This is a genomic window from Sphingobacterium sp. 40-24 (genome assembly GCF_001899705.1).
In the GTDB taxonomy this organism is placed as follows: domain Bacteria; phylum Bacteroidota; class Bacteroidia; order Sphingobacteriales; family Sphingobacteriaceae; genus Sphingobacterium; species Sphingobacterium multivorum.
The window spans coordinates 1-52,584 of sequence record NZ_MKWH01000061.1 but is presented as its reverse complement, the minus strand read 5'-3'; the positions used below and the strand labels follow the sequence as shown (position 1 = coordinate 52,584).

55 protein-coding genes are annotated in these 52,584 nt (G+C 36.3%); 26 read left to right on the top strand and 29 right to left on the bottom strand.

The annotated features are described in order from the left end of the window. The 3 genes from BGP15_RS23275 to BGP15_RS23265 all read right to left on the bottom strand — a co-directional run. Positions 1-162: BF3379 family histone-like protein (locus BGP15_RS23275; protein WP_286770826.1), on the bottom strand; the 162-nt coding region annotated here is incomplete at its 3' end. 81 nt (positions 163-243) lie between these two features. Beyond that, positions 244-1,494, bottom strand: a complete 1,251-nt coding sequence (fabF, locus tag BGP15_RS23270; RefSeq protein ID WP_058699782.1) for a beta-ketoacyl-ACP synthase II — start codon at positions 1,492-1,494, stop codon at positions 244-246. 55 nt (positions 1,495-1,549) lie between these two features. Then, complete coding sequence (locus BGP15_RS23265; RefSeq protein WP_058699781.1) at positions 1,550-2,137, bottom strand: TetR/AcrR family transcriptional regulator; 588 nt, start codon at positions 2,135-2,137, stop codon at positions 1,550-1,552. Positions 2,138-2,358: 221 nt separating this feature from the next. On the opposite strand from BGP15_RS23265, the gene BGP15_RS23260 reads away from it, so the two are divergent. Together BGP15_RS23260 and BGP15_RS23255 are read left to right on the top strand one after the other, a co-directional pair. Then, positions 2,359-2,796 (top strand): DUF1896 domain-containing protein, encoded by a 438-nt coding sequence (locus tag BGP15_RS23260; RefSeq protein WP_058699780.1) that lies wholly within the window; start codon positions 2,359-2,361, stop codon positions 2,794-2,796. Beyond that, a complete protein-coding gene (locus BGP15_RS23255) occupies positions 2,783-8,167 on the top strand; it encodes a helicase-like domain-containing protein (RefSeq protein WP_058699779.1) in 5,385 nt (1,794 codons plus the stop codon). The genes BGP15_RS23260 and BGP15_RS23255 overlap by 14 nt, the downstream gene beginning before the upstream one ends. A gap of 19 nt (positions 8,168-8,186) precedes the next feature. On the opposite strand, the gene BGP15_RS23250 is transcribed toward BGP15_RS23255, so the two are convergent. The 9 genes from BGP15_RS23250 to BGP15_RS23210 all read right to left on the bottom strand — a co-directional run bounded on the left by BGP15_RS23250 (position 8,187) and on the right by BGP15_RS23210 (position 17,110). Further along, complete coding sequence (locus tag BGP15_RS23250; protein ID WP_058699778.1) at positions 8,187-9,014, bottom strand: RteC domain-containing protein; 828 nt, start codon at positions 9,012-9,014, stop codon at positions 8,187-8,189. A gap of 82 nt (positions 9,015-9,096) precedes the next feature. After that, entirely contained in the window at positions 9,097-9,882 is a 786-nt protein-coding gene (locus BGP15_RS23245; RefSeq protein WP_058699777.1) for a patatin-like phospholipase family protein, read from the bottom strand. Between the two features lie 93 nt (positions 9,883-9,975). Continuing rightward, on the bottom strand, positions 9,976-10,227 hold the full coding sequence (locus BGP15_RS23240; RefSeq protein WP_058699776.1) for a hypothetical protein: 252 nt from the start codon (positions 10,225-10,227) through the stop codon (positions 9,976-9,978). 43 nt (positions 10,228-10,270) lie between these two features. Next, positions 10,271-10,765: a hypothetical protein gene (locus BGP15_RS23235; protein WP_058699775.1), complete on the bottom strand. Its 495-nt coding sequence runs from the start codon at positions 10,763-10,765 to the stop codon at positions 10,271-10,273. 215 nt (positions 10,766-10,980) lie between these two features. Beyond that, positions 10,981-11,370, bottom strand: a complete 390-nt coding sequence (locus tag BGP15_RS23230) for a DUF2147 domain-containing protein (protein WP_058699774.1) — start codon at positions 11,368-11,370, stop codon at positions 10,981-10,983. Positions 11,371-11,418: 48 nt separating this feature from the next. Next, the gene (locus BGP15_RS23225; RefSeq protein WP_058699773.1) at positions 11,419-11,664 is read right to left on the bottom strand and encodes a transporter suffix domain-containing protein; all 246 of its coding nucleotides are present in this window, start codon (positions 11,662-11,664) and stop codon (positions 11,419-11,421) included. An 11-nt stretch (positions 11,665-11,675) separates the two neighbouring features. Further along, positions 11,676-12,986 carry a TolC family protein gene (locus tag BGP15_RS23220; RefSeq protein ID WP_058699772.1) on the bottom strand — a complete coding sequence of 437 codons (1,311 nt, stop codon included), beginning with the start codon at positions 12,984-12,986 and terminating at the stop codon, positions 11,676-11,678. Then, complete coding sequence (locus BGP15_RS23215; protein WP_058699771.1) at positions 12,986-16,066, bottom strand: efflux RND transporter permease subunit; 3,081 nt, start codon at positions 16,064-16,066, stop codon at positions 12,986-12,988. Before BGP15_RS23215 ends, BGP15_RS23220 begins: the two co-directional genes overlap by 1 nt. 18 nt (positions 16,067-16,084) lie before the next feature. Next, on the bottom strand, positions 16,085-17,110 hold the full coding sequence (locus tag BGP15_RS23210) for an efflux RND transporter periplasmic adaptor subunit (protein ID WP_058699770.1): 1,026 nt from the start codon (positions 17,108-17,110) through the stop codon (positions 16,085-16,087). A 156-nt stretch (positions 17,111-17,266) separates the two neighbouring features. On the opposite strand from BGP15_RS23210, the gene BGP15_RS23205 reads away from it, so the two are divergent. The 3 genes from BGP15_RS23205 to BGP15_RS23195 all read left to right on the top strand — a co-directional run bounded on the left by BGP15_RS23205 (position 17,267) and on the right by BGP15_RS23195 (position 20,102). Continuing rightward, on the top strand, positions 17,267-18,139 hold the full coding sequence (locus BGP15_RS23205; RefSeq protein ID WP_058699769.1) for a helix-turn-helix domain-containing protein: 873 nt from the start codon (positions 17,267-17,269) through the stop codon (positions 18,137-18,139). Between the two features lie 94 nt (positions 18,140-18,233). Next, positions 18,234-19,442, top strand: coding sequence for a TlpA family protein disulfide reductase (locus tag BGP15_RS23200; RefSeq protein WP_058699768.1), 1,209 nt, complete (start codon positions 18,234-18,236; stop codon positions 19,440-19,442). 240 nt (positions 19,443-19,682) lie between these two features. Beyond that, positions 19,683-20,102 (top strand): LytR/AlgR family response regulator transcription factor, encoded by a 420-nt coding sequence (locus BGP15_RS23195; RefSeq protein WP_058699767.1) that lies wholly within the window; start codon positions 19,683-19,685, stop codon positions 20,100-20,102. Positions 20,103-20,464: 362 nt separating this feature from the next. On the opposite strand, the gene mobC is transcribed toward BGP15_RS23195, so the two are convergent. From mobC to mobA, 3 genes are all read right to left on the bottom strand, one after another. Continuing rightward, positions 20,465-22,465, bottom strand: a complete 2,001-nt coding sequence (gene mobC, locus BGP15_RS23190) for a conjugal transfer protein MobC (protein ID WP_058699766.1) — start codon at positions 22,463-22,465, stop codon at positions 20,465-20,467. 107 nt (positions 22,466-22,572) lie between these two features. Further along, complete coding sequence (mobB, locus tag BGP15_RS23185) at positions 22,573-23,874, bottom strand: conjugal transfer protein MobB (RefSeq protein WP_058699765.1); 1,302 nt, start codon at positions 23,872-23,874, stop codon at positions 22,573-22,575. Continuing rightward, entirely contained in the window at positions 23,871-24,314 is a 444-nt protein-coding gene (mobA, locus tag BGP15_RS23180; RefSeq protein WP_058699764.1) for a conjugal transfer protein MobA, read from the bottom strand. Before mobA ends, mobB begins: the two co-directional genes overlap by 4 nt. 732 nt (positions 24,315-25,046) lie before the next feature. On the opposite strand from mobA, the gene BGP15_RS23175 reads away from it, so the two are divergent. The 21 genes from BGP15_RS23175 to BGP15_RS23075 all read left to right on the top strand — a co-directional run bounded on the left by BGP15_RS23175 (position 25,047) and on the right by BGP15_RS23075 (position 39,454). Continuing rightward, the gene (locus BGP15_RS23175; RefSeq protein ID WP_058699763.1) at positions 25,047-25,814 is read left to right on the top strand and encodes a ParA family protein; all 768 of its coding nucleotides are present in this window, start codon (positions 25,047-25,049) and stop codon (positions 25,812-25,814) included. 12 nt (positions 25,815-25,826) lie between these two features. Further along, positions 25,827-26,231, top strand: coding sequence for a DUF3408 domain-containing protein (locus tag BGP15_RS23170; RefSeq protein ID WP_058699762.1), 405 nt, complete (start codon positions 25,827-25,829; stop codon positions 26,229-26,231). 10 nt (positions 26,232-26,241) lie between these two features. Continuing rightward, positions 26,242-26,514 carry a DUF3408 domain-containing protein gene (locus BGP15_RS23165; protein WP_176221477.1) on the top strand — a complete coding sequence of 91 codons (273 nt, stop codon included), beginning with the start codon at positions 26,242-26,244 and terminating at the stop codon, positions 26,512-26,514. A 2-nt stretch (positions 26,515-26,516) separates the two neighbouring features. After that, on the top strand, positions 26,517-27,152 hold the full coding sequence (locus BGP15_RS23160; protein WP_058699761.1) for a hypothetical protein: 636 nt from the start codon (positions 26,517-26,519) through the stop codon (positions 27,150-27,152). 30 nt (positions 27,153-27,182) lie between these two features. Further along, complete coding sequence (locus tag BGP15_RS23155; RefSeq protein ID WP_058699760.1) at positions 27,183-27,992, top strand: hypothetical protein; 810 nt, start codon at positions 27,183-27,185, stop codon at positions 27,990-27,992. 197 nt (positions 27,993-28,189) lie between these two features. Then, positions 28,190-28,495 (top strand): DUF4134 domain-containing protein, encoded by a 306-nt coding sequence (locus BGP15_RS23150; protein ID WP_286770825.1) that lies wholly within the window; start codon positions 28,190-28,192, stop codon positions 28,493-28,495. An 11-nt stretch (positions 28,496-28,506) separates the two neighbouring features. Beyond that, positions 28,507-28,839 (top strand): DUF4133 domain-containing protein, encoded by a 333-nt coding sequence (locus tag BGP15_RS23145; protein WP_058699758.1) that lies wholly within the window; start codon positions 28,507-28,509, stop codon positions 28,837-28,839. Next, complete coding sequence (locus BGP15_RS23140) at positions 28,836-31,325, top strand: TraG family conjugative transposon ATPase (RefSeq protein WP_058699757.1); 2,490 nt, start codon at positions 28,836-28,838, stop codon at positions 31,323-31,325. Before BGP15_RS23145 ends, BGP15_RS23140 begins: the two co-directional genes overlap by 4 nt. A 37-nt stretch (positions 31,326-31,362) precedes the next feature. Then, a complete protein-coding gene (locus BGP15_RS23135) occupies positions 31,363-31,995 on the top strand; it encodes a DUF4141 domain-containing protein (RefSeq protein ID WP_058699756.1) in 633 nt (210 codons plus the stop codon). Between the two features lie 3 nt (positions 31,996-31,998). Next, the gene (gene traJ / locus BGP15_RS23130; protein ID WP_058699755.1) at positions 31,999-32,994 is read left to right on the top strand and encodes a conjugative transposon protein TraJ; all 996 of its coding nucleotides are present in this window, start codon (positions 31,999-32,001) and stop codon (positions 32,992-32,994) included. 20 nt (positions 32,995-33,014) lie between these two features. Then, complete coding sequence (traK, locus tag BGP15_RS23125) at positions 33,015-33,638, top strand: conjugative transposon protein TraK (RefSeq protein WP_058699754.1); 624 nt, start codon at positions 33,015-33,017, stop codon at positions 33,636-33,638. An 11-nt stretch (positions 33,639-33,649) separates the two neighbouring features. Next, a complete protein-coding gene (locus BGP15_RS23120; RefSeq protein WP_058699753.1) occupies positions 33,650-34,087 on the top strand; it encodes a hypothetical protein in 438 nt (145 codons plus the stop codon). 20 nt (positions 34,088-34,107) lie between these two features. Then, positions 34,108-34,401, top strand: a complete 294-nt coding sequence (locus BGP15_RS23115; RefSeq protein ID WP_286770824.1) for a nitrogen regulatory IIA protein — start codon at positions 34,108-34,110, stop codon at positions 34,399-34,401. Further along, complete coding sequence (gene traM, locus BGP15_RS23110) at positions 34,382-35,731, top strand: conjugative transposon protein TraM (protein WP_058699751.1); 1,350 nt, start codon at positions 34,382-34,384, stop codon at positions 35,729-35,731. The genes BGP15_RS23115 and traM overlap by 20 nt, the downstream gene beginning before the upstream one ends. Positions 35,732-35,758: 27 nt before the next feature. Beyond that, positions 35,759-36,658 carry a conjugative transposon protein TraN gene (gene traN, locus BGP15_RS23105; protein WP_058699750.1) on the top strand — a complete coding sequence of 300 codons (900 nt, stop codon included), beginning with the start codon at positions 35,759-35,761 and terminating at the stop codon, positions 36,656-36,658. A gap of 16 nt (positions 36,659-36,674) precedes the next feature. After that, on the top strand, positions 36,675-37,235 hold the full coding sequence (locus tag BGP15_RS23100) for a conjugal transfer protein TraO (protein WP_058700047.1): 561 nt from the start codon (positions 36,675-36,677) through the stop codon (positions 37,233-37,235). An 11-nt stretch (positions 37,236-37,246) separates the two neighbouring features. Further along, the gene (locus BGP15_RS23095) at positions 37,247-37,693 is read left to right on the top strand and encodes a DUF3872 domain-containing protein (RefSeq protein ID WP_058699749.1); all 447 of its coding nucleotides are present in this window, start codon (positions 37,247-37,249) and stop codon (positions 37,691-37,693) included. A gap of 129 nt (positions 37,694-37,822) precedes the next feature. Continuing rightward, entirely contained in the window at positions 37,823-38,104 is a 282-nt protein-coding gene (locus BGP15_RS23090; protein WP_221630283.1) for a molybdenum ABC transporter permease, read from the top strand. A 97-nt stretch (positions 38,105-38,201) separates the two neighbouring features. Beyond that, positions 38,202-38,510 (top strand): helix-turn-helix domain-containing protein, encoded by a 309-nt coding sequence (locus BGP15_RS23085; protein ID WP_058699748.1) that lies wholly within the window; start codon positions 38,202-38,204, stop codon positions 38,508-38,510. After that, positions 38,494-38,781, top strand: coding sequence for a helix-turn-helix domain-containing protein (locus BGP15_RS23080; protein WP_058699747.1), 288 nt, complete (start codon positions 38,494-38,496; stop codon positions 38,779-38,781). Before BGP15_RS23085 ends, BGP15_RS23080 begins: the two co-directional genes overlap by 17 nt. Positions 38,782-39,067: 286 nt before the next feature. Beyond that, positions 39,068-39,454, top strand: coding sequence for a response regulator transcription factor (locus BGP15_RS23075; RefSeq protein WP_058699746.1), 387 nt, complete (start codon positions 39,068-39,070; stop codon positions 39,452-39,454). A 24-nt stretch (positions 39,455-39,478) separates the two neighbouring features. On the opposite strand, the gene BGP15_RS23070 is transcribed toward BGP15_RS23075, so the two are convergent. The 14 genes from BGP15_RS23070 to BGP15_RS23005 all read right to left on the bottom strand — a co-directional run bounded on the left by BGP15_RS23070 (position 39,479) and on the right by BGP15_RS23005 (position 52,413). After that, positions 39,479-40,198: a hypothetical protein gene (locus tag BGP15_RS23070; protein WP_058699745.1), complete on the bottom strand. Its 720-nt coding sequence runs from the start codon at positions 40,196-40,198 to the stop codon at positions 39,479-39,481. Between the two features lie 15 nt (positions 40,199-40,213). Next, a complete protein-coding gene (locus BGP15_RS23065; protein WP_058699744.1) occupies positions 40,214-41,086 on the bottom strand; it encodes a hypothetical protein in 873 nt (290 codons plus the stop codon). A gap of 14 nt (positions 41,087-41,100) precedes the next feature. Next, positions 41,101-42,927 carry an ATP-dependent helicase gene (locus BGP15_RS23060; protein WP_068791507.1) on the bottom strand — a complete coding sequence of 609 codons (1,827 nt, stop codon included), beginning with the start codon at positions 42,925-42,927 and terminating at the stop codon, positions 41,101-41,103. Continuing rightward, positions 42,927-44,855: an AAA family ATPase gene (locus tag BGP15_RS23055; protein WP_058699743.1), complete on the bottom strand. Its 1,929-nt coding sequence runs from the start codon at positions 44,853-44,855 to the stop codon at positions 42,927-42,929. The genes BGP15_RS23060 and BGP15_RS23055 overlap by 1 nt, the downstream gene beginning before the upstream one ends. A gap of 252 nt (positions 44,856-45,107) precedes the next feature. Then, positions 45,108-45,338, bottom strand: coding sequence for a hypothetical protein (locus BGP15_RS23050; RefSeq protein WP_058699742.1), 231 nt, complete (start codon positions 45,336-45,338; stop codon positions 45,108-45,110). 93 nt (positions 45,339-45,431) lie between these two features. Next, a complete protein-coding gene (locus tag BGP15_RS23045) occupies positions 45,432-46,244 on the bottom strand; it encodes a hypothetical protein (RefSeq protein ID WP_058699741.1) in 813 nt (270 codons plus the stop codon). Between the two features lie 300 nt (positions 46,245-46,544). Then, complete coding sequence (locus tag BGP15_RS23040; RefSeq protein ID WP_058699740.1) at positions 46,545-47,375, bottom strand: competence protein CoiA; 831 nt, start codon at positions 47,373-47,375, stop codon at positions 46,545-46,547. Positions 47,376-47,581: 206 nt separating this feature from the next. Then, complete coding sequence (locus tag BGP15_RS23035) at positions 47,582-48,136, bottom strand: HD domain-containing protein (RefSeq protein ID WP_058699739.1); 555 nt, start codon at positions 48,134-48,136, stop codon at positions 47,582-47,584. Positions 48,137-48,655: 519 nt separating this feature from the next. Beyond that, positions 48,656-49,465, bottom strand: coding sequence for a PRTRC system ThiF family protein (locus BGP15_RS23030; RefSeq protein ID WP_058699738.1), 810 nt, complete (start codon positions 49,463-49,465; stop codon positions 48,656-48,658). Next, entirely contained in the window at positions 49,462-50,175 is a 714-nt protein-coding gene (locus BGP15_RS23025; RefSeq protein ID WP_058699737.1) for a PRTRC system protein B, read from the bottom strand. Before BGP15_RS23025 ends, BGP15_RS23030 begins: the two co-directional genes overlap by 4 nt. 10 nt (positions 50,176-50,185) lie before the next feature. Beyond that, positions 50,186-51,340: a hypothetical protein gene (locus tag BGP15_RS23020; RefSeq protein WP_058699736.1), complete on the bottom strand. Its 1,155-nt coding sequence runs from the start codon at positions 51,338-51,340 to the stop codon at positions 50,186-50,188. 17 nt (positions 51,341-51,357) lie between these two features. Further along, positions 51,358-51,576 carry a PRTRC system protein C gene (locus BGP15_RS23015; RefSeq protein ID WP_058700045.1) on the bottom strand — a complete coding sequence of 73 codons (219 nt, stop codon included), beginning with the start codon at positions 51,574-51,576 and terminating at the stop codon, positions 51,358-51,360. A 26-nt stretch (positions 51,577-51,602) separates the two neighbouring features. Continuing rightward, entirely contained in the window at positions 51,603-52,205 is a 603-nt protein-coding gene (locus BGP15_RS23010; RefSeq protein WP_058699735.1) for a PRTRC system protein E, read from the bottom strand. A 4-nt stretch (positions 52,206-52,209) separates the two neighbouring features. Further along, a complete protein-coding gene (locus BGP15_RS23005) occupies positions 52,210-52,413 on the bottom strand; it encodes a hypothetical protein (RefSeq protein WP_058699734.1) in 204 nt (67 codons plus the stop codon). Between the last annotated feature and the right edge of the window lie 171 nt (positions 52,414-52,584).

Sequence of the window (52,584 nt, the reverse complement as noted above, 5' to 3'; positions counted from 1 at the left end):
ATCTAAAGATGCTTTTCTAAATTCTTTTAGCAGTTTTTCAAGTTCTAAAGAGGTTTTACGAGCTCTTGTTCCTGCTGCTTTGTTTCCTTTGTCTGCCTGTAATTCAGCATCTACTTTTAACGCTTCAAATGAAGCATTGATTTTTTCGATTAGTTCTTTCATTATGATAATGGATTAAATTGTGATGCAAAAATAAAAAAATATGCTTAAAGCATTTTCATAGAGATTTCCCTACTTTGTAATTTAGTAAATGTATTTTTTTAAGATTAAAGCTCCACAATGTCCCCCAAACCCAAAGCTGTTGCTCAAGGCATAATTCACCGTTTTTGAAAACGCCTTACTACCTAAGGACAGATTTAATTCTTTTGGTATATTTTCATCAATTTCGGTCGTATTTATAGTTGGTGGAATTAAATCGGTTTTTACGCTTAAACAAGTTGAAATGGCTTCAATAGCACCTGTACCTCCCAATAAATGCCCAGTCATAGATTTTGAAGCACTTACCTGAATTTTATCAAGGTTTGATGAAAATAATTTCTCAATCGCTTTAATTTCTGATAAATCACCAAGTCCAGTCGATGTCGCATGTGCATTAACATAATCAATATTATTTGGATTTAAGTTGGCTTCTTTTATACCTTCCCTCATGGCCAAAAATGCCCCAGTTCCTTCGGGATGCGTTCCCGTAATGTGATAGGCATCTGAACTTTCTCCACCACCTACAATTTCCGCGTAAATTTTAGCTCCTCTTTTTATTGCCGAGCCTAAGCTTTCGACAATCAAAGCCCCGGCTCCTTCACCGACCACAAATCCATCACGGCTTGTATCAAAAGGCCTTGAAGCAGTACCGAAATTTTCATTATTGGTCGACATGGCCTTCATCGCGTTGAACCCGCCAATGGAAGATGCTGTTATGGGAGCTTCAGAACCGCCCGTAATAACGATATCCGCTTTGCCTAAACGGATGTAATTAAATGCCTGAATAATGCTTTGTGTAGAAGAAGCACAAGCGGTAACAGGGCAATAATTAACTCCCCTTAATCCGTAATTGATAGAAATTATACCAGACAAGCCATTAGAAATGATCTTGGTAATAAAAAATGGATTAAACTTTGGTTGAAAATTACCTTTTGCATAATCGATGACTTCATGCTCGAACGTTTCAAAGCCACCAATTCCACTGGAAAAAATGACACCTATCCGGTTTACATTCAATTTCGAAAAATCTAATTCTGCATCTTTTACAGCTTCATCTACGCAAATAAGTCCGTACTGCGTAAATCTGTCCATTTTTCTTGCTTCTTTCCGATCGAAGTAATCTAAAGCCTCATAATTCTTGATTTCACATGCAAATTTTGTCTTGAAATTTGTTGTGTCAAAACGCGTTATTTTGTCGGCACCAGAGTCTCCGTTAAGCAAGTTGTTCCAATATTCCATTGTGTTTTTTCCAATAGGAGTAATTGCTCCTAATCCTGTGATAACTACTCTTTCCATTTTTTTAATATTTACGCATATACCTACCGGTATATGCTTGTTCAAATTTTTTTATTTAAATTTTCAGACTATTAATTTCAGACTGTAAAAAATCGATGCTTTCCATCAATATTTCTGGTTTTTCAAGTGTTTTTGCTAGCAAAATACTTCCTTCAATCAGAGCAATTAACCGATATGCAAAAACACTCGCATCCAAATTTTTTATTTCATTTTTATTGGCACCATCTTCCAGTATGGAGACAATGGTCTTGTGCCAACTTTGGATTGATTTAGTGACCTCCATTTTTAGCAAATCATTTCCATCATCTGCGTCAACGGATGTATTCAAGATGGCACAACCTCCGTTTTGGAATATTGGCTTAAATTCCGTTTTGTAATGACCTAAGAATGCAATCATTTTTTCGGCTGAATGCTCTATTTGATTTATTTTGCCGAGTATTTTTTCAGATTGGAATTTGTAATTGTATCTAAAAGCTTCTACAGCAACCTCATTTTTGTCTTTGAAGTTTCCATAAATACTACCTTTTGTCAAGCCTGTTGCATCAGTCAAATCGGATAAATACGTCCCTGTATATCCCTTTTTGTTGAAAATTGAAGCTGTTTTTTCAATAATGTATTGTCGTGTTTTTTCTGATCTTACCATATTGCAAATATACCGTACGGTATTTGATTGTGCAAATTCATTATAATTTTTTTAATAGACTATTTGTCTCTTAAAATCTGGAACCTCTCAGATGATTGAAATTCTCGTTGCATATTACGCCAAATCCTACCTCTCAAAGCCAAATCCTACCACTTCTATAAAAACTTTGCCTTACTGCTCTAATTTTAGGATTTACGCAAAAATTCTAAATAAAATTTACCATGAGTACACTGCAAAAAGACTTGTCGTATTTCAGACTACGACTGCAAGAACACCTTAACAGCAGCTTCCCCGAAAAAGCAAGCGACCAGAAATTTATTGACCAACGATCTTCATGGGCAGCAAATGCTTATGAAGGAGCATTTCTTTCGGGCAACGCTATAGAGCAATGTAGTGAAATTGCCAATTACATATTATTTGAAGGCTTACATTTCTCCCGTTTCGACACCATTTTTCAAGTGGTTTGCAATGAGTTTGATGCTTTAATGGCAGATGAAGAATTGAAACCATTTGCCCTAAAAATGTTTCCCGTCTGCGAATCTGTTTTCTTGAAATATGAATTAACCGATGATTTCGCATACTGTCATGAGTTTGATGAGCTCTACACAGAAATAACCGGTACCATTTCAATCTGGATAGAGGAAAATGGGCTTCAGTAAACGTCTTCATCTCCAACAGAATATTGAAGCCTTACGTACTGCTTTTAAATTGGAGAAGGAACAGCGGCAAGCTACCGCAGGCGAAAGACTGCTAATGATGCATTATAGCGGATTTGGTGGTCTAAAGTTCGTATTGAACCCTATCTCCAGTGAAGTAGATATCAATCATTGGCGAAAAAACGAACATGATCTTTTTCCAATTACACAGGAATTACACCAACTATTAATGGAGAATTCCGTTGATGATAAACAGTACAGAAAATATGTGGACAGTATGAAAAGCTCTGTCCTAACAGCATTTTACACACCACCACAGGTTATAGATGCTATCTCATTTGCTCTGAAAGATAGTGGACTTAAAATACAGAATTTTCTGGAACCATCAGCAGGTATTGGTGCATTCATACAATCTTTTGCAGATAACGAAGAGACTAGGGTTACTGCCTATGAAAAAGATGTATTAACCGGGAAGATACTAAAACACCTCTATCCAGAAAGTAATATCCGTGTAAGTGGCTTTGAGGAAATTTCCGAAAAAGAACAGAACAGCTATGATGTAATCGCAAGTAATATTCCGTTTGGAGATACTGCTGTATTTGATTTATCCTATTCCCGAAGTAAAGATTATGCAAAAGTACAAGCAGCCAGAAGTATTCATAACTATTTCTTTTTGAAAGGGAATGATATGCTTCGGGAAGGAGGTTTACAGTTTTTCATTACCTCGCAAGGAGTATTAAATAGTCCTAAGAATGAGCCGATACGTAGAGCATTAATGGAAAACAACAATTTGGTGTCAGCTATCCGATTGCCAAATAACTTATTTACAGAGTATGCAGGCACAGAAGTAGGCTCTGATTTGATAATCCTACAAAAGAATACAATTAAGCAAAGCTTATCTGAAGCAGAAGAACTGTTTTGCCAAAGTCAACAGACTGTATACAATACACCAGGGAATGCATTATTTTATAATAACAGCAGGATTGTACATACTGAAAGTAAATTAGATACTGACCCTTACGGACAGCCCGCTTTGATCTATAAACACAATGATGGTGTAAATGGAATTGCTAAAGACCTAACACAAATGCTTTCTAAAGACTTTGGTAGGAATTTAAACTTAGCTTTATACAAAGGTGAACGAAATGAGGAGCCGGCAATAGAAATTCCCGTTACACCAATTTTTACACCTCCTATAATTGAATCAGCAATTACCCAACAGGAACAACAAAGAATTTCACCGCCACAAGAACTAAAACAGCTGAGTATTTTTGACTTATTTGGCAATGATGATGAGTCTATAACAGTAATTGCACCACCAAAGAAAACAGCCCAAAGTCAAAAGAAAAAGTTTAACAGAAACCGTACTCCGATTGGAAAGCAAACCAATCTTTTCAGTGGTGGTATGCAACAACCCTATGTACAGCCTGTTAACAATGAATCTATAAGTAAACCTAAAAACAATGAGCCAAGAGAGCTAATCGGAGATTTATTTTCGCAGGTAAACGAAAAAGATACTGTTGATAAGCTAGTTCTAAAAAACACACTTCCAGAGCCTGCTTTGTATAGTCAGGAAATACAAGCATTTCACCGTAATGACTGCCTTGTGGTAAACAATGGCTGGGTTGGTCATTTACAAAATGTTGACAAAGTTGACAAAACAGGTATATTCCATCCTTTGCAATTGACTTCTTCACAGAAAGCAAGAGCTGAAGCCTATATTGCTATAAGGGATACCTACATAGATCTTTATCAAAAGGAAGCAGAGAAACAAACCGAACATAACTCAGAAAGAGAAACCCTTAACTATTTGTATGATGCTTTTGTAAGAAAGTATGGTAACCTGAATAGTGCTGATAATATTAAGCTTATTAAAACGGATAGTGCGGGGAAAGAAGTACCGTATCTGGAACGTACAATTGGTGGAGTGATACATAAAGCCGATGTATTTAGTCATCCTGTTAGTTTTTCCATCTCTACACTGGCAACGGACAATCCAGAAGAAGCATTAGCAGCTTCATTAAACAAATACGGAACTGTAGATCTGGAATACATGTCTGAAATCAGCAGTATGTCTGCCGATGCTCTTAAAGAAGCCTTGAATGACCGTATTTATTACAATCCGTTAGCTAATGAATACGAAATAGCGGAACGTTGGATTGCAGGAAATGTGGTTGAAAAGGCACACGAACTTAGAAGCCATGTTGAAAATAATCCTGAGGATAAAGAAGCTGCACGAAGCTTAACTATATTGGAAGAATCCCGACCAAGAAGAATAGAGTTTGAAGAACTTGATTTTAATTTAGGTGAGCGATGGATACCGTCCGGAATCTACGCACGCTTTGCCTCACATCTTTTCGACACAGAAGTAAGAATACACTATTCAGATAGTTCAGATGATTTTTCCGTAACCTCTAAACAGGGCAATCAACATATTTGGGAAAAATATGCCGTAAAATCGGAAAGCAGAACATTTGATGGAATTGCGTTACTGAAACACGCTTTAGTAAACACGACACCCGATATTACTAAAAAAGTTACGATTGGAGATCAAGAGGTTAAAGTAAGGGATATGGAAGCCATACAAATGGCAAACAGTAAAATTGATGAAATAAGAACAGCCTTTACTGAATGGCTCCATGCTCAAAACGATGAGTTCAAAACACGACTTACAGATCAATATAATGATAAGTTCAATTGTTTTGTCCGCCCCAATTATGATGGAAGCCATCAGGATTTTCCTGGTCTGGATCGCAAGGCTTTGGGCATAAATGATCTTTATGGAAGTCAAAAGGATACCGTTTGGATGATTAAGCTGAATAACGGAGCCATCTGCGACCATGAAGTCGGTGCAGGAAAAACTTTAGTAATGTGTACAGCGGCACAGGAAATGAAACGACTGGGTTTGGCTCATAAGCCAATGATCATTGGTTTGAAAAGCAATGTTCATGAGATTGCAGAAGCCTATCGTACTGCATATCCGCATGCTAAAATCCTGTTTCCAGGGAAAGATGATTTTACACCTCAAAAACGCTTGCGAATCTTTGGCGATATAAAAAACAATGATTGGGATTGCGTGATATTGACGCATGATCAGTTTGGAATGATACCGCAATCGCCCGAAGTACAAAAGGAAATTCTTGAAATTGAACTGGATAATGTAGAACGAAATCTTGATGCTATGCAATCGCAAGGTGCTGAAGTAACAAGAGGTATGCTTGCAGGAGCTATCAAAAGGAAAGAAAACCTCGAAGTAAAACTTAAAACGCTGCAACACGATATTGAGAATAGAAAAGATGATATTGTAGATTTTAAAATGATGGGTATAGATCATCTGTTTATCGACGAAAGCCACCAGTTTAAGAACTTGATGTTTAATACCCGACATAGTCGTGTAGCAGGATTGGGAAATGTAGATGGTAGTCAGAAAGCCCTGAACTTATTGTTTGCTATACGTACTATTCAGGATCGTACCAATGCCGACATGGGAGCTACCTTTCTTTCGGGAACCACCATCAGTAACTCTTTAACGGAGTTGTATCTGTTATTCAAATATCTTAGACCAAGGGCATTAGAAAAACAAGGTATAAACTGTTTTGATGCATGGGCGGCTATTTATGCAAGAAAAACTACGGATTATGAATTTTCTGTAGCCAATAATATTGTGGCAAAGGAACGATTTCGTTATTTTATTAAAGTACCGGAGCTAGCTCAGTTCTATTCTGAAATTACAGATTATCGCACAGCAAAGGATATAGGGATTGACCGACCGGAGAAAAAGGAAATACTGTACAATATTCCACCTACACCAGACCAGGCAAAATTTATACAAAACCTGATGCAGTTTGCAAAATCCGGGGATGCTACCTTGCTTGGAAGACCGCCATTATCTAAAACGGAAGAAAAAGCAAAAATGCTCATTGCAACAGACTACGCACGTAAAATGTCGCTGGATATGCGTATGGTGAGTGGTGCTTATTATGATCATCCTGATAACAAGGCTTCGCACTGTGCCGATAATATCGCCAAATATTACCAAAAGTTTAATGCACAAAAAGGAACACAATTCGTTTTTTCTGATTTGGGGACCTACAAGTCCGGAGAGTGGAACGTGTATTCTGAAATCAAGAAAAAACTGGTAGAAACACATGGTATTCCTGCTCACGAAGTCCGTTTCATACAGGAAGCTAAAACAGATAATCAACGTAAGGAGCTGATTAAGGGAATGAATGAAGGTAAAATTCGGGTACTATTTGGCTCTACAAGTATGCTTGGAACAGGAGTCAACGCACAGAAGAGAGCTGTAGCTATACATCATTTAGATACACCCTGGAGACCTAGTGATCTTGCCCAAAGAGATGGTCGGGCAATTCGTAAAGGCAATGAAATAGCCAAGCATTTTGCCGATAATAAAGTGGATGTGGTCATCTATGCCGTAGAAAAATCACTGGACAGTTATAAGTTTAATCTATTGTTCAACAAACAACTATTCATAGACCAGCTAAAATCAAATAATCTCGGTAAGAGAACTATTGATGAAGGAAGTATGGATGAAAAGTCAGGAATGAATTTTTCTGAATACGTAGCAATTCTATCAGGAAATACTGACCTTTTAGACAAGGCGAAAGTAGAAAAGCAAATTGCAGGCTTGGAAAGTGAGAAACAGGCATTTAATAGGTCAAAATATAGTGCTAAATATAAACTTGAAGATTTCACAGCAGAGCTTAACAAAGCTCAGTCGCGACATGATCGTATGAGTCTTGATTGGAGTAATCTGCAACAACGTATTCAAAAGAACCAGGATGGTACGATTGTAAACGCTATTCAGCTCACAGGTCTTCCTGCTACTGCTACCATCAAGCAAATAGGTACTAACCTTAATGAATTAACAGATAAATCCCGAACAGGTGGAGATTATGAAGAAATCGGAAGTTTATATGGTTTTCAATTATTGGTAAAAACCGAAATGTCAGAAAAAGATGGAGTCGATATTCGAGTGAACCGTTTTTTTGTACAAGGCGAAGGAAATATAAAATATACATTCAATAATGGAATAATGGCGAAAGAGCCGGAAACTGCCTCAATGAATTTTTTGCGGGCACTGGAAAAACTACCATCCTATATCGCTAAAGAGCAAGAAAATATAACTGATTTTCAAAAAGATATTCCAATACTTCAGGGAGTAGTGGATGGTATATGGACAAAAGAATGTCGACTGAGCGAGCTTAAAACCGAACTTGCCGCAATCGACCGTAAGATTCAACTATCCATTACACCCCAATCAAATAAACAGGAAGATACTCAAAATGAGGCTAAGCTACCAGAATTAACTGCTTCAATGACAAAAAATATAAGTACTAAAAATACATTTTAGCGTAAATATAAATAAACTCTCACTTATCGTCCTGTTCATCCATTTTTTTGCTTAAAACATCTCTAAGAGAGTCTAGAAACTTGGTTTTGTTGATTTTCCTATTACGTAGTTCTAAATAAGTATGATAAAAATCACCGATATCTACATTAAACATTCTTGAAAACACTCTTGAGATCTGTTTGATATCAGCATGACCATAATCCAATACCCCCTGAGCTTGCAAGGCATAAATAAGTTCAACTAATGCAGCTTTACTTCCTGTCCAGTTCAAAGAATAGTGTGGACTTTTTGCACTTGAAATGTTTGAAAGCCCAAAAATTCTGTCTTCAATATATAGTTGGATAAGATCATTTGCTAAAATTTTTGCAACTTTATAATCATGGCTAGTACAGAATCTATGATCTGTCTCAAAATAATAACTATCTAAGCTTAGTTTGATATCATATTTCCCTCGCAAAAAATATTTATCATCTAGGTAAGTACTATTTGTTCTGTAATATTTGTAAAACTCAAGATTATTATCAAAATATAGCTTCAATTTTGTAATCTCATTTTTTAGATACTTTTTCGTTACCTTATCTCCACCATAAGGGATTTTAGCCTCAATCTTATAAATACCGTTGTAATAAATCAACTTAGCAACAAACTGCGGTTTTATCTTCTTAAAAAAGCAGATTTCTTCATTAGCATCTTTAAAACCCTTTTCAATGATAAACTCCTTTACCTCGTTGAGTTTTTTTTGTGCAATTTCAATTGCGTCTTCTGCAAGCAACATTGTTTTATCACATGATAAATCATTTAGGTGGTCATTTAGCTGCTGTAATTTTTCATAACAGTATTTTTTCATCTATTAAATTGTTGCGATTTTTGAGTTATGAAACTTAATATGATATTTATCCAATAGGCAATAGTCTACTAATGTTTTATACTCAACAGTTATTATCCTGTCTTAAAGACAGCAAATCATCTTCAAATTTTTTAGCATGTTCATATCCTATTTGATATATTTCATCCATATGTTTTGTGTCGAAAGTTGAAAACTTTCGAAGTTCTCCCGGCTGTATAAAGACGTCGCAGTAATTTGCTCCTTCTTTATCTATTTTTGAAGTAATTATTCGGATAATGCGGTCCATGATTTCACCATATCCCATATGTCCCCTTGCAATCTCAATAGAATTTACATCCACTCCAACACTCTTTCCGCATGTTGCATTTATGTGTTCAACAGGAAAATTATTTAGTATACCTCCATCGCATAATATAGTATCATTATGATAATTGACGGGGACAAAGACCATAGGGAAACAACATGAAGATTTAATTGCCAAACTTAGGCAGCCCTGATTGAACACCAACGACCGAGCATTACTCAAATCAGTAACAGAAACATATAATGGGACTTTGAGCTGCTCAAAACTGTTATGAGGGATATATTTGGTAATAATCCTTTCAAATATATCTGGACTGAACATTCCTCCATTACCTCGAAATAAATCTGTGTAATTGAAAAACTTTTCTGTTTTTGCAAATTTGAAAATCTCTGCAGGACTGTAGCCTTCCGCAATAAAGGCACCAATAAGTGCACCTGCGCTTGCACCTGAAATAGCATCAAATGAGATTCCTAACTCTTCCATACATTGGAGAACACCAAGGTGAGCTATTCCTCTAAACCCACCTCCTGAAAGTGTAATCCCAATTTTATTATTTACTATCATTATTCAATTCCCCTTCCTACTTATAGATTATAATTATTCGACATTATTAGTGTCTCTAGTCCGTAATTTTTGAGACTTTATCTGACTTAGGAATTACATTATAAATACCTTATACTCCCTGCTAGGTGTCGGTGGAACTAACATTGTTTTAACCCACGAGGGATCTAGCGCTTTGCCTTCACTGTCTAGGAAAGAGTTCGTAATTATTCTTGCCAAGTCTTCAGGATTGCCACCGATTAACGGCTTACCCTCAAAATAGAGCTCGTTATGTAGCTGAAAAAAAATATCTACAACCTGCTCCACAGAACAGTTGATCTTTATTTTTTTAGAATTTACTTTATCCATAATCTTTTATTTTTTGTTACTAAGAGCTTTTACTGACGTTCCGTCATCTTTTTTGATTGCTCAAATTCGTTCGAAAACCTAAAGCGATATTGGTACCACCAAGCTTACTGTCAAAGACATGAGAACGCCGTAGAGCATTGAAATGCTGTAATTCGATATACAATGCAAATTTTTTATTAACACGATATGATGCAAAACCACCCAATCTATAAGTCTCGTAAGCTTTTGTTTCCGAGCGCGTATTGATACTGGCAACACTTCCCTGAACCTCGGTAAAAGGGCTTGTGAGCCATAATAAACCAAACCCAGTAAAACCCCCAATTTCAATTCTGTCACCAATAACTGTATTTGATCCGATATCTACGAACGCACCGATTAAAGAGCGATTCCCCTTGTTTATAACGGAAAATCCATCGACTGATCTACTATTTGTAAAACTGTAAAGTGATATCTCATATACGGCTCTGAAGAATATACTCTTGTTGTACCGATATTGGAAGCCAGTCATCGTTCTTATACCAATATTACTATGCTTCATAAAATCTGAACGCGGGATGCTGAGTCCAAATGAAGTAGTAATCTCTATTTTATCTCTATAGCTGTTACTTATGGTGTCTTGAGAAAATACGTAGTTGCTAAAAAAAAACAAAAAAGCAATTATTATACAACACCTATTATTAGATGGGATCATTTTCCCAATGATTTAAATTATTACATACAATCATTTGACATTTAAAATTTATATTACTAAGTCTATAATTTCGTCCAAATTTCACTATGCCAAATAAATCCCCATTTAAGCTTAAATGTCAAACTCTTTCCATCACCATCACTGATAATCCACATACTTTGATATTCTTTATCGTCGTTTAGGTCAATTGAAGTTCCTTTATATTCACCTTTTGATGTTTCAAGTATGTTCTTAGCCACTACTTTTCCATTATTTAACTTTTCTTTCTGTTTGGGAGCTTCTAATTGTTTGATATTAAAACCTTTTCCTACTTTGTAGACTTCGACTATCATTTTATCTTTTGAAAGCCACTTTCCTGTAAATTTATCTTCCTTATTCTGCCCATAAGCTGAGCAGATAAGAAATAGAAATGCTGTCAAAAATATTACTGTAAAATTTACGCTCTTTTGCATGTTTTCATTTTTATTGATTAGTGAACCATTTAAAATTTATTAATATACCTAGTTTTCTTTGGTGTTCTTACTGAATAAGTTCTTGAACCACTGCTTGATTTTACCCCAATATTCTTTTCCAAGAAGTGCAATAGCTGATACAAAAAATACCTCGCCGACAATAACCACCGTTGTTGTCACAATTGCCTTATTAGGGATATCAGTAAATGGTATTATGGGTGCACCAACCCAGCATATGAGCGTGATGCCAAAGAATATAAAACCAAGTGTCTTTTTAAAATTGCTTTTATCCATTGTTGTATAATTTATCTTCCGGTTTCTCTAAGATAGAGGTATCTAGCAACTAGAAATCCCGTGTATGCTTCTGTGTACTGATCTCTGCTCTGTTGTAATAGTGACTGGGCATCAATAAGATCGCTTAATATGCTTAGCCCATTCTGATATTGGTCTTTATTTATTCGCACATTTTCCTCAGCTGTCTCAATGGCCTGTTTGGCCAATAGTAACTTATTGTAATTTTCATTTAATTTGTTCCAATAACTTTGGAACATCACAAATAGCTTTTGATCAGTATCTTTTTTCTCGTATTCTGCCCTGTCTATCTGAGTTTGCTTTTTACGGAGATTGTAAGAACCGCCCCACCAGTCTGAAATGGGAAGGGTTAAAGTTGCATGAACCATAGTAGACGGATTTCTATTTTTAAAAATATCATTGTATTGGTAATATCCAGCTCCAACACCAAAGTATGGAAGCAATTTACCACGTTCTATTTTCTTTTCCAGTTGTTTAGCTTCAATGTTTTTACTTAGGAGCTTGTGCATATTCGTATTTGTTACGGCCTGGTTATGATCCACAAGGAGAGTAACGGGATTGGAAATATACTCTTGATCCTTGGTTTCTATTTCGAATTGACCACCATCTACATTCATTAACTGTGCAAGCTGAATTTTTAATAAACTGATACCGTTTTCTAGTTCTACACTAGCTGTCTTTATCTCGTTCTGTTTCAACTGTACCTGCAATAAATCGTTTCTATTTGTAACGCCTGCATCTACAGCAACTTTAACGTCGCTGAAAAGATTATCAGCTAGATTTTTCATTACATCAATAGTTTTGCGTTTCTCATATAGGGATACTAATGTCCAATAGTATTGTTCTACGTTTACTAGTAAATTCTTTTCAGCTTCCTGAGTCTGATATTTACTGACATCTTCGCCTAACTCTGCTAATTTATTTCCATAATAAATCTGTCCTCCTGTAAAAACGGGCTGTTCTAAAGATATACCTAGCATATAGCCATTTTTCCTGTCCCTTACATTGGGCATTCCCGGAAAACTTGAACCAAGCATGTTTATCATTTCTGCGGATTCTTTGCCAATCATTCCTTCTTTAAGATGATAACCTAATCCGAAGGCACTTACTTTTGGAAAATAATTGGTAAAAGCTTCCTTTTTAGTTAAAGATGCTTCCTCCATAGACAAACGATCAGCTTTTAGCGCATTGTTATTCTTTAACGTGAGTTCTTTGCACTGTTCCAGCGTATATGTAGTCTGTGCTGAAGCAGCACTTGTAGCCAAAAAAAGAAGGGCAAAAAATATATAGTGAAGAGATTTCATTATTTTACGATTTTAGTATCCTGTTTTCTGTAAACGAGCCAATAAGAAACAGGCAGGATTGTTAATATAAAGACCATGGAGAATAGTGCTCCGAAACAGATGATAGCTGCCATTGGTCCCCAGAGAGGGCTTCCAACAACCAACATCGTAATTACACCAACTGAAGCGGCTACCGAAGTCAATACAATTGGCCTCATCCTTCTTTTTCCAGCTTCCAATGCAGCTTCTTTTACTGTCATTTTCTCGTTTTTTCTAAGCTTATCAGCATAGTCAAAAAGGATAATACCATTCCTCATTACAATACCGATTAGACATACGAATCCCAGAACTGAAGTCATTCCGAATTCAAATCCGGTTACCCATATTCCAAATGCGGCACCGAAAAAACAGAGTACGGTTGATGCCAGCGTCAGGTTGGCCAGACTGATTTTCTTGTAGTGAAAAACAAGTACAAAATAGATGATGAATATGGCTATCAACAGAGCAATAAGCGTTTGCGGAACTGACTCTTCATTTGATTCTGAAACACCACCATATTTAACTTCAACATTCTTATAGTCATCTTTTTTAAGAAGGGAATCTACCAAGGTACTTACCTTAGGAAATATATCATTTGGATTTACATTTCGCTTAAGATCGGCAAGTACAGACATCGTATAAATGCCATTGCGTGTGTTTATCTGTCCATCTCTCCAAGCAGGCGAAACTTCGGCAACTTGATTCAACGGTACAGATACACCAGCCATGTTTGGCACATATATATCACCTAAACGATTAAGTTGCCTTAGGCTGTCTACTTCACCTCTCAACGTGATATTCATCTTGTAGTCATCCTCCCAAACATTTGTTATATCAAAGCCTTTATTAATCACACCAAGTTCCTGTGCCACAGAATTGTTAGAGATTCCCTGACGATTAGCAAGTTGTTGGTCTATATTTATCTGTACCGACGACGATGGATTTTCTGCATCGTTATGTACCCAAAGGAATTCATCCATTTTAGATAAATCACGGATCAGCTCTTTAGACATGGATTTCAATGTGGTTTCATCGGCACCTGTCAATCTTACTTCTATAGGATAGCGTACTACCTCATTATCTAGCTGCTTAAAGAAAACATAAGCTCTCGGGAAATGAAAGGCATATTTGTCTGCATATTCATTCAGTATTTCTTCTGTAGCTTTATTTGATTTGGTGTTAACAATAAATTGAGCGTAGTTTTTCGAAGGCATATTGGGTGAATAACCTGAATGGAAACGAGGGGAGCTTGCTCCGATAAAAGAAGTAATGGATAGTACCCTATCATCTTTTTTCAAGACTTTTTCCAGACTGTCAGCCACTTTTTCGGTTTGAACCAAAGAATTGCCCTGTGGAAGATAAATTTCTACTGCAAATAGATCACGTTCAGCAATAGGCATCATTCTCATCTTGGCATTTCCCAGCATTAACATAGCCAACACCACAGAAGTAATTAAGATAGATAGGGTTAATACCGGACGTTTAAAGAATACCGGAAGAAGCTTATCATAACCTGACTGAATTCGGTCAAGAAAACTTTTCTTGGTGTCTTCCTTATCTTTATGCAAACCTTTTTTTATCAGGATATACTGCATAAAAGGAATGATAAACAAGGCTACTGCAAGAGAAACAAAGAGTGTGATTGTAAGCGTCCACGGGTAAGAAAACATAAAGTCTTTATTCGGTCCTTTCAGTGTGATAAGAAAGGGGAAGAACGTAACGCTAATGATAAGTGTTGCAGAAACCAGAGATTTGAAATACTCTCCCGCACCTGCAATTGATGCATGCCAGCGGGACATGCCCTCATCAAGATGCTCAATGTAGCTATCTACTATAACGATACAGTCATCTACGATAAGACCGAGTACAACTATGAGTGCTGCAAACGTAACAACATTTAATTCGAAACCTGCTGCATACATAATTCCCAATGAGATAAAAATCGTAATGGGAATAGAAGTAGCTGCTACTGCTGCAACACGTACGGGCATAAAAAATACAGTAACAAGTACAACCGAGATTATGGCTATAAGCATCTCGATCAGAAACTCATCGACTGATTTTTGTACAACTTTTGATTGATCGACAATGGTACTGATTTTAACATCGGAAGGAAGTTTGGCTCCTTCCTCTAAAAGGATGGAGTTTAATTCCTTTCCGAAACGGGTAATATCATTCCCTGTCTGCATTTCGACAGACATCAACAAGCACTTTTTTCCGTTATTCTTGATAAAATTATCTGGTGTAGGATATTCTCTCACAATATTCGCTACATCCTTTAACCGAAGTATATCCGTTTGTCCATCACCCCTGATAATTTGATTGGCAATGTTCTGTTCGGTCTGATTCGCAGTATTTAGATAGATTGGGACTGACATATCTCCGTTATCTATATCACCTGCATACCCTTTCAGTCCTTGTGTATAGAGTACTTCTCCGATTTCCTGAACCTGAATGCCATTTTTTGCCATTTTTCCTTTATCTAGATAGATGGCTATCCTTTCTTTCTGCTCTCCTGATTTTGTCAACTTTGAAACTTCGGGTACCTGTCTTAGTCTCGATTCTATTTTCTCCAAATAGCCTTCAAGCTGTCGGTAAGTTTTACTTTCGGACTCGACTGAAAACAGTAAAGCTGAAGTTTCACCGAACTCTGAATCTACTACCAGCGCCAATACCTCGGGAGGCAGTTCCTGTTTAAGTTCATTTAAGCCGTGTCTTATTTTTGCCCATACCTCATCCTTGTTTTTTACATAATCATTCAAGGTAATGTAAACGTAAACAATACCGTCTTTAGACTGTGAATAGGTAGCCTTTCTTTTTACTTCTTTATATTTGAAAAGATGTTCTTCCAAAGGTTTGGTCAGTTGTTTTGCGACCTGTTCTGAATTAGCTCCGGGGTATATTCCCGCAATAATCCCCTGATTTATATTTACAGTTGGATATTCTTGTTTGGGCATATAGAGAAGCCCACCAATTCCCGCTAGTAGAAGTAACGCCGTTACTAAAAAGACAACTTTATGGTAACGCATAGCCCATGCTACTGCTTTAATATTATTTGCCATTTCTTATAGTTCAAGTTTTTAGTTAACGATAACTTTAGATCCTTCAAAGATTTTTTGAAAACCTTCGGTAACAATCCGGTCTCCTTCTCCAATACCTTCTAAGACAACCACGCCATCTGAAGTCAGTTCTCCTATTTTCACTGTTTGTTTTGACACAGTATTGTCTTTACTGACCTTCCACACATACCGTTCATTCCTTGCAGAAATTTGAATTACAGAAATTGGAAGTGAATAGCCTGTCAAGTTATCCGATTTAAATGTAATGTTACAGTCCATCCCCGGAAGCAGTTCGTCGCTGCCATTTAGAATATCTACCTTAACCGTATATGCTCTGGAATATGGATTGGCCACAACTCCCTTCTCGATAATTTTTCCGGTATAAGTCTTATCCAGTGTCTTTAAGTAGATATTTGCATCATCACCGATTTTCAACTCTTTTATATCATTCTCGGGAACAGAAACTTTAACCCGTATTTTTTCTACTTTAAGTACTGTAAAAACCGGCATACCAGCAGCTACATTTGCACCCAGATCAATACCCTTGGTCCCGATTACTCCACTGTAAGGGGCATAGAGGTTACAGTCTTCTACATCCTTTAGAGCAAGAGACTCTGCAGCTTCTGCCTGTTCAAGAATAGATTGAGCTTCAATAATCTTGATCTCAGGTAAACTCTTGTTATCATAAATAATCTTAAGTCTCTGATAGGCATCCTTAGCTTGCTTTTTCTGGGACTTTGCTACCTCATAAGCCTTTTGGTAACGGCCTTTATCCAAAGTTGCTAAGAGTTGACCTGCATTGACCTTACTTCCTTCGGAAACAAGTATCTGCTTTACATTTCCAGCAACCTGAAAACTTAGCTGGGTCTGCGCAGACTCTTCGACGGAACCGATATACTTTCTCTGTCCGTCAATATCATTCAGTGCAATCAATACTGCCTTTACTGGAATCTGCTGTTCATTTTGGATTTCCTTTTCTTTGTTCTTACAGCTTGTAATGAGAAAAAGGATAAAAGAGGCGATTGCTAAATAGTTTCTAATTTTCATACCGATTAATTCAATATTTTAACATTGCAAAGTTCCGTTCTACAGCATATATTAAAAAGGTCACACATTCCTAATTTATAGTCAGATGGTACTATTTTTGGAATAATAGACGGATAAATTGAAAAAAATGGTTTATTTGTCTTAAAAGATAATGTGATGATGAAACAAAAAACTATTTACACCTTGGAAGTTTCACACCTGAATTTGGCGGATGATAATCTGAGGAACGATTTTGCGATATCAGATACAAGTGAAGATATTATTGGAATAACGCTCGAACATCCGGTAAAGATTAATTCCTTACTTGTTGGTATATGTATAAAAGGGAACGGTAATATGAAAGTCAACTTAAAATCTGTTCCGCTATCTGAAAGAGACGTCATAGCACTCTCTCCCGGCACTATCATCCAATATGTGCCAGAAGAAATAAGCAGTGATTTTATGATGAAATATATGTCAATATCTCTTGAGTTCGTCGCTGCTTTCGATGCTTCATATCTCTATCCCGATGCAAGACAGACGTCTTATTTTAAAGCCGATATTGAAGAATATAATATATTATTAAAGCTTTATGATAATCTGCTTGAAAAATATAATCGGAAAGATAATTTGTTCAGAAGACAGATCATACAGCATTCATTATTGTCAGGCATGTACGAGTTTGCGCTGATTGAAAAAAACCATACATATTTAAATACCGAAGGCCTGACAAAAAAGGAAAAACTAGTTTGGGAGTTCTATCAGCTCTTATTTAAACACTACAAGAATGAAAAAGACACATTGTTCTATGCCGAAAAGCTATTATTATCGACCAAATACTTATCGACGATCATAAAACAACAGACAGGAAAGACGGTCAACGAATGGGTCTTTGAATATATTATAGCGGAAGCAAAGGCTCTTATTAAATCTTCAAAAATTACCATTAAAGAATTGGCAGAACATTTTAACTATGCTGATGCCACATCATTTGGTAAATTCTTCAAAAAACAAGTAGGTATGACACCAAATGAATACAGAAAAAATTAATAAGGCTAATAGAAGGATATTAATAAAATGATAGTTGCCCCCCCAAATTGTGTTTTTAGTGGTCTATTACTATAGATAACCTAATTAAAAGAAAATGGAAAAAAAATGTATGATTATCGTGACAATTTTGCTTTTAGTAGTAATGGCTACTCCAATAAAAGCAATTGGGCAAATTGTTGTTGAGGAACAGTCAACTACTTACCTCTATAATGCAATAAAATCTGAAACAGATCCAATTAGCATTGAAAAAATGCTTGTTCAAATGGAAAAGCAGTCTGCATCGGAACCAAGAGATGCCATGATATTAGATGCTGGCCGATACATAGCCGCTAAAGCTTATGCCCACGCAGGAGATGCTCAGAAGGCAAACTACTGGATGAATAAGATTAATAATAAAAGTTGGAAGACAAGCAGTTTATCTACAGTTACTCGAGCTCTTATCGAAGCTGGGATGCTGAATGATGCTGAAGAACTTGTAAAGCCTTTTTTGGGTCAAACTGGATCAAACAACTTTCACTACGGTTTGATTCTCTATAAACGTAAGGAGTTTAAAGCTGCATTGGAGTATCTAAAGCCTAATAATGAAGACAAGTCTGATTTTTTAAGTGCAGATGCTGAAATTTATCCTTTCGCACTGATCGAAGCTGATAAACAGCTGGATGCTTTCAATGAAGTTAATAGATTACTGAAAATTTCGGCAAATAGAAGTGATAGATTCAAAGATGCTTCAAGAAAGTTATTTCAAAATAAATATGGTGACGAGATACGCTATGAATTTCTGCTCGATTCTATGGAAACTGTGGACCATAATAGCACATTGACAAAAATAGCAAAAATGGAGACTAACCAATTGGCTCCAGATTTTGAACTTAAAGATTTAAACGGAAAAAGCGTTTCGTTAAAAAGTCTAAAGGGTAAAATCGTTATCTTAGACTTTTGGGCTACTTGGTGCCAGCCTTGCATAGCCTCTTTCCCGGGTATGCAGAAGGCCGTAGATTACTACAAAAACGATGATAGCGTTGTTTTTATGTTTATTCATACCCAAGAAAAAAGCCCAAATGCTGCTGATGATGCTAAAAAGATGCTAATTGCAAGGGGAAACCGATTTGATGTTTACATGGATTTAAAGGACGAGGTTCTTGGAAAAAGCCCTGTTTCAGCTGCCTATAAAATTTCTGGACTTCCTGCTAAATTCTTTATTGACAAGAATGGTTTTATACGTTACAAAAACGTTGGTTATATAGGTGTGGATGAAGCTATACCTGAAATCAAAACCATTGTGGATAAATTAAAAGCGGAATAAGCAACACACAATTCACGCTGATATAGCGAAGTTAATGGGATTGAAATCGACAAAGATGTTCAATTGTTATTAGCATGTACGTATGACACCAAATTAATGTAAGTATTTCTAGTGATCAAATGTGTATAGGGTCTTGTATGCAATGTCTTTAAGTCAGAATCATTTTTAATAGGTCCTATTTAATTTTCAATAATACCAATAGAATTTTCACTTAATTAATCACCACTATCTATAAACAGTATGAGAATTTTAATTATAGAAGATGAAGACTTAAATGCTCGTCGCCTAAAAAGATTGTTAGAAGAATTGGAACCTAACTGTGAAATTTTGCAAATAATTGATACAGTTAAGGATGCAGTTTCCTGGTTAAATTTAAACAATTCACCAGATTTAATTACAATGGATATATGTTTGGCTGATGGGGTTAGTTTTTCCATATTCGATCAGTCAATTATTAAATGCCCGATAATATTTACAACTGCCTATGATGAATATACTTTTAGAGCATTTAGTAATAATAGTGTAAGTATAGAATACTTAATGAAACCCATTCAGAAGGACGAACTTGCTGCTAGCTTAAATAAAATTAAACTATACCTCGGAAAGGAGGATTTATTCCCTGTTTTTAATTCGAGAAATCTAAGAGGGGATTATAAATAATCACTTTGTGTATCGTAATTTTTTGCCTGATTGAAGTTGTTAAATATTTTAAAATATACCTCTTTTGTGTTCAGTATAAAAAAGTTTCTATTTTTTACAGATTTTGTATTTCCATCAGTCATAAAAATGAGGAATCACAAAAGAAATAGATTCGTCTAATGTCAAACCGTTTTCTATTAAAAAGGGAAAGAACAAAGTCATATAATAAAAATTTAAAAGCTACAGTAAATACCTCTATTTACTGTAGCTTGTTCTAAACAGAATAGTGCATCAATGATTCTAATAATTATTTATTCAGTATTATTAAAAGGTTGAAAAAAAGCTTAGTGAGCATTAACACTACTAAGAGAAGTGTAGTTTATCTATAGGTCTTTAAGTAAGTGCGTTAAATTAGAATCATTCTTGATTCGATCTATTTCATTTGCAATAATACCTATAACATCTTTCTTTACCTGCTTGTAATTAGCTTCAATTTGTTCTTTCATATTATCAGCTCCATGTGAATCGTTAAAAGATAAAATCTCTGGTATTTTTTTAAAAGCTTTGGTTTCGGCAGCAACTTTGTCGTTATCTACTACAATTTCAGAATGAAAAATCTTCTGTTCAATACGTTCGTCAAAATTGTCGGAAACAGCTCCCACGAACATTCCTTGTGTAAGTGTAGAAATCTTAGATGCAGGTATTAAGCTATCTAACTGTGTGGATATTGAAGTAGATTTATCATTCCTGTTAATTGTCAAGCTTTGACGTTTTTGCAACACTTTCCCGAAACGTTCCGAAAGATTTTTAGCAGTTTCTCCCACTACCTGACCACTAAAAATGTTACCGACAGTGTTCTGAATTACTTTAGCTTCTTTATCTCCATAATCACGGATTAATTGAGAATAGTCTTGAAAGCCTAAACATACTGCCACTTTATTACTTCTGGCCGTTGCAATCAGGTTATCCAATCCTCGAAAATAAATTGTCGGTAACTCATCGATGATGACAGAACTCTTTAACTGTCCTTTTTTATTAATGAGTTTCACAATTCTTGAATTATATAAACCCAATGCCGCTGAGTAAATATTTTGACGGTCTGGATTATTACCTACACATAAAATCTTAGGCTCCTTCGGATTGTTGATATCCAGAGAAAAGTCGTCACCGGTCATTACCCAATATAATTGTGGAGAAATCATTCTTGATAATGGGATTTTAGCAGAAGCAATCTGTCCTTGCAGTTGGTCTTGTGCTCCGCCCTGCCAAGCATCCATAAAGGGCGATAAATAATTTTCCAAATCAGGATAAGACGTCAGAATAGTGAATACATCAGAGTATTTTTTATTCAGTAATTCAATAGCGTGTGGAAAAGTGCAGTATTTGCCGCTGTCATAGATTTTCAGAAACCAGATGATTGCTGCCAGCAAAATAATTGGTGATTCAACGAAAAAATCCCCTTGCTTCTGGATCCAGCTTCTATTAAGATTCAACATAATCGTGTAAGCAGCTTCATAAGCATCAGAGATATCCGTCATAAAAACCGGGTTAAGTGGATTGCAACGATGACTTTTACGAGGATCATCAAAATTAATAACATAAAATTGAGGCTGTACCTTGTATTTATCTCGGTGTTTTAGTAAATGGTTATATGCAATAGTAGAAAGGTCGTCAAATTTAAAATCATAGATATACATTGAAAACCCTTTTTCTATATGCTGTCTAATATAATTATTTACAACTGCGTATGATTTGCCTGAACCTGGCGTGCCTAATACAATTGTTGCCCTGAAAGGATTCACTACGTTAATCCAGCCTTCATTCCACTTTCCCTTGTAATAAAATTTAGTAGGTAAGTTTACAGAATATTCGTTTTTCATCAGTTTGGTTTCTTGCTGAAAACTCTCATTCTCATTATTAAATACATCATCCATTAAATTCGTGCGGAGCAATCTGGTAATCCAGACACCCGCCTTCATCAAAGAAATGTAACCTAATGCTGTAGTAAAAATGTAGAGAGATGTACCTATAAAGGGAGACAGTTTTAGTAAAGGTGTATTGAGAAAAAACAGAATAAAACCAATTACCAAGGCGGTGTTTATTTTTGTCCATGTTATTTTTTCGTTCTTTACACCTTTGGTTCCAAGACAGCTTAATGCCAGCAATACCAATGCGAAAATTTTGGTGTAAAGGTTGTGAGCAAAAAGCCCCGCCGTTCGGTTAAAGTTGGCTAATATTTTGCCTATTATTTCTAATGTCCAGCCACGCTCCAAAAAGAAACCAAAGCAGAACCAGTAAAAGTGCATCAGTACAATGATGATACTGACCGCACGCATGAAAGCCATAATCTTGGCTAAACCTCTTAAATCGTCTTCTCCTTGCATAATTTGTAATGATTAAAATGACAGAGAGTGAATTTAGAGTCTGTTCGGGTTGGTTTTGGATAAACGGTAACCGATGGCGTTCGGTGGCATTGTTTGGTTTGATGTTTCTATTTACCTCTTTTTCGTTTCCTTTTCTTCTTCATTCTATTGGCAAATTCTTGTTCCTCGTAATCTTCGTCCTGTACATCGGGAAGCAGACTGCCCAACCCCTCTATCAGATCAGGCTCATTATAGGCAGGTTGTTCCTTGTTCAGAAAATCAAAAAGCTCGTGTGGTGTTTCGGACTCTTCCTTAGTATTATTCTGGGATGAGCGGCTTGAATGTGTTGTATTGTCATTTGTGGTTTGCTTCCTATTTTCTATTGCCTGTTCATCCCACCATTTATTAAATACATTAGCAGATAGATTTTTACCCAATTGCGAGCCGTTCCATACGGTACGGCTTTCGTGGTCTATAAAAGTCATTCCATAAATACGACCTTCATCATTCCTGCGGACAACGGTATTAATGCCCTGCTCCAATAGCTGCTTCTTAAAATCTGTTTCATTATTGGATGTATGCATACCAGCTTCAATAGTATTTTTAAGCACCTCTTTTGCAGGGTTGGTTTTCATATTTTCCTTTGATTTTTCAAAGTGTTTTTCAAGCTGGGTCATTCCTGCTTCTTTGCCAAACAGTGAAGACTTGAACGGATTACTTGCCTTTTGTCCATACTCATTTAAAGCAAAATACACTAAACCCTGTTTTGGTTGACCGTGTAATTCACCTTTAACTTCTTCGGAAGTTATATTAAAAAGAGAAAGTAAAGCGTTGTAAGCTCCTAGACTTTGGTACTGATAATATTTGGGCAAGTGGCGGGTAACGGATGCTATTTGGCTTTTTATATCTCCTTTGGTATAATCCACGGATTTAAAAATTCGGTCACTATTTGACTGGTATTGCTCTGTAGCGGGCTTCAAATCATATTGCTGTTCCAATTTCCTGCATACAGCCATTGAACGTGGATGATCATAACTGTCCGGTATTTTTGCACCGTTGAGTTGCACGCAGGTGGTTACGATATGTATATGGGTGCGTTCAATATCGGTATGCTTGAATACCACATACGGCTGATTGCCATAACCCATTTCTTGCATGTATTGCTCCGCTATATTTCTGAACTGCTCATCACTAACCTTATCCGCAGGGTCAGGATTCAGCGAAATGTGACGAACAGGCTTTTCTGTTTTGTTATTTGCCAGCAAATAAGGCTCGAAATAGCGGTTGAGAAAAGCGGTAGTGTAGTTGTCGTTCAGCACTTCGGGTATCTTATTCGTGAGCAAAACATGTCCATTTTCCTCGTGCACTTTAAGCAGATTGTAAGAAATTGCTCCGATCATGTTCGCACCTTTTCCAATTTTTGCTATCATTTTTCTTCGCTTTTGTATAGGTATTTTGTTTCAAACTCCTGCGTTAATTGGATAACTTGTTGACATAATGTCGCCATTTCTGCGGTTTGCTTTTCCAATTTAAAGAGATAAGCAGCGGCTTTCTTCTCTGAAAAATTGCGATAAAGTATCTTCACTATCTGGTTATAATTTATACCAACTGCTCTAAACTGGCTGTATAATTTGGTCAGTTGTGCATGGTAATCCATAGCAGCTACATCAATTTTAACCGTCTTAATCTCCCGTTGTAGTAAAAGAGAAATAATAAATTTTGCTTTGTTGCTTATACCTGACGCTTCAAAAAGCGACAGGAGTTTCGCATTCTCTTCGTCATTCAGACGAAAAACATGGCGGTGCGTGCTTGGGTTTAGCTTTGGCTTACGTCCGCCTTTGTTCTGTTTGTTGTTACTGTTCTCATTCATCACAAATCCATTTTAAAATTTTATAAAACCCCGACTTTGGAGGGTGTTTTTCGGCTCCCGGCAGGGCAAGTTGTTTTGGGGCACGAAATACGTTTCGAGTGCCTCAAAACATAACTTGCTCTATTCTGGTGAATAGAAAATCCGCCCTGCGGGACGGATTCTATTTAGTGGAAAAAGCAGCTTCATGCTGCTTCTTATTTTACCTTTCTTGATGGAATAGCATTCTATCAAACCGTCAGAAAAACCCCCTTTGCAAAGTAAAGGTTGATTTTATAAACTATTGATATATAGAATACTGCCAAAGTATTCCGTTAAAAGCCAAAGTGTACAACGCTTTAAAAACCACCTCTATTAATCGCTTTCTTTGTTTCAAGGTTCTACAGAAAGCTTTGAAAAAAACAGTAAAGAAAAAAGTAAAAAAAGAGATATGTATCTGTGCAAATCCTGTAAAAAATAAAAGCATAAAGTTTTAAAAATATAAAAACGCTAAAACGTAAAAGCGGTAAATAAGAAAAGCAGAAAAGAAAGTTTAACTGAAGTAAAGCATATTTCTACCTGCAAAACTTCACGGATTGAAATTTTACAATCAGGTTTCATGTGAATGAAAAAGGGAAAAACGACAAGCAATTACGCAAAAGGTAAAAAAGAAATATTAGAACAAAGAAAGGTACAAATGAAGGTTTTTGTTTGCCTGTACCGATTTAAAGAAAAGCATCAATAAATTTTTAAATAATGGAAACGACAAAGAAAACTTTAAAAATCAGCTTCTACACACAAAAGGGAGGTGTAGGCAAATCAACGATCACTACGCTGTTGGCTAGTGTGCTGCACTACCGTTTAGGTTACAACGTACTAGTAATGGATTGCGACTTTCCGCAACACAGTTTAACCAATATGCGTGCGAGGGATTTAAAAACGGTCATGGAAAATGACTATCACAAGAAAGCTGCTATGAAGCAGTTTCAGACTATCAATAAGAAGGCCTACACCATCGTCAAGAGCAAAGCGGAAAACGCATTGGAAAACGCATTTGAGCAGACAGAAAAATCGAAGGTAGAGCCGGATATTATCTTTTTCGACCTTCCTGGAACTGCAAATACAAAGGGAGTATTATCGACTTTAAAAACGATGGATTTTGTGTTTTCACCGATTACGGCAGATCGACTGGTGGTAGAAAGTACATTGGGCTTTACCAAGGCCTTTCTTCACTTACCAGAAACAGAAACCGGAAACAAAGATCTGGCAATATGGTTGTTTTGGAATCAAGTAGATGGTAGGGAAAAAACAGGTTTGTACGACGCATATCAAAATGTCATAGAGGAGTTGGGATTGCCAATTATGGAAACTCGCATTATGGACAGCAAGCGTTTCCGAAAAGAAACAGACGATACAGGAAATTATGTATTCCGTTCCAGTCTGCTCCCTGCCGAACCGCAATTGCTGAAAACCACCCGCATGGATGCTTTTGTGCAGGAATTTTTAAAAATTATTCACCTGTAAAACCGATGATGTATGGCAACAGATAACAAACGAAAAGACTTTGAGAAACCGGATGTTGATGAGGAATACCTGATGAACATCATGAGCGGTGACCAGCCTGTCCCTGACAAACCAATTCCCAAATCACAAGAGGAAATAAAAGAAAGCAAACCACGTGAGCGATCTCGTTCGACTTCTACCAAAAAAGTAGATTATGAAGAAACCTTTTTAGTCAATCGCTTTCCGTCAGGGCGTAACGGTAAAGTAGTCTATATCCGTCCTGAATATCATGAAAGATTAATCCGCATTGTTCAACTCACACGGGAAGATAAAACTACTCTTTATTCATATATAGATAGTATTCTTGAACATCATTTCAAGGAATTTGGTGATGATATTACCGACTATTTCAATGAAAGATATAAACCTATTATATAATAGTTTCATTATGAAAAATACAAAACAAAAAAAGAAAGCAACATTAAGAATAGATCAGTACAAAACTGAATTTCTTCAGTCGAAAGGCGTTAAGGCAAGAGATAGCAAAACAGCCTATATCAGTACAGAGTTTCACGAAAAGTTATCGCTTATCGTCTTTATGATGGGTGGAGGTAAACTGACTATTACTGATTACCTACACAATGTGCTGAAATACCATTTTGAGGATTTCGGAGAGGAACTCACAGCCATTTATAACGCAATCGACAAACCTAAATTATAGCTATGGAAACAGCAATTCTTATATCCCTATTAATTGTCATTGTCCTGCTGTTGCAGGACAAGGTGGTTATCAAAAGAAATCCAAAACAGGAGAAGCAAATTCCTAGTCAAAAGCGAGAATTTTTAGATATTATGGGAAAACCCAAGCCGATTGAACGCCTTTCTCCGCCAAAGAATACCACTAAAGGACAACTTGAAGATAAAGAGGAAAAACCTGATAATTTTGAAGAAGAAAGATCCCTAAAAGGGTTTGCTAAAGAAATTCCGCAGGAAGAGCTAGATGAAGTTTTTAATACCGAACCTGATTTGGAGGAAGAGGAAGAAGAATGGAACGGGTATGGAACTTATGAGGAAGAAAACGGTTTTGCCACAGGGGTTACCTTTGAAGAACTAAGTACCGTGGGGATGTTGCTCCAAAAAGAGAAATTGGAAACAGCTCAGAAGGAAACAGCGGTGGGAATAGTTCAGAAAATACAGGGAACCGATCTTTTTAGTCTACTGGAAAACTCAATGGAGGGTGCTGCACAGAAAATTGCAGCGTTGTTGGACAGTGGTGTTCCCGGTAAAGAAATGGACTCTGGTTCTTCCAATTTGCGGAAAAATAATATTAATGATTTTGACATTGGGGAGTTTGTATAGACTCTCCTTTGTGTTTTAAAACGTTAAGGTATGGAAAAAGAACTGAAAGAATTTGATATCCACGGAACAGTGTTTCTTGTGGATGTGAATAAATTAGAACTGAGAGAAAAAGAAGATGAAACGAATATTATTCGGTTTGATGAAATGGAATATTTAGGAAATGGATATCGTTTTGATTACGACGTTGAAAAGAATAGACTTTCATCGGGATGGGGAAATCACGAAGTAACCGTCACTATTCCCGAATTCTCCGTATTAGATCCTATTGGGATGGGGAATAAATATAAGCTATCATTAGATGTCATAAAGAAAAGGAACGACTATGATATCATGGTTGACCCCGTTGCTTATGACCTGCGTGTGAACAAAGGAATGCTGCCCACCATTGATATTGAAGGACACACTTTCTATGTAGATATAAGAATGGATAAACTTAGACCAAAAGATGACTTCCTCTCTAATGGAATTGCTTTTTCACACATAGAAGACTATTTTAATGATAGCTCTGGAACATATCTTATTCCCTACAATCCTAAGACAAGAGAAATGGGCGAAATTGACTATGAAAATATTACAGAAATTCCAAAAAATCTTGTTGTAATAGAATTTCCAAACGAGTTAAAACTGGATCCTATCGGATGGAATAGGCAACACGGATTTGATCTGAAAGATGGGTTAATGGAAGTAGGATTGCAAATGAGTTTTACAGCAAAAAAAGGAAAATGGGAAGACATTTATGTGCCTCAAAAAATCAAAGAGAATTTAGATAAAATTAAAAAAGAAAATAAGAACTCGAATACTCCTTATAATTCAGAAAGGAAAAAGGGTAGAAAAATGTGAGAATATTGTAAAAAGAACGAAACGTCAGCCATCAAAAGGCTGGCGTTTTTTTATACTCAATTTTCATACGAAAAGCCTTTGAAAGCCAAGTTATTCCACTGAACGACACTTTTTAAGAGTGCTTTGTTTTACGTCGCACATTTGTTCCGAAAGCCTGCAAGGTGCAGGAAATCGTAACAAATTAATTCGTTTTAAAGATGAAAAAACAAAGAAAAAAAGTGCTGCTGACAGGTGCGGCTTTGCTGTCAGCATTTGGGGTATTTGCACAGGGAAACGGTTCTGCGGGAATCAACGAAGCCACGCAAATGGTAACCTCTTATTTCGATCCCGCCACACAACTTATTTACGCCATTGGTGCCGTGGTCGGGTTAATCGGAGGTGTTAAAGTGTACAATAAATTCAGTAGTGGTGATTCTGATACAAGCAAGACTGCGGCATCATGGTTTGGAGCTTGTATCTTTTTGATCGTTGCTGCAACTATTCTTCGTTCATTCTTCCTTTAATCCTTTGCCTTATGAGTAAATACAATATTAATAAAGGCATTGGACGTACAGTCGAGTTCAAAGGATTGAAAGCACAGTATCTGTTCATTTTTGCAGGTGGCTTACTGGGTATGCTTGTTCTGGTGATGATACTGTATATGGCAGGCGTAAGTTCTTATGTGTGTCTATTTATTGGAGTTGGAGGAGGCTCTCTTATTGTCTGGCAGACATTCTCTCTGAACCAGAAGTATGGTGAATACGGATTAATGAAAGTGGGTGCCAATAAGAGGCATCCACGTTATATCATCTGCCGGAAACCCGTACATCGCTATTTAAAATTCACCTCTAAATCTGTCGGCTTATGAGAAATGTAGCAAAAGCCACTACGTTGGAAAGCAAGTTCCCATTATTGGCTGTGGAAAACAACTGCATCATCTCTAAAGATGCAGACATTACGGCTTGCTTTCGGGTACATTTGCCCGAACTGTTTACGGTTGCTTCCGTAGAATACGAAGCTATACATTCCGCATGGCACAAGGCGATCAAAACTTTACCGGATTTTACAGTCGTTCACAAACAAGATTGGTATATCAAAGAAAATTACGCTCCTGATATTGCAAAAGAAGATCAAAGCTTTTTAGCAAAATCGTATCAACAGCATTTTAACGAGCGTCCTTTTCTGAATCATTATTGTTACTTGTTTCTTACCAAGACCACTAAAGAACGTATGCGTATGCAAAGCAACTTTAGTTCACTTTGCAAGGGTGTGCTTATCCCTAAAGAAATAAGGGATAAGGAAATCATTCATCGCTTTATGGAAGCTGTGGCACAGTTTGAAAGGATAGTGAATGATAGCGATTTTGTAAAACTGGAACGTCTGAGCGAAGAGGATATCGTCGGAACGAGTGGCAAGCAAGGATTGCTGGAACAGTACCTCACCTTGTCAAGAGATGAGGGAAGGCCTTTACAGGACATTGCTTTGGGGTCTGAAGAAGTTCGTATAGGGAACAAAAGATTATGTTTACATACCTTATCTGATACGGATGATCTACCGGGAACAGTATCTGCTGATACGCGTTACGAAAAATTATCTACAGACCGAAGTGACTGTTTGTTGTCGTTCGCTTCTCCCGTTGGACTACTGTTAAGTTGTAATCACATCTATAATCAATACCTTTTCTTAGATAACAGCGAAGCAAACCTCCAAAAGTTCGAAAAGTCTGCAAGGAATATGCATTCACTGGCAAGGTATAGCCGTGCCAACCAGATTAACAAAGAATGGATAGAACGCTATCTCAATGAGGCTCATTCACATGGTCTGTCTTCCATTCGTGCACATTTCAATGTACTGGCATGGTCTGAGGATCCGATCGAACTAAAACAGATTAAGAATGATACCGGTAGTGCTCTGGCTTTGATGGAATGCAAACCAAGACACAATACTACTGATGTAGCAACTTTGTACTGGGCAGGAATGCCGGGCAATGCCGGGGATTTTCCTTCTGAAGAAAGTTTCTACACCTTCATAGAACCCGCGTTGTGTTTCTTCACAGAAGAAACAAATTACCAAAGTTCACCATCACCGTTCGGTATCAAGATGGCAGACAGGTTAACGGGAAAGCCAATCCATTTGGATATATCGGACTTGCCTATGAAAAAAGGTATCGTCACGAACAGAAACAAATTCATTTTGGGACCTTCAGGTTCGGGAAAATCTTTTTTTACAAACCACATGGTTCGTCAATACTATGAACAGGGGGCACATGTGCTGTTGGTTGACACAGGTAATTCCTATCAGGGATTATGTGAGCTGATCTATGGAAAAACCAAAGGTGAAGACGGTGTTTATTTCACTTATACCGAAGATAATCCTATTTCATTCAATCCATTCTTTACAGACGATGGCATATTCGATATTGAGAAGAGAGAAAGTATCAAAACCCTGATACTAACCTTATGGAAACGAGATGATGAGCCACCGACAAGAGCAGAAGAAGTAGCCTTGTCTAATGCGGTAAGCGGTTATATAGAGCGTATTAAGATCAATGATGAATATCCATCCTTTAATGGTTTTTACGAATATGTACAGAGAGACTACCGCAAAGTATTAGAAGAAAAGCAGGTTCGGGAAAAAGACTTTGACATAGCCAATTTCCTAAATGTTCTGGAACCTTACTACAAGGGAGGTGAATATGATTATCTGCTTAACTCAGACAAACAACTTGACTTGCTGACTAAACGCTTTATCGTATTTGAGATTGATGCTATAAAGGATCACAAAATTCTCTTTCCTATTGTCACGATTATCATCATGGAGGTTTTCATCAATAAGATGAGAAGGTTGAAAGGTATCCGTAAGCTCATCTTAATTGAAGAAGCTTGGAAGGCAATTGCAAAGGAAGGTATGGCTGAGTACATAAAGTATTTGTTTAAAACAGTCAGAAAGTTCTTTGGAGAGGCAATTGTAGTAACGCAGGAAGTGGACGACATCATCCAATCACCTATTGTGAAAGAATCCATTATCAATAATAGTGATTGTAAAATACTGCTCGATCAGCGAAAGTATATGAATAAATTTCATGACATCCAGGCGATGCTCGGGCTCACTGAAAAAGAAAAATCTCAGATCCTTTCTATCAATATGAACAACGACCCCAAACGCTTGTACAAAGAAGTCTGGATTGGATTGGGCGGAACGCACTCCGCCGTTTATGCTACAGAAGTAAGCATGCAGGAATATCTCGCATACACTACGGAAGAAACCGAAAAAATGGAGGTTATGCAGCTTGCTAAGGAACTCGACGGTAATGTAGAACTCGCTATAAAACGAATTGCTGAAGAGCGAAAATAGAAATCAGGTAATTATTAATCAATTAAAAATCAATAAAATGAAAAAAATCATGTTAATGGTGTTCACGGTAATTATACTGGCTGTTACACCTTCTGCCAAGGCACAATTTGTTGTCACTGACCCAGCTAACCTGGCTTCCGGCATTCTTAACAGTGCTAATGAAATCATACAAACATCTTCCACAGTTTCCAATGTGGTCAAAAATTTTAAGGAAGTAGAAAAGGTGTATAAACAAGGTAAGGAATATTACGACAAGTTGAAAGCGGTCAGTAATCTGGTAAAAGATGCGAGAAAGGTACAGCAAACTGTCTTACTTGTTGGAGACGTATCTGAAATGTATGTACAGAATTTCGGCAAGATGATGAACGATCCGAATTTCTCACAACAAGAATTGGCTGCTATCGCCAATGGTTATTCTGCACTATTGAATGAAAGCACGGAGCTACTGAAAGAATTGAAGCAGATTGTTTCCTCATCCAGTCTTTCATTAAACGATAAAGAACGTATGGATATCATCGACCGTGTTTATAAAGAAGTTAAAGAGTACCACAGCCTTGTACGGTACTATACCAGTAAAAATATTTCGGTCAGTTTTCTAAGAGCTAAAAAGAAAAATAATAGCAAAAGAGTACTTGAACTTTACGGAAATCCTGAACAAAAATACTGGTAAACTATGGAATTTAATAATCTTCATGAAGTTCTACGCTCATTGTATGATGAGATGGTACCTCTGTCCGCCGATATGGCGGCTGTAGCAAAAGGACTCGCCGGATTGGGGGCTCTGTTTTATGTAGCTCTCAAAGTATGGCAGGCACTCAGCCGTGCAGAGCCTATAGATGTATTCCCCTTACTACGTCCGTTTGCTTTGGGATTGTGCATTATGTTTTTTCCAACTATGGTTTTGGGAACTATCAATGCGGTACTCAGTCCCATAGTAAAGGGCACTCATGCTATACTGGAAAACCAGGTGCTTGACCTTAATGAGTTGCAAGCTCAGAAAGACCAATTGGAATACGAAGCTATGGTACGAAATCCCGAAACCGCCTATTTAGTTTCCAATGAGGAATTTGACAGGAAGCTTGAAGAATTGGGATGGTCACCCTCTGACATTGCTACGATGTCGGGAATGTATATGGAACGTGGTATGTATCAAATGAAAAAATGGATAAGGGATGCTTTTCGGGAATTTCTGGAAGTACTCTTTCAGGCAGCCGCTCTGGTCATAGATACCATACGGACGTTCTTTCTGATTGTCTTGTCCATTCTGGGACCAATAGCCTTTGCTATTTCTGTGTGGGATGGGTTTCAGAGTACGCTCACACAATGGCTCACACGGTATATCAGTGTGTATTTATGGTTACCTGTGGCTGATTTGTTCAGTTCTATGCTTGCCAAAATACAATCATTGATTCTTGAAAGAGATATAGAGATGCTTGCCGACCCAACCTATATCCCTGACACTTCAAATACGGTTTATATCATTTTTATGATTATCGGTATCGTAGGATACTTTACCGTTCCTACAGCCGCAGGCTGGATCATTCAGGCAGGAGGTGCCGGAAACTTTATGCGTAACGTGAACCAGACTGCTATGAAAACTGGAAATATTGCCGGTGCCGGTGCTGGTTCTACCGCAGGTAATATCGGAGGAAAATTAATGGGTAAATAATAAAATTTAAATCATTTGAAATGGAATTTAAAACATTAAGAAATATCGAAAACAGCTTTAAGCAGATAAGGCTGTATGCTATTGTCTTTGCGGTACTCTGCATTGGAGTTGTAGGATATGCCGTTTGGCAGTCCTACCGCTTTGCGGAGGAGCAACGACAAAAAGTCTATGTGTTGGATAACGGCAAATCACTCATGTTGGCACTCTCTCAGGACGCTTCTATAAACCGTCCGGTTGAAGCTCGTGAGCATATCCGTCGTTTTCACGAATTGTTCTTCACGCTCGCACCTGAAAAGAATGCTATTGAAAGCAATATGAAAAGAGCATTTAATCTTGCCGACAAATCGGCATTTGATTATTACAAGGATTTGTCCGAAAAAGGATATTACAACCGTATCATATCCGGTAACGTACAACAACGTACTGAAGTGGACAGCGTAATCTGCAACTTTGATACCTATCCGTATGCTGTTAAAACTTATGCAAAACAGTTCATTATCAGGTCAAGCAATGTGACAAGGCGTAACCTGGTTACATCCTGCTACTTGGTTAACTCCGTTCGCTCTGACAATAACCCACAAGGCTTTACAATAGAAAAATTTGCGGTGTTAGAAAACAAGGATATTGAAGTTATAGAACGCTGAAGATTAAGCACATGAAACACTTACTTGATTTAGACACGTTCGTGAAAACCCTTATTGATAAAGGATACTCTGGTTTTTTTCATACTGAAAGTTCTTATGCAGGCAAATTAAAGGATAGCATCAGTGAATTTTTGGAGGCTTGGGGCAAAGGCAAAGAAGCACCATTAGTAGCAAGCCATTTGCATCTATCTACATATCTCGAATGGAATGGTGAAAACAAGCCAAAGATTGAATGTGATATGTGGGTAAAATACGAGAATGGGAAATTTGATTTACAGGAAACGGAAATGTATGTAAGAAGAATAGATCCTTATGGACAACTATTGAAGCAATCTAAGCTAACCAACTTTACAACAAGCTCGTTTCCCATGATAAAAGAAGCCATTTCCCAGGTGACTGAAAAACCTAAAGAACATATCTCTTCCTGCAAAAGAGGGTTCAGAATGTAATAACCTCAAATAATTAAAGTATGAAAAAACTAAGGGAAAGATTGGATAATTGGTTTAACAAACTTGATGAACGTTGGCGGTCGTTGCCTGTAAAGAGACAACATAAATATACGCTGCTTTTTTTTATGGGCTATCTGCTTTTAACGGTTATCGTCATCGCAAAAGTTTGGTCCGACACCTCTAAGCCTAATCCCACTATAGAGATCAGACATATCGAAAATCCAGTTATACAGAAAAAGAAATCCGAGACGGGAGGATTGGATTCATTGTCAAACATTTTAAAAGAAAAGTTTTATGAAAGAAAATGGAAATAAAAAATTGGGAGTTCGGGTTACGGAAGGTACCCCGAATGAAAACCCTGATGTATTGCAGGACAATGCACAGAATAAGACTGAAAAGTTGAAGAAACCAATCATATTTGGTTTGATGGGAATCGTGTTTGTTGGCTGTATGTGGCTCATATTTAAACCATCAGAAGATAAAAACAAGATAGAGGATATTGGTTTAAACGATGCTGTACCACAGGCTACGGATGCAGGTTTACAGTCGGACAAACAGAAAGCTTATGAGCTGGAAATGTTGGAGCAGAAAAATCAGGAAAAGCGTAATGGGTTGACCACATTAGCTGATTATTGGAATACAGATTCAGCAAACTCCATGGAACCAGATCTTTCTGAAGAGGCACAGGGAAATACGGGTTTATTCAGTGGTAATCAACGTAGAGGAAGTAATCCTGCACTAAATAGTTATCAAAATGCTCAAAGCGTTCTCGGTTCGTTCTATAATGAACCCAACTATGAAACACAGGAACTTCGCAAACAATTAGACGAACTGAAACAGCAATTAGCAGAAAAAGACGTGGTGGCACCCGATCCGGTCGAAACCCAATTGGCACTTATGGAAAAGTCCTACCAGATGGCTGCGAAGTATCTACCGACCAATACTCCCTCTCAGCCTACAACTGTCGTTCCCGGTTCTGAACTTCCGACAACAATACCTGCATCATCATCTACTACTCAAAAAGAACATTTTGTAGCATTTACACCTGTCAAAAAAAGTGCTGTGTCAGCATTGTACAGAGAGCCAACAGATAGTGCATTTCTGGCAAATTGGAGTGAAACCCGAAATCGAGGATTTTACACCGCAGGTGTTTCAGAGCAGGTAATACAGCCAAAAAACAGTATTCGTGCTGTAGTACAGGAAACACAGGTAGTAACCGGAGAAACTGGTGTTCGTGTTCGCATATTAGAAGATGCGAAAACTCCGAACCGTACCATTCCAAAAGGAACGGTGTTAACGGCTACTGCAAAATTCCTAAATGGAAGATTGCAATTAAAGGTGACTTCAGTAGAACTGGAAGGAAACATTATCCCTGTAGATATCACCATATACGATATTGATGGTCAACAGGGACTATATGTACCTTATTCTCCTGAAATGAATGCCCTGACGGAAATAGCAGCTAACATGAGCCAGACTTCAGGTACGAGTATTATGATGACACGTTCGGCAGGTCAGCAGGTAGCAGGCGATTTGAGTCGTGGTGTGGTACAAGGAGTTTCCGGTTATTTCTCTAAGAAAGTCAGGACGCCTAAAGTAACGTTGAAGGCTGGACATCAGGTGTTTCTTGTGTCTAAAAGCTAATAAATCAAAAAATATAAAGATTAAAATATGAAAACGATAATTAAAAGTATGCTGATGTTAACCTGTTTGGTTGGACTGATCGGCAAAAGCCAGGCACAAAATGCCAATAACACATCCAAATTAGCAATGGGTAAAGTAGAACCTTATCAAATGGAAGTAACCTATACTAAAACCTCGCATTTGATATTTCCAGCGGCTATTCGTTACGTGGATTTGGGAAGCGAGTATCTGATAGCGGGTAAAGCAGAAGATGCCGAAAATGTATTGCGTATAAAGGCTACCGTACGTGATTTTGAAGAAGAAACGAATTTTTCGGTGATTACCGAAGACGGCCGTTTCTACAACTTCAATGTCTTTTATAGTTCATACCCATCGTCATTAAATTATGACTTGTTGACCATGCAGAAACAACTTAGCCGGGAAAATGAAAATGATGTATTATTTGAAGAGTTGGGTAAGAACTCTCCATCATTGGCGGGGTTGCTGTTGGAAACTATTTACAATAAGGACAAGAGGATCATCAAACATATCGGGTCAAAAAGCTACGGCATACAGTTTTTGTTGAAAGGGGTTTATATCCATAATGGTAAGTTTTATTTCCATACTGAACTACGAAATAAGAGTAATGTTCCGTTTCAGATTGATTTTGTGAATTTCAAAATTGTGGATAAGAAGATTGCAAAACGTACCGTAATACAAGAAAAACCAATGAAGCCACTACGCATATACAAGCCTCTTGACGAAATTATTGGTAATACTACGGAGCAAAACGTATTCCTATTGGATCAGTTTACAATTACGGATGATAAAGTGCTATTGATTGAGATTTTCGAGAAAAACGGAGGCAGACATCAGGTTTTGCAAATAGAAAATTCCGATCTGGTAAATGCAAGACTTATCAATACGATGCATCTCAAAATTAACTAATCAAAAAAATAAGGCAATGAAATATTATATATATACAGTGATATTGATACTTATCGGTATCACATCGGCAAACGCACAGCGGATGGTACCCAAACAAAAAGCACTTGAAGTAAGTGCTGGAATATTATCAGATGATAAAATTGGAAATGACTACTATATAAATCTGGCAATGACAGTAAACGGTAAAAACGGAAATTACTGGCTATGGGCACTGGAATATAACCATGAATATTCTAATTACAAAGAGCTTGAAATACCTGTTGAGACCTATATGGCCGAAGGAGGATACAGTCTTCGGCTGTTGGGAAACTTCCGAAAAAGTATCAACCTAAACGCAACACTCAACGGAGTTATTGGCTACGAAACATTTAACCGTGGAAAGGAAATGCTTTTTGATGGAGCCGAAATACTGAACGAAGAAAGTTTTGTCTATGGAGCCGGAGGACGTTTGTCTTTGGAAACCTATTTGTCCGATCGCTTTGTATTACTGATACAAGGTCGTACTAAAGTGCTTTGGAATACATCAAGGGACCAGTTCCGACCATCAGCGGGAATTGGATTAAGGTTTAACTTTTAAAACATAAAACTATGATAGTAATTTTCAATAAATTCAGAATAGGATTGTTTCCACTTCATATTTTGCTGGCAATCCTGATAGGATCAATAACTTTGAGCTCCTGCGATAAAGAAGAGCTGGAAATACAACAAGATTATCCATTTGACGTAAATGTAATGCCAGTTCCTTCTGAAGTAGCGAATGGTCAAACTGTGGAAATCCGTGTTACAATACAGCGTACAGGAAATTACAGAAATAACGCTTACTACATTCGGTATTTTCAGTTTGACGGACAGGGGGCACTTCGTTACTACAATGAACCGCCTTATATGCCTAATGATTTGTACCAATTACCACAAACGCAGTTTCGGTTGTATTATACTTCAGCCTCGACGGTATCCCAATCTTTCGATATATGGATATCTGACAGCTTTGGAAACGAAAAACAGATAAGTTTTCAGTTTAATAGTAGTGATTAAAGGGTTTGTTAACTATTCAATTTACAACGACTTACCTTTCGGTAGGTCGTTTTTTATTTACTGTTAATTTGTATATGGTTTCATCAATATTTGCTAAATTTATCTTCATGATATTGAAATAGATTGATTATGGAAACATTGGTTTTAGGTATAATAGCATTGGTCTTTGGGCTTGGTCTTCGTTACTGGATCAATCGTCGCAAATTTTATAGAAGAAGCTCTACAGGAGCAGAGGGATTCTCAAGTTATGAAAAGTCTGTTGTAATTTCTTTTATTGAACGTATAGGAAAACTAGCAAGCATCGTACTTATCATATTCGGCATTTTATTTCTGTTTACATACTACGGGTCAAAAAAAGATAAAGATAAATCTGAAAGATTAAAATCTAATACTTCTATACAACAGCGATAAGCCAAAATCTACCTCTCATAGCCAAACAAACCTTCCAAAAGTATAAGAGTAATTATCCTTATTAAATTCACTGTTCACAGCAAAATGAAGAACAGTTATGGAAGTAATCGCGATACAAAAATCGGCTTTTAAAAGTCTAACTCAAGAGTTAGATGATATGCTTGAACTTACTCAGACGGTAAGTCAGGCATATGCATCCATTTTCAAAGAAGAAAAGTGGCTGGATAATCAGGAAGTATGTTTGATGCTAAATATCACTAAAAGGTCATTGCAAACTTATAAGGATAAAGGTTTATTACCTTATTCCAAACTCAACAGAAAGAACTATTTCAAGCTGTCAGATGTAAAGGCTTTGCTGGAATTTAATAAAAGCATTAAAGAGGAAAGACATGGAACTACTGACTGATGATGCTATGGAACTGGCATCCCACAGAAAAAAACTGGAAGAGCTTAGGGAAAATATAGAGTTGATACTGCAAAATTTCCGGCCAGTAATGAACGGTGAAATATACCTGTCAGGACAGGACGTGTGTAAGTTACTGCATATAAGTAAACGCACTTTACAACAGTACCGGGACGATAAAATTTTGCCCTTCGTTCAGATTGGGGGCAAAATCATTTTTAAGCAATCGGATATTGCGAACGTATTGGAACAAAACTATGTGATGAATAAATAATAATCTGTAAGCTGAATAAGCATTTTGATAGTTGTATAACATTGTGAACATTATTATCTTTGCTTAGTAAAATATAAAAATCTTAAAGTGTTTTTGCTTTAAGTCTTGGTACTGAAAACTGGTAATTTTTAAGACGACAAGACAATAAGTAGGAACGCTCACGCTATAGGTGTGGGCGCTCGCTTATTCGTTGTCGGGTATACCAGTGCCTCAGTATCGATAAGTTGTAGTGGCCTGCACTTTCTTTTTTTTGCAGTACTCTACTTAATCGAATAAATAATTTGATATGGATACTGACACAAAACAAGACAAAGTTTCGATTGCATTTATCAATGACAAAAGTCCGATAATAGATAAAATATGTACTGATTTATTAAGTGCAAAATTTGAAATTTTATTCCAAACTGAAAACATTGAAAACGCAATATCTGAATTAGAAGTGATCAAAAAATTACCAGAGATCTGTATTATTGATCTTGATTTTTATGATAAGAGTATATTAAAGCAACTTCAAAAATTAAGAAACCTTTATCCAACTATTCAACTGATCGCACATAGTGATATTGATGATGAAAAAATCGCAAAAGATATAATTGATATTGGTTTTTTAAGCTATTTCTTACTTGGTACTGATATAGATGATTTAAAAAAGGCTCTTATTGATTCTGTGTAGACGGTAAAAATGTTTTCAATTCCTTTAAATTAATCGAAAATCTTGGGAACTATCATAATAAAACATCTCAATTTCAGTAGGTTGCACATTAATAGATTGGTAACCGTCCTGATCTAATCTACATGCTTTTGGATTACATAGTGCATGGAATGTAGATACAGCTATTTTGCCCCATGGATATTCATAGAATGTATTTATCTTATTTGGGTTTAGTGTGCATTTAAGAATCATGGGAATTCCTAAATTATTTATTTTAGCAGAAATAGAATCCATCTCGAAAATTGGCATATAAATTTGTTCTCCTCCAAAATTCACCAGCAATGGTTCTGCACCGCCATTGTAAAGAGCAGAAGTTGTGAAATTAAAGAATAAATAATTATCTCTTGACTCTTTTTGTCTATAATCAAAGTGCTTGTTCCAAGCTTGTAGTACAGTTTCCAGTTCATTACTTGAAAGTAAGTTGCCGTGATTATTGATAAAGCATTGTCTTATCTCCTCGCCGGTTCTACACCTAAGCCCCTGTTCAATAATATGCTCTGGAATTGCTCTCGTGTAATGAAAACCATAAATACTCGCTTTAAGGCAAACTTCATTGATTTCCTTTACCAGCTGATTGATCTCTTTACCTTCTAAGATATGCTCCAAGAACTCGTTGTCTAAAAAGGTTTTTTTATGTTTTTCAAGCTTATCTATATAAATCTTAGGAATGCCTATTAGATTATTGAGATTTATATTTTTTTTCATAAACGGAACTTATTATTAAAACGTCAACCAGTTCAATTTCCATAAAAAAGAAAATAATTCTACCTGCAAATAGTCTTTAGTTTCTCGATAGTTTTCAACATCATATTGGTAGATGAAATCATCAAGTAATTCATTTTCATATGCAAATTGTGTTGCGAGAAAACTACCAGATTGAATTTCGGCCACATTCCTAACAGCACGTGACAATTTACTCAGATTAGACAAAGCTCCTTCAGAAACAAATTGTCCCTTCTGTATTCTCATATCTTCAATTTGTGATAAAAGATCCTCCTGATCAAAGCTTTCATACTCAGGATTTGCTACACCTTTTATACCACCTCTGTCAAAGTACCATTTTTTATGACCTCTAAGTAAGGATACTTTTGGAAATGTAGAATTTGCTACAATAGTCTGCCCAGAAGTATGATTGTAAAGATCTTGCTGTTTGTGGAATACTGGAGCTGCATATATAACTAAGGCATCCGTACCAAGTTCCTTCTCTAACAATTCTAGAGCAGTCTGTTGGTGAGGTGTAATTTCAAAATACCAGTGTGCTCCTTTAATGTGCGGTTTAAGACCTTTTTTTGATCTCGATGAATAATCGGAACGCTTTGCTTGTATGAAGAGATTTAGATTGAAATCAGGTAATATTTTTTTAGGTTTTGATGTATTCCAAATATATCTAAACTTTCTTCTGTGAAGTGATAAACCACCTAGGGGAGAGCTAAATCCATGTAAGTTCCATAAATAATCGTTAATACATAGCGAGGCTCTATCAATGCCTACTATTTTTTCAAAGACCTGTCCTGGTTCCCATAATAGATTACTACCTTTTTCAAGCTGGTTGAATAATGGGCCTCTAAATTCGCCCTCTTCAAATTCTGTCATATATTGTATGTAGATTATAACTGATTTAACTCTTCTTCTTTTATTATCCTGATTTCGTTGCCGAACTTCTGTTTGAGTTCATTATCTGTTACTGAATGTGGGAAAGCCATTGCTAATAGATGTCTTGGTCGAGATAATGCCACATATATTAATCTTTTGGTTTCATCAGGAAAGCCATTGTCAATATTTGATATGTTATCAAATGTGATATTATCTTTATGTTTCCTTTCGTTGAAAAAAACAAGAATAGAATCCAAAGTTTGTCCCTTTACTTGGTGTATCGTAGTGATGGGGATATTGAACGTAGAAAAAGATTTTTTAAAATGTTGGCTTACAGTTTCAGCAAGCGTAGATTTTTCTAAATATTTCGATTTTCGACTCCGTAGATTAAAATCTACTTCATGGCTAAGGCCTAATTTACTTTTTAAAAACTGCTGAGTAGCAGCTGTCCAATCTTGAATTGTTTTACTAAAAGCTGGTAATTCATCTAAAATAGTAATCATCAATGAATTAAAGTAAGGATCTATACTTTTTTCTTTCTCAATCTCTTTCAATAAATGATAATCAGCCTCATCAGAATGCATTAGGGGTATACAAATGGTTCTGATTTCTTTTATTGCATTTTTAATATCACCACTTGTGTAAAGATTTTTAGCATATATAATTTGTTTTGGCAAGTCTATACCCCAAGGTCTCTGTTCTGTTTTTGCTCCTAACAATGCGTCTTTCAACGAATTTCCTCGAACAACAATACAGCTACTGATGTATTTTTTCATTGAACAAGAGTCATCATAATGTTTAATAATTAATTGATGATTCACGTTTGAATATTTATAAATTACAATCGAATCCGTTATATTTTCACAATCTACGCTATTGATTTTTAAATCATCTGATCGACGAACTTTTGAAAATATATCAATTATACTTTGAGGTGATCGTCGGTTATCAGTTAAGTCGTAAGAGTTCCATGTTGCGTCATTTTCGTACTTTCTTAAAAATTCAGAAGGCTTTGCATCTCGCCACTCATATAAGCTTTGGTAAGGATCTCCTATCAGTTCAATATTGTTAAGGCCTTGCTTCACTAATTCTTCAAATATGGCATGCTGCATTAGTGAATTGTCCTGAGCCTCGTCTATAATAATAAAAGGAAATCTTAAACTAAGCCATCTGCAAATTTTAGGATTATTTTTCAGTAGGTGAAGGGCTATAAATGCTGAATCTCCAGTTGAAATTAATCCTTTTCGAAATTGAGCATTCTTGATGAGTTTACAGTAGTTGTCAAAATTAACTTTTTCAACTTTATCAGATGATGGTTGATTTCCATTAATAGAAAAAGATCCATTTGGCTCAATTCTAATTTCACTGGGAGGATATAGATGATAAATACTTCGATTATTCTTTGCCTTGTATTCTGGATTATTAAGTGGTCTTAGTAAGCCTTCAAGTGTTTTGCCATTTTTAACATAAGTGGTCTTCCACATATCATCTAAGATCGTTGTGTGGTCGAGTATTTTTGGTCTATTAAAGTCTCGATTAAGTAGGTTATAAAATGGAAGAGTAATATACTTATTTATAAAACTATCAATAGTTGATACATGATTAGGGAATTGAAGTGATTTACCCGCCAGTTTCCTATAGGCTTCATTGATTTCATCTTTAGCAGAGTTAGTAAATGATAAACAAGCTACTCCCGAATGCCCTCCAACTTCTTTTAAATTCTCTAAATTTAATATCTTCTTTGCGATAGTAGTTGTTTTTCCGCTTCCAGGACAGGCATTTAAAATAACTTTTCCTCTAGCTTGTAAGTAAGCCAGTCTTTCTTCATTTTCATAATACATTACAATCCATTTTTTAAATGAGTTAACGCGTTCAATATATATACCGGAACTATAAATGAGGCTTTTGCCTCTTCCAAATTATCAATTAAATGAATTGAGAAATCCTGTGCAAATTCAGCTTTGTCAGGGAACGTTTTCCATAAGAGAATCGCAACTTTTCTTTTTTCCTGTTCAGACATCAAATCTGCTGGAAACGTTGACATGTATGTGACTATATTGCTGATTTTATCACTTACTATCATGTCAAGATACTTCACTAAAAAGTTGTCCTTAAAAGCACTTCTGTCATTGTTTACGTTATGCGATGCTATTTCATATTCCAAAGTTTTAAATGACTCAAAAATCTTTATATTTTCAGCCTTGTTTTTAACAGAGTTTAAATTCCTAATTCTTGATACAGCGTTACCTTTTTGGATACAATCATCTAAAAGATCTAGCACGGTGGTATCATTTATCAAATTCTTAAAGCTATAATCAGATTTTTTTGAGTCAGTAAACCTGTCATCGTCTGTAATGATGGAAATAGGCTTGTTTATTCGTTTCAGTACATCTGAGTGATTAAAAAGGTAAAGGAAGGGATAAAATGAAGTTCCTTTTACGTTTACAATTTCCGTCCGGTAATCTTCAAGTTTATAGTCCTCTAAAAGAGTAAATGCTGATATCAAAAGTTCCTCTGATATTCCCTCAATGAATAAAATGGATTTTGCGAATAGAAGCTGAGATTTGGTTACGTCAATGTACCTCTGAAGTTTCTTCATTCTATTCTCAAAATCTGTATCCAACAATTCTTTGCTTTTAGTAGTATCTTCAATTATTTTTTCAGATTCTCTATTTTGAAATTGTTTATCCAGTTTTGTTGCTTTACCACAATCTAATAAAATAAGATTTTTAAGGGGTACTTTTGAAGTCAACGTTGGTGAATGGGTAGTTATAAATAGCTGGCTGTTTTCAGTCGCATTTGCATTATTTAAAAAGTTATAAAGGCTTAGCTGTAATTGTGGGTGAAGGTGAGATTCGGGTTCTTCGATTAGAAGTGCAAAATGAGGTAGGCCATTATCCTTAATCTGTTCTTTTATATCACCTAGAACAACTGCTATATAGATTAGATTGTTCAATCCTAAACTATTTTGCCATAAATGAAACCCCTCATCCATCAAAGTAGCTCTATTATGTGGAAGATAAGGTTTGATTGCATTAACTATATATTCTGTTTTTGCTTCCTCAATTCTGACGCCGATTTTATTGTCAATAACTCTCTTAAAAATACTTTCGAGATTCGTGTTAACACCATCTCGCGTATTTTTAACTTCATCACGTTCTAACAGCTGAGAATTTGCATCTTTTATTATCTGTTCTATTTGCAATTCCGACTTTTCTCTCTTTACAAATCGTCTTATAACTTTGCCCAAAATATTATTTCTAGTACTCAACAGATCCTTGGTACTATCCCTTAAAGCTCCTAAATAATAATGCTGAAAAAGTTCGAAGGTTTTATAGTCTGCTTTTTGACCATCAATATTTCCGGTATTATAAGTGAAATATGGATATTTTCCGTCTTTTTCTTCATAAGAGATGGATATTTTAGCATAATCTTCCTCAATATTATTGGGATCAATTACCATATATTCATAAAACCCTCCTTTTTGAGCGGTAGATAATCCTTTAAAAATATAAGTAATGGTTATTAGGGTAGATTTATTAAGTGTTTTATGACCATCATTGTCGATTGCTTTTTGATGGAAATCATCGGATGAAACTGATAACTCCCTTATAGGTTCTCCAATATTGTATAGTAAACGTATGGCATCAATAACAGCTGATTTACCGCATCCATTTTCACCAATAATAATATTTAGTTTTGGATCAAATTCGGTTTCAATTACCTCAATTCCTTTGTAGTTTTCAATCTTTATATAAGCTAAATGCATTTTTTACGTTAATTTGGTTTAATCTAATAAAAGATCGACAAGCTATTAACGCATCAATTTAACTGAAACATAGATAGCATTTTAATGCCTTAGGCTAATTTAAAAAAAAACAATAAGGAATAATGCATTAAGTAGAAAAATTGAACAAGATTTTAAATTCCCACAGTAGATTACTGAATTTACTTCTTTCCACATCTGGACTAGCACCGATGTATTCTTGGGATATGCTCTTATTATCTCTGTAATATATTCTTAATAATTAGTTGGATGAGAAAAATGTTGAAGTGTTAATGTTTCTGTACTATTACATATCTCACAATTATTTTTAATGAATTCAATTCTTCTTTCTCTCCAATCTTTAGAATGCCACAATCGCTGTCCACCTTTGAAATCAATCCAGTATTGTGATTTTGCAATTTCTAATGTGATTTCATTATTTTCCAACTTGTCTTTTAATTGGATAATTTCGTTATATGTCAGCATGATATTTTGGATTTATTACTCGACGAATATAACTAATACTAAAGCCCGTACTGTGAGAATTGGTGGTTAAAAAAGCACTGTTATCTGTATTACTTACGCAAAATTAAATAACACTAACTCAACCAATATTTTCTTATTTGGATCATCCGGATTTTTAAACGAGAAAGTGAAATTTGTTTGTGCTCTTTGATTAACCAAACCTTCACACAGTTCATGTGCTAATATTGCGTTTCTCGATTTTTCTATTACATCGGTAAAATTCTTAGTATCACGATTGAAAATTACCAAAGCAACTTTTTCATCTCTCCAATTCACATAATTTGATAGTAACTGATTTAACCCATCAATTAGGTACTTTTCACCTTTCCATAATTTACACTCTGCAATAAAAAGATTATTCCCATTATTGTCGAACATTAAAATATCTGTTTTTCCGTTTCTATTAAAAACTTCACCTTTAGCAGAATGATTCTTTGAAATAGAGTTTAAGAAAGGAATAAAGTAATCTCTGTATCTTTCTTCATCAAAACGAACATTAAGAGATTTGAAACCTTCTAAATTTTTACCGAGAATATTCATATAATCAATAACTTGGTAAAATGCTTTTTCACTGACGCCAGTAACGGTTTGGTCAACGAATTGCGGATCAACAGGAGAACCATTAAAATAGTTTTCAAGTGTTAGAGCGACTTCATCTTGTGTTTCTTCTATTTCGTATAATTTTGATGGATATATTGTTAAGTCAATATTACCACTTTTTTGCTTCGTAACATTTGACTTATGTACTGAGGCTAATTGTTGTAAATGATTAGCAATATTTTCAGGATCAATTCCATCTTTTAGAAATACTTTTAAATATTTCTTTCCAAAAGTTTCTCTAATTTCAAATGTATAATTTTTGGGCATATCGTTAAAAATAGTATTGAAGGGAACTAGCCATAGCCTTGCAAAAGAGTGAACTTTATAAGATCGAACGTTCAATTTTGCACTTGCGTTAGCAGAACCATTTTTCGTTTTTGCTAAAATACAAAAAAGAGGAACCGAAAATGGTTTTTACGGATAAAAATCATGAATCATGATTCATGAATCTTGAATTAAAAAAAGAAAAACAAAAAGCAAGTGGTTTTTTCGAAATAGGGAGCCGAATCGTTTAAATTGCTCTTAACTTTGCTCTTTTGCCAAATTGCATGTTAGTAGCTGGAATGCTTATAATCTTCGTCTACGCTTTCTATATCCAATAATTGGAATTCCTCTCCATGAATATATTCCTCTATTTGATGAGTACAATGTTTGTCGATTTTCTCTTTCTTTTATTTGGTCTTGCTTTCTAAATTCATTTATGAATTCCTGAACTCTCAAAGTCCATTCACCATTTGTGGTTGTATTCAAAAAAGCTTTACGTGAGATTTCTGCAACTTTTGCATGTCTACCAACCTGTGGAAATAAACAGTAAAGATTATTTCGTAAATCTTCTGTATCATCTATTGAACTGTTTCCTCGAAAATCAAAGATTACAGGTACAGAACTTTTAAGCCAAGCTTCTGGAAAACAAAACTCTGGAAAACAAACCTCAAAAATCCCCGACTTTTCAGTTTGATGCACTTCACTAATTCCGTCTCTTTTCCATTCCTTTAAAAAACGAGGATAATCTCTTTTTAGTCGCGTGCCATCCACTATCCAAACCATGTTTTTATAAAACTGTTCTCGTGCAGTTCGCTCTTGAGGATTAATGTTCGAATGTTGAAACTCTATTACGAGGCTATGAGCGGTACGAACATCAGCAATATGTTTTTCTTTTGTTCCATTATCAAACAAAGATATTTCTTGCCAATCGGATGGATAATTGTTTTTCCAAGTTCGGTGCCACTCTGTTTCTGGTTCCCACCAATTGTCACAATCCGTTTTGCTTTTATGTGCCCAATGCCATATTTTTCGTGTACCACATTTTGCAATAACTGGCTTCGAACAACAACAACACAATCCGTTAAGTTTCGGTTGAGCTTCTGTCCGATTATTATCTATTAAAGCAAAGCGCATTTTTTATAGTCAGCTATCAATACATTGTTTTCACTTGCAAATTTACTCAAATAAAAATATCCTTAGGAATCGTTAAGGTAAAAACCAATAATAGCCAAGCGACTTTCTTTTGCTTCTTTTCTTTGGTCGCAGATGTGGAAAGAAAAAAAGTATTTACAAGGCAAAAGAAAATTTGATTTGCATCTTTATCAAACAAAATATAGTAATTATAATTTATTTAATACTTGCAGTCGGTGTATTAAATGCTCAAATAATTCTTTTGTAATGTCAAACTTTGACACATGTGGCAAATATTTATTTCTTATTAAGACTTCTGTAAATCCATCATTATTAGATTTAGTATCATCATTAATATTTCTAATACAGGCGTCTAAACAGTCAACAGCTTTAGCAAATTCAGCTTCTCGTGTGGCTCTTTTTTCATATTCACTGACAATTTTTTCAAATCTTAATTTATTAGGAATAAGTGTTTTGATTTTTTCTAATGCTTGTTCTTCTTTTTGATGTTTGAGTTTCATTTCCTCTGGATTATTGAATTTGGCATCTCCTGCATAAACTTCAACAATATCATGGTAAATTAAATACTCAATAACTTTTAATCTGTTTAATGGTTCTTCAACATAATCGATTAGAATATCCGCAATCAGCAAACAACTCCAAGAGTGTTCTGCTGTACTTTCTTTTCTTCCCTTTACATTGGTACCACGTTCAACATATTTTAACTTTTCTAATTCGGTTAATGCTATAATCAATTTTTCCATTCAATGTAAATTATCTATTAAATATCCTTTTATTACAAAAATATAAATTAAAGTTGCCTAACAGACACTGCTTAAACTAAACTGTAAAAATAACAAAAGGGATATTGTCGTCCATTTTTCTAACGGTTCAGATTGGTACGGTCACTGTTAAGATTATGCTTAACTCTAAAGCGAACGCAATGAGCATTCTTTATAGCCAGTTATTCATACATTGTATTTACTAGCAAATTTACTCAAATAAAAATATCACTAGGAATCGTTAAGGTAAAAACCAATAATAACCAAGCGGCGTTCTTTTGCTTCTTTTCTTTGGTCGCAGATGTGGAAAGAAAAGAAGTTCGCTAAAACAACGAAAGGGATACTGGAATATCCCTTCAAAAACAGATCGCAACCTGTTTGATAAAATGTGAAGTGAGGACGGTGCGTAGCCTTACATTTTGGCAAAGGGGTTGTACCGCTTAAATGCAAAAAGACTGCCCCGACCATCGGAGGGAGTGTCTTTTTGCGGCCCGATTTTGGCTATCGGGCGACTGGAATAGGCTGTGACCTAAAATCTTTCAGATTGAGAAAAAAACCTCTGTATTCGGTCAATCCATTACGAAATAAACCCCATAACAAAGAACTACCCATTTGAGCCAATGACGAATTGATATATAAATCCTGTTTTTCCAATGCTTCAGCTAAACTGCAACTTGGTGTATCGTCTTGCTGTTCGGACTGCTTTAACAAAGCACCAAATTCATCTGTAACCATTGGCAGATTAGCTACCGTTTCATATATATCGGAATTGGGTTGTTTTATATCTCCAATAGTTGATAACAATACTTGTCCTGTATATTGGCTGTTACCATAATCCAACCAGTATTTTGGTTTATGATGATAATATTTTCCGTTATCCAGTGCTTTTAATATTTCAGCAATACCAAATCTTGCCTTTACACTATCTACACAGGTAATAAAGATAGTAGCCTGTGCGTTTTCGGGAAGTTTGCCCAAACTGTCCTTTTCAAACTTCTGCGTTTCGGCTTTCCAATTTGTACCTGAAAAGCGGTTGGCTCGGTTGATTAGAGCAGCAGATTTATACAATCCTACTTCGCATTCTGCAAAACGCTGTCTGCCCAAATTAGCTTCCGTAATAACATCATCATCCCAAAGGCGAACGGACAATCCTGCGTGACCTAACGCAATCAAACTATGGTTCATTTCCATTAAGGCGGTCAAAACCTTTGAGCCTGTACCACCTGCACCGATAAGGTTTACCGATATAGGATTGGTTGCATTTATTAAACTATTGTCCGTAAAATGGACTTTTATTTTTTCGGTATTCATCGCAATATGTCTTTTAAGGTTAGATTACTTTTTGTCAATACTTCCATTGGAAAAGCTTCGCCTGTGGCAATTAAATTTTCCCAAAGGCTTACGCAATTTCCTTTTATCGGGTTATGACCGTGCATTAAATGACTGAAATAACTGTTAAAGAAAAAGCCTTCCCATTTGTTTGTAAATTCTTCCAATGAAGCGGTTTTCTTTATGCGTACATCTACTGTACCCATACATACATTGCCGTCCTCGTACACATTAAAAAAAGGAGCGTTGTAAAGCTTTGTTTTTATCGTAGGTCTTCTGCCATTTATTAAAGCGAAAACGGCTAAACCGCTTCGGTTCGCTACCCACAGCATAGGCGGTACATTGGCTTTGCCTTTGGGTATTCCCAGACTTTCAATAAAATACATTTCCCTTTGTGTGGCTTTGGTAAACCAAACCACTTTGTTTCCTGTCGGCTCAAAGTATAAAACCTGATTGCTCAATACTCCCTGCGGTTTCAATAGCGGTTCTTTTTCCTCTTTGGCGGTCTTCAAAGCCTTTGCCAATTGGTTCGCTTCTTTTACGGTCAAAGGGTGTGCATTAATGGGCATACCGTTTTTATCCATATCAAAATGCTCTACATAAGTATCGTTACCCTTTCCAGTAGTCTGATAAAATACCAATGCTGATTTTGGATAGTACAGCATTCCGAAATCCTGTGTTATATCGTTCATAGTTTTGTTTTTAAAAATTATTTAAAATGTAGGTCAGTTCGTTTATCATCGGTAACAAACGGTTTTCAAACTCCAATGTATTGGCGGTTATATCGCTTCCGTCAAACCGTTTGATAATAATCGGTTCTTCCATCTGTCCGTATTCCTGTAATTCGTTATTTACAGATTCTACTACATTATCCATTAGCCACCCTGTACCATCTGCACAGAAGGAAACATATTTCTCCATAGATATAATGTTTTCCATATCTTCTTCGTTGGCTTCGCCATTTGGTCGGGCATTGCGGAAGACGGTTGCATTGGGGTACTGCTCATAAATTGCATAGGCTTCCTGTGCTACTTTATAGCAATCAGCATCAATCTTATCTTTTGGTTTAAAGCGGTTTAAACGGTCTTTAAAGAGCCTTAAATTGGCTTCGTTATATATCTTCTGTTCCATACGGTCGCCAATCCATTCCGCTTGTGCAAATTCACTAAGATAGGTTTCTGTGTCTTCTCCATAATCGTCCTCTGTTACCCAATCTTTATGCATCTCATACATCCAGTACAGATAACTGCTTTCCTGTCTGTAATAGGGAATGTCGGCAATGTGGTACAGATAACTACAAACCGATATAAGCAGTTGAGCGGTATGTTTTCGCTTTGGGTCTTTCAACCAACGAAATAAGGGTACTACAGGAATATAATACAGCGTTGCACCTGTATTATATCTTTCCTCACTTGTAAAAAACACTTTCTTACTATCCTGTATCAGTTTGATTTCTTCCCAATCGCTTACTTTAAGTTTTAACTGTTCTTCTATATCTTTTAAAGCCAATGCGATATTGTACGGATATCCTAAAGCCTGCGTTGGTTTCGGAATGATACCGTAATGCTCTGCTAATTGAGAAAGGGAACGATAAAAATCCCTTTCCATTTTGATATTATCCCTGCAAGCCTGTACAGTTTCCGTTTCTTCCAGTCTTGGGAGAAACGAAGTTCTTAGAAAACCATTGGCAACATAGTTACTGGTACAGACTTTTGTTTGTCCTTTTGGATTTCGTTTGCGTCTTTCGGTCGTTGCATCCAGTTTGCGAACTCGCTCAACTGACGATGTAATTGCTTTTGCTTGGGTTCTTGGGGCATTTGGAATGTTCCCGATACGGTATGTCGTTGCATAAGTCATTGTTTTACTGTTTTGGTTTAACCTTTTGTTCCCATAGCACTTTCAAAGCGGTACTGTACGGTATCGTCTTTGATTTGTGGTGCTGATACTTTTGCGGTGGTCAGAATGGGGTATGTATTGGAATAAAAATTCATTACTGCCTGTACACTCCATTGCGGTTCGGGGTCGTTCAGTTTAATTTCCTGCCCCTTGTTATTTAATATGAAAACTCGTTGTAATTGCGTTGCTAATAACATAACATTTAATTTTTTGGTTAACACTTTTATTCTTCTTCACCTGCTTCATCAATGGGGTAATCCTCTGTAACTACAGTCGATTGTATCGGTTCGGGTGTTGTTTCTTCTGTTGCACCGAAAAGGCTCGGTGTGGCAAATTTGTCCGATAGTGAAGTTTTGCGTTTGCGTATGGCATCGGCATAGTCGGGAAAATCGGCAGGGTTCGGCACTTTCATCCACGCTTCACGGAATTTGCCCTCTTTTTCCAATTCGTCAGCCTTTGCCATAGCTTCTTTATACTTCTTGTCCCTGGCTTCTTTTTCTTTCTTCTCCTTATCGGCTTTTTCCTTTTCCATTGCCGATTGCTTTTTGACTTCCTCCATTTGTTTTAGAAACTTTTCCATATCTACCATCATGCCCGAAACGGTTTGTACTGGTGCGGTTATCTGCTCAAAAAATCCCTCGTCAAACTCCTGTGCGGTAGCATTGAATGTAAGGGGTGGAATAAGGTTTTTGGCGTTATCTCCGCACTCATCATTGTTAAGCATAACCGATACTATTAGCTTGGTTTCTGTTCCCTTTGAAATGTTCAGTTGCAATACTCCTGTAAAGTCCAACTGCTGTATCTGATTGAAAAAATTTGTATTCATCGTTCTAATTTTTTTGTTTGTCCTCTAATCGTTTTTTCTTTGCTGTCAGTTTATTGTACATATCTGTCCAATAAGCGTTCTGTCTTTTGTCGAACTCGGAGAAACTTTCGTCCTCGTGTCTGTAACCAGTGTACCGTTTGCTAATCTTTATGGCTTCATCAAGGTCAGTGACTTCGATAGAGCATCCGTTCAAATCCGTTACTTTCATGTTTAATAATATAAGGCTACCACCGTTTGCAAGGCGGTAGCCTGTGGTGTAATTAATTAAGTTGAAAAACCTCTTCACCGACTTTCTGAAAAGAGGTACACAGTTCAAATGCTTTCTGTGATTTGAGTTGAGCAGTACCGCCCATTACAATACTCTGTAACTTGGCTTCGT

Excerpts from the sequence above, each read along its gene's own strand:
- fabF (WP_058699782.1), bottom strand. The coding sequence starts at position 1,494 with ATGGAAAGAGTAGTTATCACAGGATTAGGAGCAATTACTCCTATTGGA.
- BGP15_RS23265 (WP_058699781.1), bottom strand. The coding sequence starts at position 2,137 with ATGGTAAGATCAGAAAAAACACGACAATACATTATTGAAAAAACAGCT.
- BGP15_RS23260 (WP_058699780.1), top strand. The coding sequence starts at position 2,359 with ATGAGTACACTGCAAAAAGACTTGTCGTATTTCAGACTACGACTGCAA.
- BGP15_RS23255 (WP_058699779.1), top strand. The coding sequence starts at position 2,783 with ATGGGCTTCAGTAAACGTCTTCATCTCCAACAGAATATTGAAGCCTTA.
- BGP15_RS23250 (WP_058699778.1), bottom strand. The coding sequence starts at position 9,014 with ATGAAAAAATACTGTTATGAAAAATTACAGCAGCTAAATGACCACCTA.
- BGP15_RS23245 (WP_058699777.1), bottom strand. The coding sequence starts at position 9,882 with ATGATAGTAAATAATAAAATTGGGATTACACTTTCAGGAGGTGGGTTT.
- BGP15_RS23240 (WP_058699776.1), bottom strand. The coding sequence starts at position 10,227 with ATGGATAAAGTAAATTCTAAAAAAATAAAGATCAACTGTTCTGTGGAG.
- BGP15_RS23235 (WP_058699775.1), bottom strand. The coding sequence starts at position 10,765 with ATGAAGCATAGTAATATTGGTATAAGAACGATGACTGGCTTCCAATAT.
- BGP15_RS23230 (WP_058699774.1), bottom strand. The coding sequence starts at position 11,370 with ATGCAAAAGAGCGTAAATTTTACAGTAATATTTTTGACAGCATTTCTA.
- BGP15_RS23225 (WP_058699773.1), bottom strand. The coding sequence starts at position 11,664 with ATGGATAAAAGCAATTTTAAAAAGACACTTGGTTTTATATTCTTTGGC.
- BGP15_RS23220 (WP_058699772.1), bottom strand. The coding sequence starts at position 12,986 with ATGAAATCTCTTCACTATATATTTTTTGCCCTTCTTTTTTTGGCTACA.
- BGP15_RS23215 (WP_058699771.1), bottom strand. The coding sequence starts at position 16,066 with ATGGCAAATAATATTAAAGCAGTAGCATGGGCTATGCGTTACCATAAA.
- BGP15_RS23210 (WP_058699770.1), bottom strand. The coding sequence starts at position 17,110 with ATGAAAATTAGAAACTATTTAGCAATCGCCTCTTTTATCCTTTTTCTC.
- BGP15_RS23205 (WP_058699769.1), top strand. The coding sequence starts at position 17,267 with ATGATGAAACAAAAAACTATTTACACCTTGGAAGTTTCACACCTGAAT.
- BGP15_RS23200 (WP_058699768.1), top strand. The coding sequence starts at position 18,234 with ATGGAAAAAAAATGTATGATTATCGTGACAATTTTGCTTTTAGTAGTA.
- BGP15_RS23195 (WP_058699767.1), top strand. The coding sequence starts at position 19,683 with ATGAGAATTTTAATTATAGAAGATGAAGACTTAAATGCTCGTCGCCTA.
- mobC (WP_058699766.1), bottom strand. The coding sequence starts at position 22,465 with ATGCAAGGAGAAGACGATTTAAGAGGTTTAGCCAAGATTATGGCTTTC.
- mobB (WP_058699765.1), bottom strand. The coding sequence starts at position 23,874 with ATGATAGCAAAAATTGGAAAAGGTGCGAACATGATCGGAGCAATTTCT.
- mobA (WP_058699764.1), bottom strand. The coding sequence starts at position 24,314 with ATGAATGAGAACAGTAACAACAAACAGAACAAAGGCGGACGTAAGCCA.
- BGP15_RS23175 (WP_058699763.1), top strand. The coding sequence starts at position 25,047 with ATGGAAACGACAAAGAAAACTTTAAAAATCAGCTTCTACACACAAAAG.
- BGP15_RS23170 (WP_058699762.1), top strand. The coding sequence starts at position 25,827 with ATGGCAACAGATAACAAACGAAAAGACTTTGAGAAACCGGATGTTGAT.
- BGP15_RS23165 (WP_176221477.1), top strand. The coding sequence starts at position 26,242 with ATGAAAAATACAAAACAAAAAAAGAAAGCAACATTAAGAATAGATCAG.
- BGP15_RS23160 (WP_058699761.1), top strand. The coding sequence starts at position 26,517 with ATGGAAACAGCAATTCTTATATCCCTATTAATTGTCATTGTCCTGCTG.
- BGP15_RS23155 (WP_058699760.1), top strand. The coding sequence starts at position 27,183 with ATGGAAAAAGAACTGAAAGAATTTGATATCCACGGAACAGTGTTTCTT.
- BGP15_RS23150 (WP_286770825.1), top strand. The coding sequence starts at position 28,190 with ATGAAAAAACAAAGAAAAAAAGTGCTGCTGACAGGTGCGGCTTTGCTG.
- BGP15_RS23145 (WP_058699758.1), top strand. The coding sequence starts at position 28,507 with ATGAGTAAATACAATATTAATAAAGGCATTGGACGTACAGTCGAGTTC.
- BGP15_RS23140 (WP_058699757.1), top strand. The coding sequence starts at position 28,836 with ATGAGAAATGTAGCAAAAGCCACTACGTTGGAAAGCAAGTTCCCATTA.
- BGP15_RS23135 (WP_058699756.1), top strand. The coding sequence starts at position 31,363 with ATGAAAAAAATCATGTTAATGGTGTTCACGGTAATTATACTGGCTGTT.
- traJ (WP_058699755.1), top strand. The coding sequence starts at position 31,999 with ATGGAATTTAATAATCTTCATGAAGTTCTACGCTCATTGTATGATGAG.
- traK (WP_058699754.1), top strand. The coding sequence starts at position 33,015 with ATGGAATTTAAAACATTAAGAAATATCGAAAACAGCTTTAAGCAGATA.
- BGP15_RS23120 (WP_058699753.1), top strand. The coding sequence starts at position 33,650 with ATGAAACACTTACTTGATTTAGACACGTTCGTGAAAACCCTTATTGAT.
- BGP15_RS23115 (WP_286770824.1), top strand. The coding sequence starts at position 34,108 with ATGAAAAAACTAAGGGAAAGATTGGATAATTGGTTTAACAAACTTGAT.
- traM (WP_058699751.1), top strand. The coding sequence starts at position 34,382 with ATGAAAGAAAATGGAAATAAAAAATTGGGAGTTCGGGTTACGGAAGGT.
- traN (WP_058699750.1), top strand. The coding sequence starts at position 35,759 with ATGAAAACGATAATTAAAAGTATGCTGATGTTAACCTGTTTGGTTGGA.
- BGP15_RS23100 (WP_058700047.1), top strand. The coding sequence starts at position 36,675 with ATGAAATATTATATATATACAGTGATATTGATACTTATCGGTATCACA.
- BGP15_RS23095 (WP_058699749.1), top strand. The coding sequence starts at position 37,247 with ATGATAGTAATTTTCAATAAATTCAGAATAGGATTGTTTCCACTTCAT.
- BGP15_RS23090 (WP_221630283.1), top strand. The coding sequence starts at position 37,823 with ATGGAAACATTGGTTTTAGGTATAATAGCATTGGTCTTTGGGCTTGGT.
- BGP15_RS23085 (WP_058699748.1), top strand. The coding sequence starts at position 38,202 with ATGGAAGTAATCGCGATACAAAAATCGGCTTTTAAAAGTCTAACTCAA.
- BGP15_RS23080 (WP_058699747.1), top strand. The coding sequence starts at position 38,494 with ATGGAACTACTGACTGATGATGCTATGGAACTGGCATCCCACAGAAAA.
- BGP15_RS23075 (WP_058699746.1), top strand. The coding sequence starts at position 39,068 with ATGGATACTGACACAAAACAAGACAAAGTTTCGATTGCATTTATCAAT.
- BGP15_RS23070 (WP_058699745.1), bottom strand. The coding sequence starts at position 40,198 with ATGAAAAAAAATATAAATCTCAATAATCTAATAGGCATTCCTAAGATT.
- BGP15_RS23065 (WP_058699744.1), bottom strand. The coding sequence starts at position 41,086 with ATGACAGAATTTGAAGAGGGCGAATTTAGAGGCCCATTATTCAACCAG.
- BGP15_RS23060 (WP_068791507.1), bottom strand. The coding sequence starts at position 42,927 with ATGTATTATGAAAATGAAGAAAGACTGGCTTACTTACAAGCTAGAGGA.
- BGP15_RS23055 (WP_058699743.1), bottom strand. The coding sequence starts at position 44,855 with ATGCATTTAGCTTATATAAAGATTGAAAACTACAAAGGAATTGAGGTA.
- BGP15_RS23050 (WP_058699742.1), bottom strand. The coding sequence starts at position 45,338 with ATGCTGACATATAACGAAATTATCCAATTAAAAGACAAGTTGGAAAAT.
- BGP15_RS23045 (WP_058699741.1), bottom strand. The coding sequence starts at position 46,244 with ATGCCCAAAAATTATACATTTGAAATTAGAGAAACTTTTGGAAAGAAA.
- BGP15_RS23040 (WP_058699740.1), bottom strand. The coding sequence starts at position 47,375 with ATGCGCTTTGCTTTAATAGATAATAATCGGACAGAAGCTCAACCGAAA.
- BGP15_RS23035 (WP_058699739.1), bottom strand. The coding sequence starts at position 48,136 with ATGGAAAAATTGATTATAGCATTAACCGAATTAGAAAAGTTAAAATAT.
- BGP15_RS23030 (WP_058699738.1), bottom strand. The coding sequence starts at position 49,465 with ATGAATACCGAAAAAATAAAAGTCCATTTTACGGACAATAGTTTAATA.
- BGP15_RS23025 (WP_058699737.1), bottom strand. The coding sequence starts at position 50,175 with ATGAACGATATAACACAGGATTTCGGAATGCTGTACTATCCAAAATCA.
- BGP15_RS23020 (WP_058699736.1), bottom strand. The coding sequence starts at position 51,340 with ATGACTTATGCAACGACATACCGTATCGGGAACATTCCAAATGCCCCA.
- BGP15_RS23015 (WP_058700045.1), bottom strand. The coding sequence starts at position 51,576 with ATGTTATTAGCAACGCAATTACAACGAGTTTTCATATTAAATAACAAG.
- BGP15_RS23010 (WP_058699735.1), bottom strand. The coding sequence starts at position 52,205 with ATGAATACAAATTTTTTCAATCAGATACAGCAGTTGGACTTTACAGGA.
- BGP15_RS23005 (WP_058699734.1), bottom strand. The coding sequence starts at position 52,413 with ATGAAAGTAACGGATTTGAACGGATGCTCTATCGAAGTCACTGACCTT.